Source organism: Polymorphospora sp. NPDC051019, assembly GCF_040683055.1.
GTDB lineage: Bacteria > Actinomycetota > Actinomycetes > Mycobacteriales > Micromonosporaceae > Polymorphospora > Polymorphospora lycopeni.
Genome location: NZ_JBFBCH010000032.1, coordinates 1 through 57149, shown reverse-complemented (window position 1 = coordinate 57149; position 57149 = coordinate 1). Strand labels below are relative to the sequence as shown.

The following is a 57149-nucleotide window of genomic DNA, read 5'->3' as shown; positions in this document are numbered from 1 at the left end:
CACCGCCGAGGTCTGCGGCCGGGGCACCTGCCGGTGCCAGTTGACGCCGCGTTCGGCCTCCGCCTCCGGGCTGTGGTCGCCCCGGGCGGGCAGTTCCGACGCCGGCAGGCCGGTGGCGCCGACCTGATCGAGCTCGCGCTCGCTCTGGCCACGCCGGAAGATCTTGCTGCCCAGCCAGACCAGCGGGTCGTAACGCCGGTCGACGACCCGCTCCTTCATCGGGATGATCCCGTTGTCGGTGATCTTGATGTGCTCGGGGCACACCTCGGTGCAGCACTTGGTGATGTTGCAGTAGCCCAGTCCCTGCGCCTGCTGCGCGTACTCCTTGCGGTCGCTCCGGTCGTCGAGCGGGTGCATGTCCAGCTCGGCGGCCCGGATGAAGTAGCGCGGCCCGGCGAACGCCTTCTTGTTCTCCTCGTGGTCACGCACCACGTGGCAGGTGTTCTGGCACAGGAAGCACTCGATGCACTTGCGGAACTCCTGCGACCGCTCGACGTCGACCTGCTTCATCCGGTATTCGCCGGGCGCCAGGTCGGCGGGCGGGGCGAACGCCGGGGTCTCCCGGGCCTTCTCATAGTTGAAGGAGACGTCGGTGACCAGGTCCCGGATGACCGGGAACGTCCGCAGCGGGGTGACGGTGACGGTCTCGGTCTCCTCGAAGGTGGACATCCGGGTCATACAGCTCAGCCGGGGCATGCCGTTGATCTCCATCGAGCACGACCCGCACTTGCCCGCCTTGCAGTTCCACCGGCAGGCCAGATCGGGCGCCTCGGTGGCCTGCAACCGGTGGATGATGTCGAGGACGACCTCGCCCTCGTTGACCTCCACCTGGTAGTCCTGGAGGTCGCCGCCGTCCTCGTCACCACGCCAGACCTTGAAGTGCCGCTTGCCCATCACGCCTCACCCTTCAGCGCGGTCTCGGCCGAGTCCGCGATCTGTCCGCTCGCCTTGCCGGCGTCGAACGCCGCGAGCTCGTCCTCGGTCAGGTACTTCGCCAGCTCGGCGCGATCGAAGAGCTGGACCAGGTCGGAACGCATAGTCGGCAGCGGCTTGTGCTCCAGCCGTACCTTGTCGCCGTCGAGCGAGCACACCAGGTTGACGGTCCGCCACTGGGCCTGCATGGCCGGGAAGTCCTCGCGGGTGTGGCCGCCGCGCGACTCCTCCCGCTCCAGCGCCGCCAGCGCCGTGCACTCCGACACGACCAGCATGTTGCGCAGGTCGAGGGCGAGGTGCCAGCCCGGGTTGTAGCGGCGGCCGCCGGTCGCCCGGACGTTGCGCAGCCGCTGGCGCAGCTCGGCCAGCCTGACCAGCGCGTCCTCCAGCTCGCCCTTGCGCCGGATGATGCCGACCAGGTCGCCCATCACGGCCTGAAGGTCCTGCTGGAGGTGGTAGGGGTTCTCGCCCTCGGTGCGGTTCAGCGGGGCGAGAGCGTGCTCGACCGCGTCGGCGGCGGCCGACTCGCCGACCTTCGGGCGCCTGGCCAGCCCGTCGACGTACGCGGCGGCGAACTCGCCGGCCCGCTTGCCGAAGACCAGCAGGTCGGACAGCGAGTTGCCGCCGAGCCGGTTGGAGCCGTGCATACCGCCGGAGACCTCACCGGCCGCGAACAGCCCGCGTACGGTGCCGGACGCCGCCGCGGTGTCCGGGTCGACCTCCACGCCACCCATCACGTAGTGGCAGGTCGGCCCGACGTCCATCGGCTGCTTCGTGATGTCCACATCGGCCAGTTCCTTGAACTGGTGATACATCGACGGCAGGCGGCGCCGGATCTCCTCGGCCGGCAGCCGGCTGGCGATGTCGAGGTAGACGCCGCCGGCCGGCGTACCCCGGCCGGCCTTGACCTCGCTGTTGATCGCCCGGGCGACCTCGTCGCGGGGCAGCAGTTCCGGCGGGCGCCGGTTGTTGTCCGGGTCGGTGTACCAGCGGTCCGCCTCCTCCTCGGTCTCCGCGTACTGCTTGCGGAAGACGTCGGGGACGTAGTCGAACATGAACCGCTTGCCCTCGGAGTTCTTCAGGATCCCGCCGTCACCGCGGACCGACTCGGTGACCAGGATGCCCTTCACCGACGGCGGCCAGACCATGCCCGTCGGATGGAACTGGAGGAACTCCATGTTGATCAGGGTCGCGCCGGCTCGCAACGCCAGGGCGTGCCCGTCGCCGGTGTACTCCCACGAGTTGGAAGTGACCTTGTAGGACTTGCCGACGCCGCCGGTGGCCAGCACGATCGCCGGCGCCTCGAAGAGGACGAACTCGCCGGACTCCCGGTAGTAGCCGAACGCGCCGGCGACCCGGTCGCCGTCGAGCAGCAGCTCGGTGATCGTGGTTTCGGCGAACACCCGGATCCGGGCGTCGTAGTCGCCGAACTCCTTCTTGTCCTCCTGCTGGAGCGACACGATCTTCTGCTGCAGGGTACGGATCAGCTCCAGGCCGGTGCGGTCACCGACGTGCGCGAGCCGCGGGTATTCGTGGCCGCCGAAGTTGCGCTGCGAGATCCGGCCGTCCTTGGTCCGGTCGAAGAGCGCGCCGTACGTCTCCAGCTCCCAGATCCGCTCCGGCGCCTCCTTGGCGTGCAGTTCGGCCATCCGGAAGTTGTTCAGGAACTTGCCGCCCCGCATGGTGTCCCGGAAGTGCACCATCCAGTTGTCGTTGCTGTTGACGTTGCCCATCGCGGCGGCGGCGCCGCCCTCGGCCATGACCGTGTGGGCCTTGCCGAACAGCGACTTGGAGATGATCGCCGTACGCTTGCCGGCCTGCCGGGCCTCGATCGCCGCGCGCAGCCCGGCGCCACCGGCACCGATGACGACGACGTCAAAGTGGTGTCGTTCGATTCGCGTAGTCATTTTTTGTCAGGGCCCTCAGTTGATGAACCGCAGGTCGTTGATCCAGCCGGCGGACAGCGCCATCACGTAGAAGTCGGTCAAGGCCAGCGTGCCGAGCGTGATCCAGGCGAGCTGCATGTGCCGGACGTTGAGCTTGGAGATGAACGTCCAGAACGCGTAGCGCACCGGGTGCTTCGAGAAGTGCTTGAGCCGGCCGCCGGCGATGTGCCGGCAGGAGTGGCAGGACAGCGTGTATGCCCACAGCATCACCACGTTGCCGACCAGGATGACGTTGCCGAGCCCGAACCCGAAGCCCTCGGGGCTGCGGAAGGCGAGGACGGCGTCCCAGGTGTTGATCAGCGAGATGATGACGGCGGCGTAGAACGCGTAGCGGTGCAGGTTCTGCCCGACCAGCGGGAAGCGGGTCTCGCCGGAGTAGGTCTTGTGGCCGTCGGGGACCGCGCAGGCCGGCGGGGAGAGCCAGAACGCCCGGTAGTAGGCCTTGCGGTAGTAGTAGCAGGTGAGCCGGAACAGCAGCAGGAACGGCAGGGTCATCGCCGCGTCCGGGATGATCCACCAGCCCGGCAGGAAGCGGCCGAAGTGGGCCGCCTCAGGCACGCACCGTTCGGTGACGCAGGGCGAGTAGAACGGGGTCAGGTAATGGAAGTCCTCGACCCAGTACCACTTGTGCATGAAAACTCGGATGGTGGCGTAGGCGACCCAGGCGCCGAGGCCGATGACCGTGATAAGTGGGGGAAGCCACCAGCGGTCCGTACGCAACGTCTTCGCCGAGATCGCGGCGCGCCGCCGCGGTCCGCCCGGCCTCGTTGCCGTAGTCGTCATTACTGTCTCCCTGACGGGGCCCGGTCTGTGCGCCGGGCACGGAAATCAAGGCGGGGTCCGTGGACACGGGGGGCACATCCACGACCTCGCCACCGGGCGCTGCCTCACTGCGCCCACCGCATAACGGCGCAGTCCGGTGCACACGTTACGCCGCACGCGGCCGGCCGCACCCATAACAGCAGCCCGCGTGTGTCCCGCAGGTTACGAAAGAATCTGGCGTAATTCTAGTGTGGATGTGGTTATATCCATCAATATCACTGTTCGTCACAGGTCGGGGGCGGCCAGCCGCCGGACCGTGCCGGCGCACGACGGCGGCCCCTCCACCAGCCGGTCGACCACCGGCCGGCCCTCGCCCGTGCGGGGGGCGATGAAGAACGCGGGGTCGCCGCTCGCCGCCTGCCGGTCGAGGGCGTCGGCGTACGCCACCCGGGCGTCGACCAGGCGCAGCCAGCCCTGCTCCCAGCCGGACCGGTCGTCGAGGTCGTCATCGTCGAGGTCGTCGAGGTCTCCGCCGTCGTGCCGCTGACGCAGTTCGTCGAGTTCGACCAGGAACGGCCGGACCGCCGCGTTCTCGTCGCGGATCGCGGTCGCCCGGCGTTGCGGGGTCGGCGCGGCCCCGGGTGGGGACAGCCGGTTGAGCCTGGTCTCCAGTTCGAGGCAGGCCGTCTGCACGCGGTCGCGCCCGTGGGTGACCCGCTCGACCTCGTCGGCCGTCCGGCCGAGCACGACGGTCAGCCCCGCCGCCCCGACGCACCCCACCAGGACCAGCGTGCCGAACACGCCGGCGGCGATGGCGATCCAGAGCCGGCGGCGGCGATGGGGCCGCTCGTCCGGCCCGGTGGGCACGGTCTTCGCGGCTGACGGGTCGGCGGCCCGGCCGCCGGGACCGCCGGGAGTGGGGTCGGCTCGTCCGCTCGCGGGGGCGTCGTCTGTCACGCCCGACAGTCAAGCATTGATGGGCGACCGTGGCATCCCCCGCGTCGCCCGGTCCGTCGGGTGGCACGGCCGACCATGTCCGTGCCACCCGCAACCGGTTGGCCCTACTCGTGCGGTAAGGCTTACCTAAGCTACGACGACCTGATGGCTGCGTCAACGTCAGCCCGAGGCGCCGCCGGTGAAGTTCCAGGAGGCCAGCCGCATGGCCGGCGCCGACCAGGTCGACGGGTGCCACTCGTCCGGCAGCAGCGTGGCCCGCCGGCCCAGGGCGAGGACCGCACCCGGTGCCAGCGCCTGTGGATAGGACTGGGTGAAGCGCAGGTTGCGGACCGGCCTGGTGACCACCCCGTCCTCGATCAGCCAGACCCCGTTACGGGTCAGGCCGGTCATCACCAGACTGCGCGGGTCGAGCACCCGCGTATACCAGAAGTCGGTGATCAACAGGCCGCGCTCCACCCCGGACACCAGGTCGGCGCTGTCGGAGTCGACCGCCGGACCGGCCACCTCGGTCGGTGCGGGACCGCCGGACGCCGGAACGAGCCCCAGGTTGCCCGCTGCCGGGCCCCACGGGTTGTCGGTCGGCGGCGCGTGCCCGGTCGACGCCGTCCCGGCCGCGGCCGCCGTGCGCCGGTCGTGGGTGACTGCGGTGGTCCGTCCGGCATCGACCAGCGTCAGCGGCGCCCGCGGGGTGCCCTCGTAGTCGAACGGCAGGCCGAGCCCGTTCGGCGCGTCGTCGCGCAGCGTGATCGCCGGATCGAACTGCGGCTTGCCCGGCTCGGCGAACGAACGGCGCTCACCCACCACCTTGCCGTTGAACCCCCACAGCGCCAGGCTCTGCAGCAGGTCGGCGACGGCCGTCGGCTCCAGCACCACCTCGTAGCGGTCCGGTGACAACTCCACCGGATCGGCACCGGCCCGTGCCTTCGCCGCCGCCCGCGCCCCGAGCACGGCACCGTCGAGATCGGCGAGCCGGCCGGACGCGAGCCGGGCCACCCCGTCGGCGCCACCACCGCGGGCGACACCGGCCATCGCGGTCGCCACGGTCCGGCCGGTCACCGCCTGGCCCGCGCTGTTGACGAAGGCCGCCGACCAGTTCCGGGTCAGGCAGTAGCCGGCCGCCTCCAGGCCGGCGGCGGCGTCGACGAACGCGCGTACGCGGGCGGCCCGGTCGTCGGCGGACGCGTTGGCGGTCGCCTCGTCGAACCGCCCCGGATCGACGACCGGGGCCGGCGGGGTCAGCCCCGGCCAGCCCGGATCCGGCGGGCAGACCCGGACGGCGGCGATCACCCGGTCGACCAGGGCCCGCAACCCGGGCTCGTCGACCATGGTCGTGGAGCCGGTGACCGTACGCCCGTCCAGGTGCAGCCGTAGCCGTACGGTGACCGCGGTGTCGGCGACGTTCTGGTGGATCGCCGAGTTGGCGAACCGGGTCAGAGCCTGCGCCACCCGGTCGGTGAAGACCTCCGCCTGGGCGGTCGGCCCGGCGGCCCGCCGGACGAGTTCGACCGTCCGGGCGGCGAGATCCAGTTCGGCCCGGCCCGAGAAGTCGGCGCTCATCCGCGCACCCCGATCCGTACGCCGGTGAACCGGGCGGGCGCCGCCGGATGGCCGGTGTGGCCGACCTGGCCGGGCTGCCCCTTGCCGCAGTCCGGCGTGCCCCACGCGAACGTCTCCGACGACAGCATGTCCATCGAGCGCCAGAACAGCGGCCCGATCCCGGTGTAGGTCGGGTTGCGCAGCATCCGGCCCCGCCGGCCGTTCTTGATCTCCCAGCCGATCTCGCAGCCGAACTGGAAGTTGAGCCGCTGGTCGTCGATCGACCAGGACCGGTTGACGTCCATCAGCACCCCGTCGTCGGTGGCGGCGATCATCTCCTCCAGCGTGTGCGGGCCGGGTTCGAGCCCGACGTTGGTCATCCGCACCATCGGCAGCCGGGACCAGCCGTCGGCGCGTACGCTGCCGGCGTAGTCGAGGCCGGCGGCCGCCGCCGAGTCCCGCCCGGCCAGCACCCCCACCCAGCGCCCCTCGCGTACGGCGTCGCGGCGGGTCGCCGGAGTGCCCTCGTCGTCGAAGCCGAAGCTGCCCAGCGCCCCGGGGATCGTCGGGTCGATGGTCACGTTCATCAGCTCCGAGCCGTAGCGGAGGCTGCCGAGTTGGCCGAGGTCGAGCCAGGAGGTGCCGGCGAAGGCCGCCTCCCAGCCCAGGATCCGGTCGAGTTCGATGGCGTGGCCGACCGACTCGTGGATCTGCAACGCCATCTGCTCGCCGCCGAGGATGAGCGTCGTCTCGCCGGCCGGGCACTGCGGCGCGGTCAGCAGCTCGCGCGCCTCCTGGGCGATCCGCGCCGCGTGGGCGTCGAAGTCCAGCGCCCCGATCAGCTCCCAGCCCTGGGTGCCGTAGTGGCCCGAACTGCTCGGGTACGAGCGGCGCTGCGTCTCGTCGGCTCCGATCGCGGTCGCCCGGATGCCTCCGCCGCACTCCCGGACCCGCTGGTCGACCCGGTGCCCCTCGCTGGAGACGAACCACTTCGTGGTGTCCCAGACCTGGTAGTCGGCCTCGGCCAGGTCGGCACCGTTCGCGCGCATCGTCTCGGTCGCCCGGACCAGCAGGTCGCCCTTGTCGCTCAGCGCGATCGTCAGCGGGTCGATCTCGCACGGCGACGCCCACGAGCCGCTGCGGCCGTCGACCGGGATCAGGCCGCTGTCCCGGCCGGGCACCGTCGCGCTCGCCGCGGCGATCTCCGCGGCCCGGACGCCGGCCGCGCGGGCGGCGGCGTCGGAAAGCTCGGGTACGGCGTAGAAGCCCCAGCTCGAGCCCACCAGTGCCCGTACGCCGATGCCGGCGTCCTCGCTCTGGCCGAGCTGCTCGACCTCGCCGTTGCGGGCCGACATCGACTCGTGGCGGCGGTGCATGACCCGGGCGTCGGCGTAGCGCGCCCCCGCGTCGAGTGCCGCCTGTACGGCCGCGGTGGCCGCGTCGAAATGCGTCATGCGTCTCCTCGCCGGTCGTCGCCGGGTCCCGGCCGGTCGAGCCGGGTCACAGTGAAGCCACTGTAGGCGAGGTGTCGCCCTGCGTCAGGTGTGCAGATCCTCGGGGCGGATGTCGACGGCGACCGGCTCGGTCAGTCGCAGCACCTCGCCGGGCCGCACGACCGCGTGCTCCACGTAGGACACCCCGCGCAGCCGGTAGAGGCGCAGGTTCTTCGTGTCCTGCTCGACGATCAGGTACCAGTCGATCTTCGCGGCGGCGTAGCAGTGCATCTTGAACACCTTGTCGGCGGCCGCGTTGCTCGCCGAGGTGATCTCCGCGATCAGATGCACCGAAGGGGCGTCCACCACCAGCCTGTCCAGGCCCACGTCGTCGATGACGACGACATCGGGGATCACCAGTCGGGCGTCCCTCAGGCGGACATTGATCGCTTCGAGAGCGCGGAGGCCGACTGCGCGTGCCGCTGAGCGAAGCGTCAACCACAACTCGGCGGAGATGTTCTGGTGTCGAAGGGTGGGTGCGGGGGTCATGTGGAGGCTTCCGTCGAAGAGTTCGACGCGTTCGGAGGTCTGGTCGAGGGCGAGGTACTCCTCCTCGGTCCATGGCCCGGCCCGATCGATCCTCGCCACGGTCATCGTCGCCCCTTCCGGCCGCATCCTGGTCGCGGCCACGTTCTCATCATGCCCCGCGCGCGGGAAGGGCGACGGAACAGGTGAATTACCGGGCGGATCCGCTTCGGTGCGGCCCGGGCCCGGGTTATTGACCTGGGTTCATGCCTGATGCACAGTCGTTACGCCGGGCGGGGTGGCCCGCCGACCCTCCGTAGATTATTTTCACGGTCAGAGGCTCATTGCAGGTTCCTTTCGCGGTCGTCGTCGATGCCGCCCGCGTCCGGGGGGACGGGGGAGCCGACGAGGGGAGGCGGCATGAGCGAGCAGCCGGTCGGCCTTGTCAAGGCCGCGGCGGAGCCGGACGAGAGCCCGCCGCCGGACGCCCCGGTAGGAAAGGCGGCGGATCGGGTCGACATCGTCGGCCGGTCGCCCGGCCAGCTCGCCTGGCGGCGGCTGCGCCGCGACAAGGTCGCCATGGTCAGCGGCGGGATGCTGGTGTTCTTCGTCCTGGTGGCGATGGCCGCGCCGCTGATCGAGCGGCTCTACGGCAAGGGGCCGCTCGACCGCTTCCCGGCGCGGCTGGACCGCAACGGCTTCCCGCTCGGCTACGCCGGTGTGGACGCCGACCACTGGCTGGGCATCCAGCCCAACATCGGCCGCGACGTCTTCATCCAGCTCGTCTACGGGCTGCGCACCTCGCTGATGGTGGCGTTCACCGCGGCGGTGCTGACCATCGCGCTCGGCATCCTGATCGGCATCTTCGCCGGCTACGTCGGCGGCCGGTTCGACGCGGTCGTGACCTGGTTCGTCGACCTGACGATGGCGTTCCCGTTCTACATCTTCTGCTTCGCGTTCATCCCGGTGGCGGTGAACCAGTTCTACGGGGTGCGTGACGCCGAGCCGACCTGGTTCCGGCCCGTACTGCTGATCATGATCTTCGTGATGTTCAACTGGACCTACACCGCGCGGTTGGTCCGCGGCCAGGTGCTGTCGCTGCGGGAGCGGGACTTCGTCGAGGCGGCGCGGGCGTCCGGGGCGGGTCTCGGGCACATCATGTTCCGCCAGTTGCTGCCCAACCTGTGGGCGCCGATCCTGGTCACCTTCTCACTCAACGTGCCGGCGCTGATCACCGCCGAGGCGGCCCTGTCGTTCCTCGGCATCGGCATTCTCGAGCCGACGCCCGACCTCGGCCGGCTGATCAGCGAGAGCGTCCGGTTCGTCCGCGAGGTGCCGACCTTCACCCTGGTCGGCGGCACCACCCTCTTCCTGCTGGTGCTCTCCTTCAACCTCTTCGGCGACGCGCTGCGCGACGCGCTCGACCCGAAGTCGGACCGGTAGGGGGCGGCGTGCTGCGGTTCGTCATCAAGAAGCTGCTGCTCGCGGTCAGCACCCTGCTCGCGGTGAGCGTGCTGACGTTCGGGCTGTTCTTCGCCGTACCGAACAACCCGGCCGAGCTGATGTGCGGCAACCAGAAGGTGTGCAGCCCGGACCGGCTCGCCATGATCGAGTCCCGGATGGGGCTGGACGCCCCGGTGCCGCAGCAGTACGGCGAGTTCATGAAGGGAATCTTCGTCGGGCGTACGTTCGGCGAGGGCGACGCGGCCCGGGAGTGCCCGGCGCCCTGTCTCGGCTTCTCGTTCCGCAACGACGAGCCGGTCTCGGAGATCGTCGGCCGGACCCTGCCGGTGACGCTGAGCATCGTCTCGGGCGCGGCCGTGGTGTGGCTGCTCATCGGCATCACCGTCGGCATGGTGTCCGCGCTGCGCCGGGGGACGGTGTTCGACCGGGGCGCGGTCGGCGTCTCGCTGATCGGTGCCTCGATGCCGATCCTGCTCTTCGGTCCGCTGCTGCTGATCGTGTTCGTCTACGAGTCCGGCCTGCTCGGCTACCCGACCTATGTGCCGATCACCGACAACCCGTTGGCCTGGGCGAGCGCGATGATCCTGCCCTGGATCGCGCTCGGCTTCCTCAACTCCGCGTCGTACGCCCGGCTGTCGCGGGCGCAGATGGTGGAGACGCTGTCGGAGGACTTCGTCCGTACGGCCCGGGCGAAGGGCCTGTCCAAAGGCCGGGTGCACGTGCGGCACGCGCTGCGGGCGGCGATCACGCCGATCGTCACCATCGCCGGCCTCGACCTCGGCACCTACCTGGGCGGCACGGTGATCACCGAGACGATCTTCGGGTTCACCGGGCTGGGCAAGGCGTCGCTGAACGCCGCGATCAACCTCGACATGCCGGTCGTGATGGCCACCGTGCTGCTGGCCGCGGTCTTCATCGTCGTCGCCAACGTCGTCGTCGACGCCCTCTACGCGGTGATCGATCCGAGGGTGCGGCTGGGCTGACCGGCCGCGCCGGCGGCGCTCCGATCATCGATCGGACTCGTTGTCCACGCGTTATCCGAAAGAAATATACATTCATCATCATCTAGGCGGAGGATTTCTTCGTCTTCCAGTATCGGGAGGGACGACTGATGCGACCAAGACGTGCGGTTGCCGCGACGGGCGTGGCCCTGGTCCTGGCGTCGGCGTTGGCCGCGTGCTCGGAGAACACCGGCGAGTCCGGTACCGAGGACGAGAAGGTCCAGCAGAAGACCAGCGCCATCGCCACCGATCCGAAGGAGTCGCAGGGGCCGGCGCCCGAGGTGCCCGGCGCCAAGCGCGGCGGCACCATCCGGGTGATCCAGCAGAGCGACTTCGAGCACCTCGACCCGCAGCGGACCTACACCGTCAACGCGATGGCGGCGCAGCACATGATCGTGCGGACGCTGACCCAGTTCCGCGAGGACGGCGAGGGCAAGCTCACCCTGATCGGCGACCTGGCCGAGACCCCCGGCACCGACGTCAACAACGACTGCAAGGTCTGGGAATACAAGCTCAAGAAGGGCATCAAGTACGAGGACGGCACCGAGGTCAAGGCCGCCGACGTCGCGTACGGCATCGCCCGCTCCTTCGAGGAGACCATCGACGGCGGCGCCACCTACATCCAGGAGTGGCTGGCCGACAGCCCGGCCTACAACGAGACCTACAAGGGTCCGTACACCTCCGGCAACACCGACGTCCCGGGCCTCGAGGTCCGCGACGACCACACCCTGGTCTTCACCTTCAACCAGCCGCACTGCGACCTGCCGTTCGCGGTGTCGCTCCCGACCACCGCGCCGGTGCCGCCGGCCAAGGACACCAAGACCGAGTACGACCGGCGGATCTTCTCGTCCGGGCCGTACAAGATCAAGGAGTACATCAAGGACACCCGCCTGGTGCTGGAGCGCAACGAGCACTGGGACGCCGCCACCGACCCGCTGCGGCACGACTACCCGGACAGCTACGTCTGGGAGATCGGCCCGGACAACACCGCGCAGACCGAGCGGATCATCGCCGACGCCGGTGACGACGCCTACTCGATCAGCAGCAACGGCGCCCCGCAGGCCCTGGTCAACCAGGTGCTGAACAACGCGGCGCTCAAGGAGCGCACGATCTCCACGTCGCAGCCGTTCGTCTACTACCTGAGCATCAACAACGAGCGGATCACCGACATCAACGTCCGCAAGGCCATCGCGTACGCCATCGACAAGCAGGGCATCGTGCTGACCCAGGGTGGCGACGCCGGTGGCAAGGTGACGCACACGCTGCTGGCCGACACCACGATCGGCTGGACGGAATACCCGAACCCGTACGACGGCGGCCCGAACGGCAACCCGGAGAAGGCGAAGGAACTGCTCGCCGGCAAGCAGCCGGAGTTGGTGATGATGGCCCGGTCCAGCGCTTTCGGCCAGAGCACCCACCCGGTGGTCAAGGAGAGCCTGGAGAAGGCCGGCTTCAAGGTCACCGTCAAGACCGTCGAGACGCCGCAGCACAATCCGATCGCCCGGACCCGGGGCAACGAGTACGACATCTACATCTCCAACTGGGCCGCCGACTGGCCGAGCGCCGCGTCGACGATCCCGGTGCTGTGGGACGGTCGAGGGCTCGGCCCGCAGGGCAACTCGAACGTGTCGTACTTCAACTCCGACGAGGTCAACACCAAGATCGACGAGGCGGCGGCGCTGCCGGCCGGTGAGGCCGGTCCGCGCTGGGCCGAGATCGACCAGCTGATCATGGAGAAGTACGTGCCGGTCGTGCCGCTCTTCCAGAGCAAGTTCACCGGCGTCTACGGCTCGAAGGTCGGCGGGGTCTTCCTCTCCGACAACATCGGAACCCACATCCTCTACAACGCGTACGCGAAGTAGCCGGACCGGGGTGCCGCCCGTTCGGGCGGCGCCCCGCCGCGCTCACAGCGCCCGGCGGACGAAGTCCAGTTCCAGCCGCAGCAGGCGGCCGGTCGTGCCGTCCGCGGCGGCGGACCCGGTCGCCGGCAGCGGGAGCACCGAGTGCGGCCGCCCGGTCGACAGCAGCGCCGCCGACAGGCGCAGCGTGTGCGCCGGCACCACGTGCCGGTCGGCGAGACCGTGGATCAGCAACAGCGGGCGGGCGTCGTCGGGCACCACGACCGGTTCCTGGGCCAGCTCGACCAGGCTGTGGTGGGCGTAGACCTCGGTCGCGTCGGCCGGCAGCCCCAGGTAGCGCTCGCTGTAGGCGGTGTCGTGGAGGGTCCAGTCGGTCACCGGCGTCCCGGCGATCCCGCACCGGAAGAGGTCCGGCCGGCGTAGCAGCGCCAGACCGGCGAGCCAGCCGCCGAACGAGAAGCCGCGGATCGCCACCCGCGCCAGGTCCAGGTCGGGATGCTTGCCGGCCAGCGTGGTCAGCCCCTCGACCTGGTCGGTGAGCATCACGTCCGCCAGCCGCCGGTGCACCGCCTTCTCGAACGACGGAGCCACGCCGGGCGTACCCCGGTTGTCGACGGTGACCACCGCGAACCCGGCGTCGGCCCACCACTGCCGCTCCAGCCAGGCCGACCGCTCGGCCCGCACCTCCTGCCGGCCCGGAGCGCCGTTGACGTCGACCAGCACCGGCAGCCGCCGCCCGGCGACGTGGCTGCGCGGATAGAGCACCGCCGCCGGCAGCCGCCGGTCGGTGACCCGTTCCAGGACCGGTCGCGGCGCGTACGGCGCGGACGCGGCGAGCGACCTGAGCTCGGTCACCTCGACGTCGTCGTGCCACACCGTCCAGCGGGTGCCCGCCCGGTCCAGCGACCCTGCCCCGACCACCACCGTCGTGCCGCCGACCGCCCCGACGTGCCAGCCCGGCTCCGGGGTCAGCCGGCGGATCTCGATCCCGCCCGCGCCGACCGTCGTACGCACCCGGAAGAGGTGCTGCTGGCTCGGTTCGCCGTCGCTCGCCTCGACCAGCAGGTCGGGTGCCCCGCCGCCGCCGGACAGCCGGCCGACGACCCGCCGTACGTAGAGGGACGGCGGGGTCAGCAGGGTGCCGTCGGCGAAGAGGCACCGCGCGTCGTAGCCGTCGTGGGCCAGCTCGCCGCCGACCAGCACCCGACCGTCGGGCAGGTGCACCGGGGTGCCGGCGACCGGCTCGACCCAGCGCGGGTCGGCGAGTTCGGCGTGCACCTGCGTCTCGCCGGTGCGGGGATCCACGGCCAGCACCAGCCCGTGCTGCTGCAACCGGCGCAGCACGGTGATCAGCGGCCCGCCCTCGACCCAGTGCACCGAGACCAGGTAGGGGTAGGTCTCCCGGTCCCAGTGCACGTCGACCCACCCGCCGTCCAGGTCGAGCAGGTGCAGGCTGACCTGGGCGTTCGGGCCACCGGCCTGCGGATGGACGTACGTCCGCGGCGGCTCGTCGGGGTGGGCCGGGTCGTGCCGGTGCCAGCGGGCCAGGCGCGAGTCGTCGACGCGGGCGGCGAGGATCGACCGGCCGTCCGGCGCCCACCAGTAGCCGCGGTCGCGGCCGAAGTCCGCCGCCGCGACCTGCTCGGCCACCCCCCAGCGTGTCCCGTTGTCCTCACCGGCGAGCAGCGTGTCGTCGCCGTCCGGCCCGACGACCCGCAGCGTGCCGTCGGTGACGTAGGCGATGCGGGTGCCGGTCGGGTCGGGCCGGGGATCGGCCACCGGCCCCGGCGCCGGGACCTCGACCACCCCGCCGTCGACCAGGTCGGCGCGGAAGAGGCGGCCGGCGAGCGCGAACGCGGCGACCCGCGCCGCCGGGTCGGTCGCGTAGCCGGCGATGCCCTCGACGGTCGCCGCGTCGTCGAGCAGCACGCCCGGGGCCGCGACCAGGTGCTCGGTCGCCGTCACCACGTCGAGCCGCCAGAGGGCGTCGGCCGGGTCCCGCGGCCCGGTGGACCGCAGGAAGAGCACCCGGGCGCCGTCCCCGGCGACGGTCACCGCCCGCGGCGCACCGCTGGTGAACCGCCTGGTCTGCGCCGCCAGCTCGGGAAAGTCCACACCCGGATCGTAGGCCCGTGTGTTTGCCCGTGGGGCCGGTCGCGGCAGTCGACGCGCGGGTCGGCGTACGGGCGCTGCGGCCGGCCGCGACTGGACGGCGCGTAGAGTGACGCGGGTGGCACGACGACTGATGCTGGTCCACGCCCACCCCGACGACGAGGCGATCGGGACCGGGGCGACGATGGCCCTCTATGCGGCGGGTGGCGCCCAGGTGACCCTGGTGACCTGCACGCTCGGTGAAGAAGGCGAGATCCACGTGCCGGCGCTGGCCGGCCTCGCCGCCGCCGAGGCCGACCAGCTCGGCGGCTACCGGTTCGCCGAACTGGACGCGGCGTGCCGGGCCCTGGGGGTCGCCGACCACCGGTTCCTCGGCGGCGCCGGGCGCTACCGCGACTCCGGGATGATGGGGCTGCCCACCAACGACAACCCGCGCGCGTTCTGGCGGGCCGATCTCGACGAGGCCGCCGGGCACCTGGTCGAGATCATGCGGGAGACCCGCCCGCAGGTGCTGGTCACCTACGACCCCAACGGCTTCTACGGCCACCCCGACCACATCCAGGCACACCGGGTGGCGATGCGGGCGGCCGAGATCGCGACGGTCGAGGGCTTCGGCCCGGCCAAGATCTACTGGACGGCGATGCCGCGCAGCGTGCTCGAGGCCGGCCTGGCCGCGTTCGGGGCGTCGACCGACAACCCGTTCGCCGGCATCGACGACGTCGACGGCTTCCCGTTCGGCACCCCCGACGAGCAGATCGCGGCCCGGATCGACGGCACCGACTGGCACGCCGCGAAGGAGGCGGCGATGCGGGCCCACGCGACCCAGATCCCGGACACCTCCTGGCTCTACTCGATCGCCGGCAACTTCGGCAGCGAGTTCATGGGTGTGGAGTACTACACGCTCGCGGTCGGCGAGAAGGGGCCGGGCAGCGGGCCGCACGGCTGGGAGAGCGACCTGTTCGCCGGGCTGCCGGATCCCGCCGACGTCACCCCGCCGACCCAGGCCGGCAGCACACCGCCCCCGGCCGAGGCCGGCGCGCCACTGCGCGCCGGGGCACGGTGACCGGCCCCGGCCCGGCACCGCTGATGACACCCGAGGCGCCGTCCGGGGCTCAGCCGCCCGAACCGGAAAAGCCCCCGGCGTACGCCGCGGCCGTCGACCTCGCCCTGCGGGTGGTGGGTGGCGTCCTCGCCGTGGTGGCGGCCCTGCTGACCGCCGTGCTCGAACTGCTCTTCGCGACCGTGCGCGTCGGTGGTCACCTGATCGGGGTGTCCGCGCTGATCGCACTCGTCGCCAACCTGGCCCTGAGCTGGTTCGCCTACCGCGCGGTCGGCAAGCGGTGGGCGGTCGCCCTGCCGGCCCTCACCTGGTTCGCGATCATGGTCGTGGCGGCCGGCCGCACCGACGAGGGCGACCTGCTGCTGACCGGCGACAACTGGGTGGGGCTGGCGACCATCGTCACCGGCTCGATGGCGTTTGCCATCATGGGCTTCCGGTTGATCCTGTCGCCGGCGCGCTGACCGCGCCACCCGCCGCCGGACACCAATGGTGTCCAAGCGGTTATCCGTACCACCTGGCGGATCATCCACGGGAACGGTAAGAGTTCTAGCGGGAAGTTCACCTGGATGTCGGGAGGGCGTGCAATGAAGGACCGTTGGGTGCCGATCGGGGTGCTCGCAGGGGCGCTGTTCCTGGTGAACGTCGTCGCCCGGTTGGTCACCCGGTTCGGGTTCGACGCCAATCCCGAGGTCGAGGACCGGGTCTCGCTCGGCATGTTCGCCGTCATCGCGGTGATCCTGGCGGTGCTCGCGTTCCTCTGGGGGCAGCGGCACCCGCTGTCGAGGTGGGCCGCCGACGTGGCCGGCGCGGTGCTCGTCGCCATGCTCCTGACGGTCTTCGTCGGTCCGTTCGTCAGCGGCTCGTACCCGTTCGCCAACGGGGCCGGCTCGTTCTTCTCGCAGATCTGGCTCTACGCCGCGTTCACCTTCGGCGGCACCGTGGTCGGCTACCTCGTGCTGATCGCGCTCGGTCGCGACTACCGCTCCCGGTCGCTGCAGCAGTACAGCGAGGCCAAGCTGGCCAAGCCCCGGCGGGTCGTCCGGCGCTGACCCGCGCCGGACGTCGCGGTCACGGCACGACGCGGGCGCTGATCCGCGCCGGTCGTCACGGCGCGACGCGGGTCAGATACGTGTGGTGGGTGGTGAAGCCGAGCCGCCCGTAGAGCGTGACCGCCGGCGTGTTGCGCTCCTCGACCTGCAGGAAGGCGTCGGTCGCCCCCGCCCCGGCCGCCCATCGGGCGAGCGCCCCGATCATGTGTGCGGCCAAGCCGCGCCGGCGGGCGGTAGGGACCACCTCGACCAGCCCGATGCCCAGCCAGCGTCCGCCGCCGGTGATCGTGCCGCGGGCGGTGCCGGCCAGTTCGCCGTCGTCGTGCAGGTGGACGAAACAGACCCGGTCGACAGCGGTCAGCAGGTGGTGCGCGGCGTCCGGCAGACCACCCTTGCGGCCGGCGGCGACGGCCAGCCAGTCCGCGGACGGTGCCGGCTCCAGCCGTGCTTCCGGCAGGTCGTCGCGGGGCGGCAGGACCGCCAGCAGGTCGGTCAGGCCGGTGGTGCGGACCAGCGTCAACGGCCGCGCGTCCCAGCCCCGCTCGTCGAGCGCCACGCCGACCGGTCCGGCCAGCGGGAGCGGCACGTTGATCATCGCGGGCTGGCCACGGGTGGCGTACCAGTCCTGGACGGCGTCGACGGCCGCGTCCAGGGGCCGGTCGGGGTCGCCGACCGGCAGCGCCGAGTTGCCCCGCCCGGTCCAGCCCTGTGCGCTGCGTAGCAGCCAGTCGCCGAGCCGGTCCTGATCCGGTGCCGGCCACGCCTCGTTGGCCGCGAGTTCGAGGGCCACGACGTCCGCGGCGGTCGGGCGCCGCGAGGCGGGTACGCGCTTGGCCCGGTGCACCTCGGTCAGCGGTACGCTCAGCGGGCCAGTGGAGGTGGCGATGGTGAGATGTGTCTCGGTGAGATCGACGAGTTCGCCGAGCGCGTCGGAATACAGGGCTCTATCGTTTCGGACCCCGACAATTCGCCGGACCACGACCCGATGTCCCACATCCTGCTGCCTGAGCACGATCGACCCCCTCCCCGGCGAGATACTAGGCTCTTACCGCCGCGGATGATCGCGGCGTAGCTTGCGGAGGAGATGACCCGTGACGTACATCATCGCCGAGCCGTGCGTGGATGTGCTCGACAAGGCGTGCATCGAGGAGTGCCCGGTCGACTGCATCTACGAGGGCAACCGGATGCTCTACATCCACCCCGACGAGTGTGTCGACTGCGGGGCGTGCGAGCCGGTCTGCCCGGTCGAGGCGATCTTCTACGAGGACGACGTCCCGGAGAACTGGAAGGACTACACCACCGCCAACTACGAGTTCTTCGAGGACCTCGGCTCGCCCGGTGGTGCGTCGAAGGTCGGCAAGGTGGAGAAGGACGCGACGTTCGTCGCGGCGCAGCCGCCTCGCGGCGAGGGCCACTGAGCGGCGTGCCGGCCGACACACCGGCGGCGGGCCCACCGGTCACCGCCGTCTCGGCGGGGCTGCCCGACTTCCCGTGGGATCTGCTCGAGCCGGCCAAGCGGCTCGCCGCCGGGCACCCGGACGGCATCGTCGACCTGTCGATCGGCACGCCCGTCGACCCGGTTCCGGCGCTGATCCGGGCTGCCCTCGACGCGGCCTCGGACGCGCCGGGCTACCCGCTCACCGCCGGCACGCCGGCACTGCGGGCGGCGATCACCCGGTGGCTCGGCCGGTCCTGTGGTGCCGCCGCCGACGGGCTGGGTGTGCTGCCGCTGATCGGGTCCAAGGAACTGGTCGCGTGGCTGCCCACCCTGCTCGGCGTACGCGCCGGTGACGTCGTCGTCCTGCCGCAGGTCGGCTACCCGACGTACGAGGTCGGGGCGCGGCTGGCCGGGGCGACCGTGGTGCGTACCGACTCGCTGACCGCGATCGGCCCGACCCCGCGGGTGCGCCTCGTCTGGGTCAACTCGCCGTCCAACCCGACCGGCCGGGTGCTGCCCGCGGCCCACCTGCGCAAGGTCGTCGACTGGGCGCGGGAGCGCGGCGCGGTCGTCGCCAGCGACGAGTGCTACCTGTCGCTGGGCTGGGAGGACGAGCCGGTCTCGATCCTCGATCCGCGGGTCTGCGACGGCTCGTACGACGGGCTCCTGGCCGTCCACTCGCTGTCCAAGCGCTCCAACCTGGCCGGCTACCGGGCCGGCTTCCTGGGCGGTGACCCGGCCCTGGTCGCCGAGCTGCTGGCCGTACGCAAGCACGCCGGAATGATCATGCCGGCACCGGTGCAGGCGGCCATGATCGCCGCGCTCGACGACGAGACGCACGTCCAGGAACAGCGCGGGCGCTACGCCGCCCGGCGTGAACTGCTGCGGGCCGCGCTCACCGGTGCCGGTTTCGAGCTGTCGCATTCCGAGGCCGGGCTCTACCTCTGGGCGACCCGGGGTGAGGAGTGCTGGGCGACGGTCACCTGGCTGGCCGAGCGGGGCATCCTGGCCGCGCCGGGCGCGTTCTACGGCCCGGCGGGGGAGCGGCACGTCCGGGTCGCGCTGACGGCCACCGACGAGCGGGTCGCCACGGCGGTCGAGCGGCTCGCCCGCTGACCTTCCCGGCGCCCGCCGCCCCGGGTGGCTAGGCTGAGGTCATGGTCGATGGTCCGGTTCTGGCGGTACGCGGCGAGGCGACGCGGGAGGTCCCACCGGAGGTGGCCCGGTTCGCGGTGACGGTGGCGGCCCGGGACCGTGACCGGCAGGCGACCCTGACCCGGCTCGGCGAGCGGGCCGCCGCGGTCCGCGCCCTGATCGACGGCTACGGCGACGCGATCGAACGCCGGGAGACCGGCACCCTGCAGGTGCGCCCGGAGCTGAAGCGCTCCGGCGAGCGGGTGGTCGCCTACCAGGGCTCGGTCACCACCACGGTGACCGTCACCGACTTCACCGTCCTCGGCGAACTGATGTTGCGTCTCGCCGATCAGGAGCAGACCAGTGTCGCCGGCCCCTGGTGGGAGCTGCGCCCGACCAGCCCGGCCTACCGCGACGCCCGCCGGGCGGCGATCGACGAGGCGCTCGCCCGGGCGCGGGAGTACGCCGGGGCGCTCGGTGCCCGGGTCACCGCCCTGCTCGAACTCGCCGACACCGGCATGACCAACCAGCCGATGATGACCCGGGCCGCGTTCCATCTCGACGCGATGGGGAAGGGCGGGGCACCCGAACTCGACCTCGACCCGCAGGTGCAGACGGTGCAGGCCAGTGTGGAGGCCAGGTTCTCGATCAGCGAACCGACGGTGCTGGCCGACTGACCGGCGCGGCGGCCCGCGCCGGCGGCGGTGGCCGGGTGGGATAGTCGGCCGGTGACCGATCCCAGCCTGATCGCCCGCGCCCGTGCCCTCGCCGACGCGGGCCCACGCCAGCTGCTCGGCATCGCCGGTGCGCCCGGCGCCGGCAAGTCCACCCTGGCCGCCGGGATCGTCGCCGCCCTGGGAGACATGGCCGCCCTGGTGCCGATGGACGGTTTCCATCTCGCCGGGGCCGAACTGCACCGGCTCGGCCGGCAGGCCCGCAAGGGCGCGATCGACACCTTCGACGGCGCGGGTTATGTCGCACTGCTACGTCGGCTGCGGTTTCCCGACGACGCCACGGTCTACGCCCCGGAGTTCCGCCGCGAGATCGAGGAGCCCGTCGCCGGGGCCGTCCCGGTGCCGCCGTCGGTACGGCTGGTCGTCACCGAGGGCAACTACCTGCTCGTGCCCGAGCACCCGTGGGACGGCGTACGGTCGCTGCTCGACGAGGTGTGGTTCCTCGATCCCGGCGAGGACGTACGGCTGCGCCGGCTGACCGAGCGGCACGTGCGGTACGGCCGTGACCTCGCCGAAGCCACCGCCCGCGCGTACGGGTCCGACCAGGTGAACGCGGAACGGATCGCCGCCACCGCCGGTCGGGCCGACCTGGTGCTCAGGCCGGGGTCCTCCGTGGATCGATGATCTGCCAGATATCGGTCACAATCAGTGTCCGGCGGGGTGATGGCGGAGCGTGGGCCGGGCTGGTAAACCAAAGCGGCGGACGCGTCCACGCCGTGTCCACTGTGACGATTCCGGTGCCGGCAGGGGAGGCGCGTGTCCACGCGGAAGGCCGTCGTCGGCTATTGCTCGGTCATGGCGGTGCTCGGCGTCGCCGTGTTCGCCGTACCTCCGCTGCGTCCGGTCGCCTGGGCCCTGGTCGGGCTGGCCAGCCTCGCCGCGGTCCTGCTCGGGGTGCGCCGGCACCGCCCGCGCCGGCGCTACGCCTGGTATCTGATCGGGGCCGGGCTGGCCGTCTTCGCCGCCGGCGACATGAGCTACAGCCTCACCGCCGACTCGCGGGGCTCGGCGTCGGTGCTCGCCGACATCTTCTACCTGGCGATGTTTCCGCTGCTGGCCACCGGGCTGCTCGGCCTGACCCGGATCAGTTCGACGATGCGCGACCGGGCCCGCTTCCTCGACCTGCTGATCTTCACCACCGCCGTGATCTTCCTCGGCTGGGTGTTCGTGATCGGCCCGCTGTTCAACGGCGGGACGCGGGCCGTCGACCGGTCGGCGGCCGCGGCGTACATCTTCGGCGCCCTGCTGGTCTTCGCCACCACGGTCCGGTTGGCGTTCATCGCCCGGCGCAACACGGCGGTGCGGCTGCTGCTGATCGGGGCCACCGGGCTGCTGGTGTCCGATGTGCTCTACGTGCTCGCGTTGCGCGACGGTGGCTGGCCGGACGGCAACCCGGGTGAGATCGGCTGGTTGGTCTTCTACACCGCGTGGAGCGCGGCCGCGCTGCACCCGTCGATGACCGCGCTCACCGAGCCGGCCCAGCCCCGGGCCGCGCAGATCAGCCGGCTCTGGCTCGTCCTGCTCGGAACGCTCGCGCTGGTCGGGCCGGCGGTGCTGCTCCTGCGGGCGCTGGCCGGGCAGCCGCACGACGACGTCGTCATCTCGGTGGTGTCCGGGGTGATGTTCGTGCTCGTACTCAGCCGCTTCGCCGACGTCGCCGACGCACACCGCAGCGCCGTCGGCCGGGAGCGGGGGCTGCGGGTCGCCGGTGCCGCCCTGGTGTCCGCCGCCGGCGCCGACGAGGTGGCCGAGGCGGTCCGGACGACGGTCGCCCGCCTGATGCCGCGCGGCGCGACGCACCGCATGGTCTTCTCCGTCAACCGTTCCGACGGGGTGCCCGCCGCCGCGTTCAGCGTGTGGGGGCACGGGGCGCCGCAGCCCTACCCGATGTCCGGGGCGGCGGCGCTGCGCCGCACCCGGATGCTGCGTACCGGCACCCTGCACCCGGGCCTGGCCAACCAGTTGCGCGACTACGAGCAGACGCTGCTGTGCCCGATGGTCCTCGACGAGGGCGCCGCCGGGATTCCCCGGGTCGGCGCCCTGCTCGTCGCCGCCGAGGCCGAGGTGCTGGTCACCCTGCGCGACGCGCTGGAGGCACTGGCCGCCCAGGCCGCCCTGGCGCTGCAACGGATCAGCCTCAGCGAGGAGATCAACCGGCGCAACAGCGAGGCGTACTTCCGGACCATCGTGCAGACCACGACCGACGTCATCCTGATCGTCGACGACGACCATCGGCTGCGCTACGCCAGCCCGGCGGTCGCCACCGTCCTCGGGGTCGAACCGGCGCCCGGCACCCCGCTCGGCGAGATCGTCGCGGCGGAGACCGGGGTGCCGGTCACCGAACTGCTGGCCCAGGCGCGGGCGTCCGGCGGCCGGCCGGGGCAGTGGGCCGACTGGCGGCTGGTCCGGCCGGACGACACCCCGGTCCAGGTCGAGGCGAGCTATCGCGACCTGCGCCGGGACCGGACCGTACGGGGACTGGTCATCACCCTGCGCGACGTCACCGACCGGCGCCGGCTCGAACACGAGCTGACCCACGGCACCCGCCACGACGCCCTGACCGGGCTGGCCAACCGCACGCTTTTCCACGACCGGGTCAGCGAGGCGGTGGGGCGGGCCAGCGAGACCGGGCGGATCGTCGCCGCACTGATCATCGACTTCGACGATCTCACCGCCGTCAACGAGACCCTCGGCCACACCGTCGGCGACGAGCTGCTGATCGCCGTCGCCCGGAGGTTGACCACGGCGGTCGGCGGGCTCGGCACGGTGGCCCGCAACGGCGGCGACGAGTTCGCCGCACTCGTCGACGACCTGGGCAGCCCGGCCGAGGCGGAACTGGTCGCGGAGCAGGTGATCGCGGCGCTCGCCGAACCGTTCACCATCGACGGCGCGGAGGTCCGGGGCTCGGTGAGCATCGGTATTGCGACCACGGCCGACGCCGCCGACGCCGGCGAACTGCTCCGGCACGCCGACCTCGCGCTCTTCGTGGCCAAGGGCGACGGCAAGCGCCGGTGGCGCCGGTACGAGGCATCCGTACACACCGCGATCGTCGAACGGCTCGAACTGCGGGCCGCGCTCGCCCGGGCGGTCAGCGAGCGTACGTTCACCCTCGACTACCAGCCGATCGTGGTGATGGGCAGCGGTGCGATCCTCGGCTTCGAGGCACTGGTCCGGTGGCGGCACCCCACGCTGGGCTTCGTGCCGCCCGCGGAGTTCGTCGCCATCGCCGAGGAGACCGGGCTCATCGAGGCGATCGGCGACTGGGTGCTGCACGAGGCGGTCCGGGCGGTGGCCGGGTGGCGGCAGGTCCGCGCCGGGCGCGCCACGCCGTACGTCAGCGTCAACGTCTCGGCGCACCAGCTGCGGGCGCCGGCCTTCGTCGACAAGGTGAGCGCGGCACTCACCGCCGCCGGGGTCGACCCGTCCGGTGTGATGCTGGAGATCACCGAGTCGTCGCTGCTGCGCGACGACGACCGGGCCTGGGCCGAACTGGCCGCCCTGCGGCGGATCGGCGTACGGGTCGCCATCGACGACTTCGGCACCGGGTTCTCGTCGCTGAGCTATCTCCAGCGGATGCCGGTCGACGTGCTGAAGATCGACCGGTCCTTCACCTCGACCATCTCCGGCTCGCCCCGGCAGCGGGCCCTGGTGGAGGCGATCGTCGGGCTCGCCGGCACGCTCGGGCTCGAGGTCATCGCCGAGGGCGTCGAGTCGCGGGTCGAACGCGACCTGCTCGGCGATCTGGGCTGCCCGTACGGACAGGGGTATCTCTTCTCCCGGCCGCTGGCCGCGGCGGCGGCGACGGCGCTGCTGAGCGGCCCGACCGCGGTCGTACCGCCGGCCCGCTCGACGCTGCCCGACCGCTCAGGGTGACCGTGGGGCGGACTCCGTCGGGCGGTCCGACGGCACCGGCGCCGCCTCCGTGGGCCGGTCGTCGGGGCCGTCCGCCCGGGTCGGCACCGGGGTGGCCGGCAGGTCCGGGACCGGTGCCGGGGGTCGGGCCGGCACCGTCGGCGTGGCCCGGGCGGTCGGCGTGGCGCTGCCGGTCGGGGCCGGCGGGGTCGGCCGGGCGGTGGCCATCGGGCCGCCGAGCGTGATCAGATACCGGTCGCCGGAGAGTTCGATGGTGCCGGCGGAGCTGCCCGGTGTGGTGGATCGCCCGGCGGCACCGACGGCGAACGGCCCCAGCGCCGGGGTACGCCGGTCGGCCCGGCCGGCGGCGTACACGGTCAGGGTGGGGCCGGCCGGGTCGGTGTCGACGGTGACCGGCCGGGGCCGGCCGTCCCAGCCGGCGAAGACCGAGCCGGGCTCCGGCGGGCCGGGATAGACCACCACCAGGGTGGTCGCCGCGTCCGGGCTGGCCGGCCACTCCACGGTCCACGACGGGGCGTTCGGGCCGGTCGCCGGCACGTCACGCCCGTCGACGCGTACCGTGCCGTAGCGGGCCAAAGGCGGTGCCGGCGGCCCGGACGGCGCCGGGACCGGTGCGGGCGACGCACCGGCGGCCGGGCCGGGGGCGGTGATGGTGACCGGGTGGCTGCGTTCGCTCTCCGGGCCGGTCCAGTTGGCCTGCACCGGCCGCACCGTGTAGGTCCAGGTGCCCGGTGGTACGGCGGCGTCGGTGCAGTTCGAGCCGGTCACGATCTCCTCGCACACGCCCCGGGCGGGCTGTGCCCCGCCGGCGCGGTCGTACCGGGTGATCCGGTAGCCCGACACGTCGTGCCCGGCGACGATCTGGCTGGGTGCCCACCGCACGGTGACCGTGCCGCCGGCCGCGCCGACCTCCGGCCGGTTGCCGGGGGAGAGCGTCACCGCCGTGGTCGACATCGTGGTCGGTTCGCTGGTCACGACCCAGGCGGCCAGGGCGGTCGCGCCACCGGCGAGCACGGCCACCCCGGTTCCGATCGCCACGACGGCGGGAGACGCGGTGAGCAGGCGCCTCATTCGGCGGCGCTGACGCCGGCGAAGGTGAAGCCGAGGGTGAAGGTGGCGCCGGCGCAGGCGGCGGCGGACTCGTTGGTCATCCGGATCGCGCCGGGCAGCACGACGTCCTGCGGTCGGGCCTGGGCGTCGACCAGCACCGGCCGGGTCTGCGGCTTGAGCAGGATGCCGCTGTTGTCGGCGGTGCAGCCCGGCTTGTCGGTGGTGAGCTGCCCGAGGGCCAGGCTGGTCACCGCGACCTTGAACCGGTTGGGGTTGGTGACCCGAAGCCGTACGTCGGCGACCGCGCCGGGGTAGAGCTGGGTCACCGGCTCGGCGGTGGCGGTCAGTGCCTGCACGGACTGGGCCCGGGCGGTGGCCGTACCCGAGCCGGTGACCGACCACGCGGCCCAGGCGACGCTGGCCACGCCGAGGGTGACGACCGAGGCGAGCATGACGATGGCACCGCGCTTGGACAGTCTGATCACGGTGGATCCTCCGGATGGGTGCGGCGCCGGGCGGTGGGCGCGTGGGGGGAGTCGGCGCGGCGCGACGGTCGCCGGCAGCCGCCGGTAGTCTCTTTTCGGGCTCAACCGGACGAATCTCGAGATGGTGATGGTCGGGTCGCTGTCGGCTGGCCGACAGTCCGTCGGGACGGTCAGTCGACCGAACCCTGGAAGAGCGCCGTCCCCATCCGGGCCGCCGGGGTCACCCGGACCTCGATGAGTGACAGGTCGCCGGTCGGGACGCTGAACGTCAGGTCGACCGTCTGCTGCCGGCCCGGCTCGACGACGCCCCGGAAGCCCGGGCCGGCGCCGTCGGCCAGGGTCGCCGGGGTGCGGGCCGCGCCGACGTTCGCGCGTACGACCGCGTCCGACACGTCGAGCGGTTCCGGCCGGCGGTTGGTTATGGTGACCGCGAAGCGTACGGCGGTGGTGTGGCCCGCCCCCGCCGTTCCGGGCAGGACGACCACCGGTTCGCCGGTGGCGACGGTGATCTCCGACGCCAGGGTGAAGGGCTCACCCCCCATCCAGGCGGTCCCCGGCGCGACGGTCAGCGGGATCTCCAGGATGTATCCGGGGGTCGGGCCGGCCGTGCCGGTGGCGGGGCGACCGGTGCCGCAGGCGGCCAACGGCAGCACCAGCATCAGCAGTGCGGTGGCGAGCAACCGGTGACCTGGCACGGACAGCCTTCCCTGGTGGTTAGGGGGGCAGGCCCATCATGCCCGGGAGTGGGAACGCCCTACGGCGGATGCTGGGTTATTTACATGATGTGCACCAGTTTGCCCACCTCTGCCCGGGGAGCCTGATCGCACTGCTAGAGGCGCTGGCCGGGGACGGCGGGGCGGTCGGGTTCCAGTCGATTGCCACCTGATTCCCAACGGCGGGTGCCGTAATGATCCGATGAGACGTACCCGTGCCTTCGTCGTGGGCCTGCTGGCCGCCGCCACCGCCGTCGTCCTGCCCGCGGTCCCGGCCAACGCGGCGCCCTACTGCGACCGGCCGAACCCGCCGCCCATCTGCAACGAGGACCCCGGCGACCCGCCACCTCCACCGCCGCCGCCGTCGGACAAGAGTCCGGTCGGGGCGCTGGAGTCGTACCAGTACCTCGGCGGCGCGCAACTGCGCGTGTCCGGCTGGGCGTCGGACGCCAACGGCGGCCCGGTACGGGTCCGGATCCGGGCGTACAACTACGACTACGGCCTGTTCTACGCCGACCAGTACCACGCCGGCCGGGGCGGCTGGGTCGGCTTCTCGACCACGGTCCCGATCCCCGGCACGTACGGCACGCACGAGTTCTGCGCCTACGTCGAGAACTACCGCGACTGGACGACGCCGGTCGCGGCGGACCGCCTCCTCGGCTGCCACACCTACAAGGTCGAGCCGCCCGCGCCGACCGACCTGACCCTGTCGGCGTCGACCCACTACACCCAGAGCACGGTCCGGATGAGCTGGCTCGACAACTCCTGGAACGAGCAGCGCTACCAGGTCAGCGTCAACTGGATCCGCACCGTCTACAAGGCGTCCGGCCCGCCGGAGCGGATCCCGGAACGCCGCGACTTCTCCGTGGCGGCCAACCCGGGCAGCGGGCGGGTGTACTTCGACGCCACCGGCCTGCCGGCGAACACGTTCTTCAACGTCATCGTGAACACCGTGCAGGACGGCCGCTTCTCACCGGCCGCGACCGGCAGCGTCAAGTCGCCGGAGTGAGCGAAAGCCGTCGGCCCCCGTCCCGCCACTGCCTCGGCGGGGCGGGGGCCGACCCCTGATCCCGTTCGTCGCTCCGCCGGCCCGTTCGTCGCCGGCCCGGCGGCTCAGTCGTTGGCGTGCAGCGCGGCGTTGAGTTCGATGCCGGTGCCGGTGCGCGGCTTCGCCTCCAGCGCGCCGGTGACCGAGTTGCGCCAGAACAGCAGACCGTCCACACCGGACAGCTCGCGGGCCTTGACCACCCGGCCGTCGGGCAGGAGCAGCTTCGAGGCCGCGGTGATGTAGCAGCCGGCCTCGACCACGCAGTCGTTGCCGAGTGAGATCCCGACGCCGGCGTTCGCGCCGATCAGGCTGCGCTCGCCGATGCTGATCCGGTCCTTGCCACCGCCGGACAGCGTGCCCATGATCGAGGCGCCGCCGCCGACGTCGGAGCCGTCACCGACGACCACCCCGGCCACGATCCGGCCCTCGACCATCGAGGCGCCCAGCGTGCCGGCGTTGAAGTTGCAGAAGCCCTCGTGCATCACCGTCGTGCCCGACGCCAGGTGGGCGCCGAGCCGCACCCGGTCGGCGTCGGCGATCCGCACCCCGGACGGCACCACGTAGTCGGTCATCCGGGGGAACTTGTCCACCCCGTACACGGCCAGGTGGCGGCCGGCGGCCCGCTCGACCAGCCGCAGCTCGTCGACCCGGTCCGGCGGGCACGGCCCGGCCGACGTCCAGGCGACGTTGGCCAGCGCCCCGAAGATGCCGTCCAGGTTCAGTTCGTTCGGCCGCACCAGGCGGTGCGAGAGCAGGTGCAACCGCAGGTAAGCGTCGGCGGCGTCCTTGATCGGGTCGGCCAGTGAGCCGATCTTGGTGACCACCACGACCGTACGCAGGCCGGGCAGCGCCCGGTCGCCGGTCGCGCCGGCGAGCCGGCTGTCGTCGGTGTCTGCCGGCCGGGCGCCGAGCCCGAGTAGGCCGGCCGGATACCAGGTGTCGAGCACCTGTCCGTCGGCGGTGGTCGTGGCCAGGCCGATGCCCCAGGCGGGCTGCGTGTTCGTCACGGCCTCGAAGGTACCGTGCGGGGCATGGTGAACCCGCTGACCCCCGAGGTACTGGCCGACCCGGTCGCGCTGACCCGCGCCCTGGTCGACATCGAGTCCGTCTCGCTCGACGAGAAGGAGATCGCCGACCGGGTCGAGGAGGTGCTGCGGTCGCTGCCCCACCTGACCACCCACCGGCACGGGAACACGCTGATGGCGCGTACGGACCTGGGCCGGGCGCAGCGGGTCGTGCTGGCCGGCCACCTCGACACCGTGCCGCTCAACGACAACTTCCCGTCCACGGCCGAGGGCGACCGGATCTACGGCTGCGGGACCAGCGACATGAAGTCCGGGGTCGCGTTCGCGCTCAACCTGGCCGTCACCCTGCCCGAGCCGCGCTACGACGTGACCTACTTCTTCTACGAGGCCGAGGAGATCGAGTCCCGCTACAACGGGCTCAACCTCGTCGCGCAGGCGTACCCGCACTGGCTGGAGGCGGACTTCGCGGTGCTGCTCGAACCGACGTACGGGGTGGTGGAGGCCGGCTGCCAGGGCACCATGCGGGCGACCGTACGGACCCGCGGCCGGCGGGCCCACTCGGCCCGCTCCTGGAAGGGGGTCAACGCGATCCACGCCGCCGGGGCGGTGCTCGACCGGCTGGCCGCCTACGAGGCCCGCACCGTCGAGATCGACGGCTGCACCTACCGCGAAGGGCTCAACGCGGTCCGCATCCACGGCGGTGTGGCCGGCAACGTGGTGCCGGACCTGTGTGAGGTCGAGGTCAACTACCGGTTCGCCCCCGACCGGACGCCCGACGAGGCGCACGCGCACGTACAGGAGGTCTTCGACGGTTTCGAGGTGACGCTGACCGACTCGGCGGCCGGCGCGCTGCCCGGTCTCACCGCCGCTCCGGCGGTGGAGTTCCTGGCCGCGGTCGGCGCGGCCCCGGTCGGCAAGCTCGGCTGGACCGACGTGGCCCGGTTCGCGGCGCTGGGCATCCCGGCGCTCAACTTCGGCCCGGGCGACCCGAACGTGGCCCACGCACCCGACGAGCACGTCGAGATCGGTCTGATCCGCGAGGGAGCCGCCACGCTGCGCCGCTGGCTGGCCTGAGCACCGGCCGGCGGCCGGCCCGCGCCGGCGCCCGGTCAGGTCGTGGCCGGGCCGGGCTCCGGATCGTCGGCGCCGTCGGTCCGGCGCGGCGGCCGGGCGACCTCCACCCGGCGCTGGGCCACCACCTCACGGATTCGGCGCTGCATCTCCCGGCGCTGCCGGATGATCTCCGACCGGGTCATGGAGACACCCCGTCCGGTACGCCGCGCTCGCCCTGCGTGCGGTATTCGCTCATGGCGCTCCTCCCCCCGAAGGCCCCGGCGGCGGTGCCGGGGCGCCGCGCATACGCAGTATGTGGAATAAGAGACGCCGCCACCACCGATTTGGTTGCACCCGGTGCGGATCTTTTTCTCTCCACCGCTGGTGGGCGCGTTCATGCCGCCCGGCGCCGCCAACTACCGTGGGCGTCATGAGCGAGCGGAGCGAGCGAATCGGTTGGCCCAGGTCGGCTCATGGCGGCCGCGAGCGGAGCGAGTGGACGGCATGAGCGAGCGAATCCTTCCCGGCGGGCCGGAGTGGCACCGGGGCCCGGTGACCCTGCGCCGTGACGCGATCCCGCGGGCCACCGCCGACCAGGGGCTGCTCGACTCACGTGGCCGGGGCGACTGGAAGACCCGGGACGCCTGGCGGGCGCTGCGCATCCTGTCGGAGTTCGTCGAGGGCTTCGACAGCCTCGCCGACCTGCCGCCCGCGGTCAGCGTCTTCGGCTCGGCCCGCAGCAAGCCCGACAGCCCCGAGTGCCAGCTCGCGGAGCGGCTCGGCGCGGCACTGGCGCAGGCCGGCTACGCGGTCATCACCGGCGGCGGGCCGGGCGTGATGGCGGCGGCCAACCGGGGCGCGACCGAGGCCGGCGGCCAGTCGGTCGGGCTCGGCATCGAGCTGCCGTTCGAGCAGGGCATCAACGAGTGGGTCGACCTGGGCATCAACTTCCGCTACTTCTTCGCCCGCAAGACCATGTTCGTCAAGTACGCGCAGGCGTTCGTGGTCCTGCCGGGCGGGTTCGGCACCCTCGACGAGATGTTCGAGGCGCTCACCCTGGTGCAGACCGGCAAGGTGACCCGCTTCCCGGTCGTGCTGATGGGCGAGGCGTACTGGCGGGGGCTGCTGGACTGGCTGCGCGACACGCTGGCCGCCGACGGCAAGATCGGGCCGGCCGACCTCGACCTGATCTGCGTGACCGACGACGTGGCGACGGCCGTACGGCACATCGTCGACGCCGACGCGGCGCTCGCCGCCGAGCAGGAGGCGATCCAGGAGACCGCGGCCGCCCAGGTCGAGGCGGCGCGGGCCGAGGCGAAGGCGACCGCCGAGGCGGTTGAGCGGGGGTCGGCGGGGCAGCCGTCGGCGACCGAGCGCCCGGCGGGCCGCTGACCATGGCCGCCATCTGCGTCTTCTGCGCCTCGTCGCGCACCCTGGACCGCCGTTTCCTCGATCTGGCCGACCAGGCCGGGCGGGAGATCGCCCGCCGGGGGCACACGCTGGTCTCCGGCGGCGGCTGTGTCGGCATGATGGGCGCGGTCGCCGACGGCGCCCGGGCCGGGGGTGGCCGTACGGTCGGGGTGATCCCGCAGGCGCTGGTCGACCTGGAGGTCGCCGACACGCACTCCGACGAGCTGGTGATCACGGCCGACATGGCGAGCCGCAAGACCGTCATGATCGACAAATCGGACGCGTTCCTGACCCTGCCCGGCGGCCTCGGCACACTCGACGAACTCTTCGAGGTGTGGACCACCGCGACCCTGGCCATGCACCGCAAGCCGATCGTCCTGGTCGACTCCGACGGCTTCTACGCCGGACTGGTCGACTGGCTGGCCGGCCTGCCGGACCTGCGGTTCGCCAAGGAGGCCGCGATCGACCTGCTGCTCGTCGTCGACTCGGTGCCCGCCGCCCTCGACGCCATCGAGGAACGTCTCGGCTGAGCCGGCCGGCGGCCCGCCGCGCCACGGGTCCTGGGCCGTCGTGGTGTCGGTGCGTCATGGTGAGATGAGCGGATGCAGGCGTACCGGCTGGTCCGTCGGCCGGCCGAGGCCGCGCCGGCGACTGTCCGTGACCCCGGCCACGAGACGGCCGTCGCCCACGTCGACGGGCCGCTGCTGGTGGTCGGCGGGCCGGGCACCGGCAAGACCAGCACCCTGGTCGAGGCGGTCGCCGCCCGGGTCGCGGAGGGCACCGACCCGGAACGCATCCTGGTGCTCACCTTCGGCCGGCGGACCGCCACCGCGCTGCGGCACCGGATCGAGGCCCGCATCGTCGGTGCCGCCGGCCGGGTGGTGCACGAACCCCTCGTCCGCACCTTTCCCGCGTACGCGTTCGGGCTGCTGCGCCGGGCCGCCGCCAGCCGGGGCGAACCGTCGCCCCGGCTGCTGACCGGCCCGGAGCAGGACCTGATCATCCGGGAACTGCTCGACGTGGTCGGCCCCGACGAGGACGGCGACGATCCGTACGGCTGGCCGCTGGACCTGCGGCCGGCGCTGCGCACCCGGGCCTTCGCCGGGCAGTTGCGCGACCTGCTGATGCGGGCGGCGGAGCGCGGCGTCGGGCCGGCGCAACTGGCCCGCCTGGGCGAGCAGCTCGACCGCGCCGACTGGCCGGCCGCCGCCCGGTTCCTGCGCGAATACGTCGCCGTGCTGGCCCTGCGCGACGCGACCACCCGCGGTTCGGTCGCCTACGACCCCGCCGAACTGGTCCGGGCCGCCACCGGCCTGCTCGCCGACGATCCCGAACTGCTCGCCGCGGAACGCCGCCGGCTCGCCCACGTCTACGTCGACGAACTGGCCGACACCGACCCGGCCCAGGTCGAGTTGCTGGCGAGGATCGCCGACGGCGGCCGGTCGCTGGTGGCCTTCGCCGACCCCGACTCGTCGACGTACTCGTTCCGGGGCGCCGACCCGACCATCGTGGCCACGTTTCCGCAGCGGTTCCGCACCGTGTCCGGCGCCCCCGCCGCCACGGTCACCCTGCACACCTCCTACCGGGCCGGTGGCCGGCTGCTCGCCGCCACCAACCGGCTCGCCCGCCGGCTGCGCGGCCCCGCCGGCCACCGGGAGCTGCGCCCGCTGCCCGGCATCCCGCCCGGCTCGGTCGAGGTGCGCACCTTCCGGTCCGCGACCAGCGAGTCGACGTACGTCGCCCACGCGCTGCGCGAGGCACACCTGGTCGACGGCGTGCCGTGGTCGCGGATGGCGGTGATCGTCCGCTCCACCGCCCGCCAACTGCCGTCGCTCCACCGGGCCCTGCACGCCGCCGCCGTTCCCACCGTCGTGCACTCCGAGGACCTGCCGCTGCACCTGCAACCGGCGGTGGCCCCGCTGCTGCTGTTGCTGCGCTGCGCGCTGGAACCGGACCGGCTCGACGAGGAGGCGGCGGTGGCGCTGCTGCACTCGCCGCTGGGCGGCGCGGACCCGCTCGCCGAGCGGCGGCTGCGCCAGGGGCTGCGGGCCCTCGCGCTGGCCGCCGGCGACCGGCGGCCCTCCGGCGAGCTGCTGGTCGAGGCGCTGCGCGACCCGACCGAGCTGGTCGCGGTCGAGCGCCGCTGGGCGGCGCCGGCACAGACGGTCGCCGCCCTGCTCGGCACCGCGCGCGAGGCCGCCGCCGCACCCGGGGCGACCGCCGAGGACGTGCTGTGGGCGGTGTGGCGGGCCACCGGGCTCGCCGAGCGGTGGCACGGGCTCACCTCGCGCGGCCCGGTGACGCCCGGCGAGCCGGACACCGTACCCCGGATGCGGGCCGCGGCCGCCGACCGCGACCTCGACGCGGTCGTGGTGCTGTTCGACACCGCGGCCCGGTTCGTCGACCGGCTGCCCGGGGCCCGCATCGAGGTCTTCCTCGACCACGTGCTCGGCCAGCAGCTGCCGGCCGACACGCTCGCCCCGAGCGCCGACCGCGGCGAGGCCGTACGCCTGCTGACCGCCCACGCGGCCAAGGGACTGGAGTGGGACCTCGTGGTCGTCGCCGGGGTGCAGGAGGGGGTCTGGCCCGACCTGCGGTTGCGCGGCAGCCTGCTCGGCTCGGAGCGGCTGGTCGACGTGCTCGCCGGCCGGGCCGCCGGAGCCGGCACCGCGGCCGCGATGGCCGGGCAGTCGGCGGCCATGCTCGCCGAGGAGCGCCGCCTCTTCCACGTCGCGGCGACCCGGGCCCGGCGGCGGCTGCTGGTCACCGCGGTCGCCTCCGCCGGGGCCGGCGGCGGCGCGGACTACGAGGAACAGCCGAGCCGTTTCCTCTACGAGCTGGGCGCCGGCACCGTGGACCCGCCGACCGGCGACGGTTCTGGCGGTGCCGGCCCGCGTCGCGACGGGCCGGACGACGACGGGTCGGCCGGGTCCGGCGCGGCCGGGGACGGTCCGGGCGGGCCGGGGCCGGGCGGGGACGGTGCGGGCGGACCCGGGCCGGACGGCGACGGGCTGCCCGGCGACGGGCCGGACGGGGCCGGTGCCGGCGGGGCGGACGACGATCCGGTGGAGCTGCCGGTCAGCCGGCCGCCCCGGGCGCTCACCCTGGCGGCGCTGGTCGCCGAGCTGCGTACCGCGGTCACCGATCCTTCGACGGCGCCGGACCGGCGGCGGGCCGCCGCCGCCGAACTGGCCCGGCTCGCCGCCGCCGGCGTGCGCGGCGCGCATCCGGACGACTGGTGGGGGCTGCGCGCGCTCTCCGACGACCGGCCACTCGTCGACGAGGGCGAACCGGTGAAGGTCACCCCGTCCTCCATGGAGAGTGCGCTGCGGTGCAGCCTGCGCTGGCTGCTGGAGAAGCACGGCGGAAGCGCGCCGGCCGGGGCCGCGCAGGGCGTCGGCAACCTGGTGCACGCCGCGGCGATGCTCGCCGAGGACGCCACCGCCGACCGGGCACAGCTCCTGGAGTACGTCGCCGCCCGGTTCGACGCCATCGACCTGGCCGCCCGGTGGATGGCCGGCCCGGAGCTGACCCGTGCCGAGGCGATGGTCGACAAGCTGCTGCGCTGGCTCGCCGGCAACCCCCGGCGGCTGCTGGCGATCGAGCACGAGTTCGCCGTACGCCTCGACGATCCGACCCGTCCGGTGGACCTGACCGGCCGGGTCGACCGGCTGGAGGTCGACGCCGACGGGCGGCTGGTCGTCATCGACCTGAAGACCGGCAAGTCGACCTCGGTGACCGCCGCCGAGTTGGCCGAGCATCCGCAGCTCGGCGCCTACCAGGCGGCGGTCGAGGCGGGCGCGTTCGCCGAGTTCGGCGACGAGGCCGGGGGAGCCGCCCTGGTCCAGCTCGGTACGTCCACGAAGGATGCCCGGGAGCAGGGCCAGGAGGCGGTCGGCGAGGCCGAGGACGCCGGCTGGGCGCGGGCGATGGTGCGCCGTACGGCCGAGACGATGGCGGCCTCGACGTTCTCCGCGGTGGCCAACTCGAAGTGCCGGGTCTGCCCGGTGCGGACGAGCTGCCCGGTCTCCGGCAAGGGCCGCCAGGTGGTCGAGCCCCCGACCCCACGCAAGCCGGAGACCAACCCGTGACCGAGCGGAGCGAGGGAGCCATCAGGCGCAGGTTCATACACGGTGGCGCCGAGCGGAGCGAGGTGACGCCGTGACCCAGCCTTCGTTGTTCGCGGCGGCGCCGGCGCCCCGGCGGGCGCCCGACGCCGGCCCCCGTTACACCCCGCTCGAACTGGCCCGGCTGCTCGGGCAGCGGCACGCCCCGACCCTGGAGCAGTCGGAGATCATCGCCGCGCCGGTCGAGCCGCTGCTGGTCGTCGCCGGTGCGGGGTCGGGCAAGACGGAGACGATGGCGGCCCGGGTGGTCTGGCTGGTGGCCAACGACTACGTGCGGCCGGAGCAGATCCTCGGCCTCACCTTCACCCGGAAGGCCGCGGGTGAGCTGGCCCACCGGGTGCGTACCAGGTTGGGGCAGTTGGTCCGCCGGCTCGGCCGGGAGGGGCGGGATCCGGCCCGGGATCTGCTCGGCGGCGAGCCGACGGTGGCCACCTACCACTCGTACGCGGCGCGGGTGGTCGGCGAGCACGGGCTGCGGGCCGGCTACGAGCCGTCGACGCGGCTGCTCACCGAGGCGTCCCGCTGGCAGATCGTGGACATGGTGGTCCGCAACCACGACGGCGACATGTCCGATGTGGACAGGATGCCGAGCACGGTCACCGACGCCGTACTCGCGCTCGCCGGCGAGCTGGCCGAGCATCTGGTCACCCCGGACGAGCTGGCCGCCTGGACCGGGCGCTTCTTCGCCGACGTGCAGGATCCGCCGGGCAAGGTCTACGCCGACGTACGCAGGTCGCTGGCCGTCCAGCAGTTGCGGCTCCGCCTGCTTCCGCTGGTCCGCGCCTACGAGCAACGCAAGCAGGACTTCGAGGCGATGGACTTCGGCGACCAGATGGCGCGGGCCGCCCGGGTCGCCCGCGACCACCCGGAGGTCGGCGCGATCGAGCGGGAGCGGTTCCGGGTGGTGCTGCTCGACGAGTACCAGGACACCAGCCATGCCCAGGTGGTGCTGCTGCGGTCGCTGTTCGGCGGTGGTCATCCGGTCACCGCGGTCGGCGACCCGTGCCAGTCGATCTACGGTTGGCGGGGGGCGAGCGCGGGCACCCTCGACCGGTTCCCCGGTGACTTCGCGACCGCCGACGGCCGTCCGGCGCGTACGTTGACGCTGACCACGAGCTGGCGCAACCGGCCCGAGATCCTCGGCGTGGCCAACTCGCTGTCCGCCCCGCTGCGGGTCGCCGGGGCCCGGGTCGCCGAGCTGGCGCCCGCGTTCCGGGTCGACGAGCCGATCGTGGGCAGGACCGCCCGGGGCCGGCCGGGCCGCACCGTCCACTGTGCGCTGACCGAGACCTACGTCGACGAGGCGGCCTGGATCGCCGACGGCATGCTGGCCGCCTGGCGGGGCGCGGCCGGGATGCCGGACGCGTTGCCCGAGCACATTCCGCTCGACCGCCGGCCGACGAGCGCCGTACTGGTGCGGCTGCGCAGCCAGATCCCGCCGATCGAGGCGGCGCTGCGCGCGCGTGGCCTGCCGGTCGAGGTGGTCGGTCTCGGCGGCCTGCTGGACACCCCCGAGGTACGCGACGTCGTCTGCACGCTGCGGGTGCTGGCCGATCCGACCGACGGCCCGGCCCTGTTGCGGCTGCTCACCGGTGCCCGCTGGCGGATCGGTCCGCGCGACCTGGTGGCGCTGCACCGGCGGGCCAAGGTGATCTCGGCCGCCCGCCGCGAGCTTTCCCGGGCCGATGGCGAGCCGGAGATCGTGACCGACCGCCTCGACGACGCGACCCTGGTCGAGGCGCTGGCCGACCTCGGGCCGGCGCAGACCTACTCGGCGGAGGGGTATGCCCGGCTGCGGGCGTACGGCCGGGAACTCGCCCTGCTGCGCCAGCGGCTCGACCAGCCGTTGCCCGACCTGATCGCCGACGTCGAGCGGACCATCGGGCTCGACGTCGAGGTGGCCGTACGCGCCGGTGCCGGCCGGGGCGGTGACGCCGGGCTGGCCCGTGGCCATCTCGACGCGTTGGGCGACGTCGCGGCCCGGTTCACCAGCGACACCGACGGCGCGGCGCTGCCCGGCTTCCTGGCGTTCGTCGCGGCGGCCGAGGACGAGGAGCGCGGGCTGGCTCCCGGTGAGGTCGAGGTGGTCGAGGGGGCGGTGCAGATCCTGACCGCCCACGCCGCCAAGGGCCTGGAGTGGGACGTGGTCTCGGTGGCCGGGCTGACCCGGGGGGTGTGGCCGGGCCAGGTCCGCGCCTCCGACCACCATCTCGCCGGGCTCGGCGTGCTGCCGTTCCCGCTGCGTGGCGACGCCGACGGGCTGCCCCGGCTCGATCTCGACGGCGTGCGGGACCAGCGGGCGGTGCACGCGGCGTTCGGCGAGTTCCAGCGGAGCTGGCAGGAGCACGACGAGCGGGAGGAGCGGCGGCTGGCGTACGTCGCCGTCACCCGGCCCCGGCGGCTGCTGCTCTGTTCCGGTTTCTGGTGGGGGGACGGGGTGCGCAGGGCACGTGGTCCCTCGGTGTTCCTCGACGAGATCCAGGAGCGCTGCCGGGCCGGTGACGGCGTGGTCGACGAGTGGGCGCCGGAGCCGGCGGGGGACGCGGTCAACCCGACCACGGAGATGGTGCTGCGGGCCGAGTGGCCGGCCGATCCGCTGGGTGCCCGCCGGCCGGCGATGGCGGAGGCCGCCGCACTGGTCCGGCGGCTGATGATCGAGGAGGCCCCCGCCGGGGACGTGCCGGCGGCGCCCGGGCCGGATGCTGCCGGGGTCGAGGAGCCCGGTCCGCCGGGCGTACCGGGTGCGGGTGAACCCGACGGTGGGGGCGACCCCGTCGTGCGGCGGTGGCGGCGGGAGGTCGGCATGCTGCTGGCCGAGCGGGAGCGGCTGTCCGGCGCCGGCTCGCGGGAGGTGGCACTGCCCGGCCACCTGTCGGTGTCGCAACTGGTGGCGCTGCGGCGCGACCCGCAGGCGCTGGCCCGCCGGCTGCGCCGGCCGATGCCGGCCCGACCCGACCCGTACGCCCGCCGGGGCACCGCCTTCCATGCCTGGCTGGAGCAGCGGTTCGGGGCCGGCCGGCTGTTCGACGTCGACGACCTGCCCGGTGCGGCCGACGAGGACGCCGCCCCCGACGAGGCGCTGGAGTTGTTGCGGCAGCGGTTCCTGGAGAGCGGGTGGGCCGACCGGGTGCCGTACGAGGTCGAGGTGCCGTTCGCCACGGTCGTCGCCGGGGTGGTCGTACGCGGCCGGATGGACGCCGTCTACGCCGACCCGGGCGGCCGCTACGACGTGGTCGACTGGAAGACCGGCCGCCAGCCGACGGGTGCCGAGGCAGCCGCCGCGGCGGTGCAGTTGGCGGCCTACCGGCTGGCCTGGGCGGAACTCGCCGGAGTGCCGGTCGAGCACGTCCGCGCGGCGTTCCACTATGTACGCGACGGGGTGACGGTGCGGCCGGCGGACCTGCTCGACGCGGCGGGGCTGACCGAACTCGTCGCCTCCGTGCCCGAGGCCACATCGTGACCTTCGCCGGGATCTGCCAGCATTGCCGTTTGTTGCGTGTTAGGCTGCGGACGTTGCTGCTTTGGTTCCCATGACCATGTTGATTGGTCCCAGCTCTGTGCGCGCCCGTGGGATTGCGACCGCGGGCGCCATTTGTTGTGTCCGGAGTTTCCGGCGGGGCGATCACGACCGCGACGACAATCCGCGCGTCCGGCGCGGACAAACACATCGGATCCCGCAACCGTGCGGGGCCGACCGTTCCGTCAAAGGAGACGAGACACAAATGGCAATTGGCACTGTCAAGTGGTTCAACGCCGACAAGGGCTTCGGGTTCATCACCCCCGACGGCGGCGGCGCCGACGTCTTCGCCCACTTCTCGGCGATCCAGAGCTCGGGCTACCGCAGCCTCGACGAGAACCAGCGCGTCGAGTTCGACGTGACCCAGGGTCAGAAGGGCCCGCAGGCGGAGAACATCCGCCCGCTCTGAGTGGCTCTGTCGACCGGCCCGCGCCATCGGCGCGGGCCGGTCGTGTATCGGAATCGATTACGCAGCGTGACCGCCGGGTGGCGTCCGTGCCGCGTCTTTCTAAGGAATTCACCGAATCGCGTCTGATCGGCGACTGCATCCGGCACTCCGGTACGTAATGCTGTGAACTGGGGGATTCATCGGCGACCGGGGGGTGCCGATGACCGGGACAGGCGGTGGGGGAGGACGTGTGGAGGCGGGTGTCGGCACCGGTGCGGTGCGGGAAATCCTGGTGGTCGTGGGGGTTGCGGTGGGAGGTCTGCTACTCGCCGTAGTCGCAGCGTTCGCGCCCTGGTACAACGTGTCGGCCGGTCCCGGCGAGACGGAGGTCGTCGAGATGCGCGCGCCGGCCGGGCGCGTCGTCGGCGATCTGGCCACCTCGCCCGACGTCGGCTGAGGCGACCCGGCGGGTGGGGTTCGCGGCCGGGTGTTTCACTAGTGGAGATGTCCGCAGAGCCCCCGCCGCCGCAGCAGCCCCGATCCTCGTCGGGGCCGGACTGGTCGGCGGGTGCGGTCACCCGGCTGACCGTCCCGGCGCAGGCGCCGCCGTCGCCGCCGCCACCGCCGGCCGATCGCAGCGGGGCTGATCGGCGCCGGCTGTGGCTCTTCGGTGGTGCCGCCGCCGCGGTGCTGGTCGTCGGCCTCGTCGTGGTCCTGGTGATGGCGCTGTCGGGCAACCCGGATCCGTTCCGCCCGGACCCCGGTCCGGTTGTCGATGCCCGGCCGCCGCTGGCCAAGCTCTGTCCGGCGCCGACCGGATCGCCGCCGGCCGATCCGGCTCCCGCCGAACCGCTTCCGCCGGTGAGCGGGAACCGGACCGTCGACACCGAGGCCGGTATCTCCTATCGGGCCTACGACGCGCCGTGGCAGCCGTGGAACACGGTGTGGAGCGCCGGCTCGCTGGAGGTGCCGTACAAGGTCGGTCAGCACTTCGTCACCGAGCGGCAGTACAACGGGTTCAGCGACTACCACGCCTCGATCCTGTCGGCGGCGGTGCCGGCGGCCGACAACGACGCCCTGTCGGTCAACATCGAGTGTGTCGGCCGGCAGGTGGCCGCCGACGTCCGGGCGGAGTACTACCCGCAGCCCAACCGGATGGAGATGATCCGCGACGAGCGGGCCGTCGTCGGTGGCCGGCCGGCGTGGGTGACGGTGTTCCGGCTGCACTTCACCCAGCCCGGCCTGCGGGCCACGAACGAGTTGGCCGCGGTGGCCCTGATCGACGTCGGCCGGCCGACCGCCGCGATCCTCTACATCTCGATCCCCGGCACCCACCGGCAGTACGACTACGTGGTCGACGACGCGCTCGCCTCGGTCCGCCCGCTCTGACGCCCTGCCCTGTCCCGGTGGAGGCTGGCGTTCAAGGCCCTCATTTCCTATCGTGCTTATAGGAGTTCGGGTGGGCTCCCGGCGAGGGGGGACACGATGGCGGAGACGGTGGCGGTCGTCGGCGGTGGTTGCAGCGGCGTGCTGGTCACCCGGGAACTGTTGCGATGTACCACCGGCAGGGTGCTGCTGGTCGACCCGGCCGACGCACCCGGCCGCGGGCTGGCGTACGGCCCCGCCCACCCCTGGCATCTGCTGAACTCCCGGGTCGGGGCGATGAGTGCCGACCCTGACTCCGGCACCGACTTCCTCGACTGGTGCCGGCGCCGGCACCCGGCCGCCGGCCCCGACGACTTCGTGCCCCGGGAGTGGTTCGGCGACTATCTGCAGGAGACGCTGCGGGACGCCACCACGGTGAGCGGCGGCCGGCTGCGGGTGCACCGGGCCAGGGTCACCCGCATCACCACGGGCGACGGCCCACCGGACACCGCGCGGGTGTCGATGGTCGGGCTGGAACTCGACGACGGCGGTCGGCTGCACGCCGACCGGGTCGTGCTCGCCATCGGGCATGCCGCGCCGGCCGACCCGTGCCGGATCGACCCCGCCGTCCGGGACCACCCGGGCTACATCGCCGACCCCTGGCGTCCGGCGGCGCTCGCCGGGGTACCCGTCGACCGGCCGGTGCTACTCGTCGGCACCGGGCTGACCGCGATCGACGTGACGCTCAGCCTGATCCGGGCCGGGCATCGCGGACCGATCGTCGCGGTGTCCCGGCACGGTCTGCTGCCCCGGATGCACCGCCGGCGCGGCATGCCGTTCCGCCCGCCCGCGACGCTGCCCGAGACCGCTCCGTCGCTGCGTGGCCTGGTCCGCCAGTTGCGCGCGCAGGTCGCTGGCGGCGCCGACTGGCGGGCGGTGGTCGACGGGCTGCGGCCGCGGCTCGACGCCCTGTGGGCGGACCTGCCGGCCGACGACCGCGACCGGTTCCTGCGCCACCTGGCCCGGCACTGGGAGGTGCACCGGCACCGGATGGCGCCGGCCGTCGCCGACGAGGTGGCCCGGCTACGCGTCGCGGGCCGGCTTGAGGTGCGGTCCGCCGCCGTGCGCGGGGTGGCCGCGCATCCCGACGGTGGCCTGCTGGTCGCCCTCGATCCCGGCTACGACCGCGTCCCCTTCGGCGCGGTGGTCAACTGCACCGGACCGGGGGCGCTGCCCGGCTCGACCGACCGGTTGGTCGGCGCGCTGATCGCCGACGGGGTGGCCCGACCGGGGCCGTACGGTCTCGGGCTGGACGTCGACGACGACGGTGCGGTGGTGGGCCGCGACGGGCGTCCGGTACTTCCACTATGGACGTTGGGTCCGCCGCGGCGGGGCCGGTTCTTCGAGACCACGGCCGTACCCGAGATCCGGGCCCAGGCCCGCGAGCTGGCGGTGCGGCTGGCCGCCGGTGCCGGCGCCGGGCGGACCACCGGCCAGGTGGCCGTGCCGGCGTGAGATCCGGCGCTACCGGATATCCCTATTCAACTGGTAGACATGATCGGCTGGCGGTCGTCAGCGAGGCACCGGCGACGAGAGGCGGCGCGATGACCTTCCACTGGTTCCTTCCCACGTCCGGTGACAGCGACCAGGTCGGCGCGGCGACGGTCACCACCGGAGCCGCCCGGCACGACCGGACGGCGACGGTCGAATACCTCGGCGCGGTCGCCCGGGCCGCCGAGCAGGCCGGCTTCGCCGCCGCGTTGACGCCGGTCGGCTCCGGCTGCCCCGACCCGTGGATCGTGTGCAGCGCGGTCGCCCAGCACACGACGACGCTGCGGATGCTGGTCGCCGTACGGGCCGGGTTCGCCCTGCCGACCCTCGTCGCGCAACAGGCCCAGGCGTTCCAGGCGATCTCCGGCGGCCGGCTGGCGATCAACATCGTGACCGGCGGCGACCCGGCCGAGCAGCGGGCGTACGGCGACTTCCTGGGCCATTCGGCCCGCTACGCGCGTACCGCCGAGTTTCTCCAGGTGTTACGCCTGGCCTGGGCCGGGCGACCGTTCGACCACAGCGGTGAGCACTACCGGGTGGAGGCCGGCGGGCTGGCGGTGCCGCTCACCGACCCGCCGCCGATCTACTTCGGCGGCGCGTCCCCGGCGGCCGAGGCGGTGGCGGCCCGGTTCGCCGACGTGCAGTTGATGTGGGGCGAGCCACCGGCGGCCATCGCCCACCGGGTGGAGCGGATCCGGCGGCTGGCCGCCGGACACGGACGTACCCTGCGCACCGGCATCCGGCTGCACGTCATCGCCCGGGAAACCGCGGCGGAGGCGTGGGCCGAGGCGGACCGGCTGCTGGCCGGCATGGACGCCGACCGGATCGCCGCCGCGCAGGCCCGGTTCGCCCGGATGGACTCGGTCGGTCAGGCCCGGATGACGGCCCTCAACGAGGGCACGACCACCGGGCTGACCATCGCGCCGAACCTCTGGGCCGGCGTCGGCCTGGTCCGCGAGGGCGCGGGCACCGCGCTCGTGGGCAGCTACGACGAGGTCGCCGCCCGGATCGACGAGTACGCCGCGCTCGGGGTGGACGAGTTCGTCCTGTCCGCCTGGCCGCATCTGGAGGAGGCCGTACGGGTCGGCCGGCACGTGCTGCCGCGCACCGCCGCCGGTCGGGCCGCCGCGACCCGAGTCGCGGTCTCGGCCGCGACATGACGCGCTAGGGTCGCCTTGTGGCTGCCCGCAGAGCAAGGATCCCGGCAACGAAATACCCCGTCGAGCGGCTGACGCTCGACAACGGCCTGCGGGTGGTGCTGGCACCCGACCGAACCGCGCCGGTGGTCGGCGTCGCCGTCGTCTACGACGTCGGCATCCGGTCCGAGCCCGAGGGCCGCACCGGCTTCGCCCACCTTTTCGAGCACCTGATGTTCCAGGGGTCGGCCAACCTGGAGAAGCTGGCGCACTTCCGGCACGTGCAGGGTGCCGGTGGCACCTTCAACGGCTCCACCCACTTCGACTACACCGACTATTTCGAGACGTTGCCGAGCAACGCCCTCGAACGCACCCTCTTCCTCGAGGCCGACCGGATGCGCGGCCCCCGGCTGACCGAGGAGAACCTGCGCAACCAGGTCGACGTGGTCAAGGAGGAGATCCGGGTCAACGTCCTCAACCGCCCGTACGGCGGCTTCCCCTGGCTGAAGCTGCCGCCGGTGCTGTTCGACACGTTCCCGAACGCGCACGACGGCTACGGCTCGTTCACCGACCTCGAAGGCGCCACCGTCGCCGACGCGGCCGACTTCTTCGAGCGCTACTACGCCTGCGGCAACGCGGTGCTCGCGGTGGCCGGCGACTTCGAGGTCGCCGAGGCGACCGCGCTGGTCGAGCGGCACTTCGGTGACGTACCGGCCCGGCCGGCGCCGGAGCGGCCGAGCTTCGCCGAGCCCGACCTGACCGCCGAGCGCCGGCAGTCCTACACCGACCCGCTGGCGCCGCTGCCGGCGTTCGCGTCGGCGTGGCGGGTGCCGGACCCGATCGGCGGCTTCGACGCCTACCTGCCGTACGTGGTGCTGGCCGAGGTGCTGACCGACGGCGAGGCGTCCCGGCTGGTCGAGCGGCTGGTACAGCGGGACCGCTCGGTCACCAGCGTCGGCAGCTACCTCGGCTTCATGGGCGAGGCGTTCGAGGTACGCGACCCCACCGCGCTGCTGCTCCAGGCGCACCTGCCGCCGAGCGGCGACGTCGACAAGGTGCTGCGTACGGTCGACGAGGAACTGGACCGGCTGGCCACCGACGGGCTGGCCCCGGGCGAGCTGGCGCGTACCCAGGCCCGGATGGCGACGCACCTGTTGCGCGACAACGACGCGGTGCTCGGGCGGGCCCTCGGCGTGGCGGTGCTGGAGCAGCAACGCGGCGCCCCCGAGCTGATCAACGAGTTGCCGAGGCTGGTCGGTGCGGTGACCGAGGAGCAGGTGCGGGCCGCCGCCGCCACGTTGCGGCCGGAGCGCCGGGCGACGGTCGAGGTCATCGCCGGTGCCGCGGCCCCGGCCGGGAAGGGAAAGGCGAACCAGTGACGCACACGCTCCCGCCGCTCGGGCCCAGCCGCAAGCTCAAGCCGCCGAAGGAGACCGAGCGGACCCTGCCGAACGGGCTGACCGTACTGGCCATCCGGCGCCCGGCCGTGCCGCTGGTCGAGGTACGGCTGCGGGTGCCGTTCGCCCGCGCCCACCTGGCCCGGTCCGCCCTGCTCTCCCAGACGCTGCTGTCCGGCACCGCCACGATGTCCACGGTGGACGTCGCCGCCGAGTTGCAGACCGTCGGCGGCGCGCTGTCGGCGGGGCTGGACCCCGACCGGCTGGTCGTCTCCGGCAACGGCCTGGTGACCGGGCTCGACCGGATCCTCGACGTCCTCGCCGAGGTGCTCACCGGTGCCGCCTACCCCAAGACCGAGGTCGCCGTCGAACGGGACCGGCTCGTCGACCGGATCCAGGTCGCGCAGAGCCAGCCGAGCCACCTGGCCCGCGCGGCGCTGCTGCGCCGGATGTACGGCAGCCACCCGTACGCGGTGCAGACGCCGGAGGTCGACCAGGTCGAGGCGGTCCGGCCCGGCCAGCTGCGGGCGCTGCACGCGGCCCGGATCCACCCGGCCGGCGCCACCCTGGTGCTGGTCGGCGACTTCTCGCCCGGCAAGGCGCTCGACTCGGCCGAGCGGGCGCTGGCCGGCTGGACCGGTGCCGGCGCGAACGTGACGCTGCCGCCGGCCCCGCCGCTGGCCCCCGCCCCGCTGCTGCTGGTGGACCGGCCGGGTGCGGTCCAGTCGTCGCTGCGGATGGCGCTGCCGGCGGTCGGGCGGACCCATCCCGACCATGCCGCGCTGCAACTGGCCAACCTGGTCTTCGGCGGCTACTTCTCGTCCCGCTGGGTGGAGAACATCCGCGAGGACAAGGGCTACACCTACGGCCCGCACTCGTTGATCGAGCACAGCGAGGCGGGCTCGTCGCTGGTGCTGGCCGCGGAGGTCGCGACCGAGGTGACCGGCCCGGCACTGCTGGAGACGCTCTACGAACTCGGCCGGCTCGCCTCGTTGCCGCCGAAGGAGGACGAGCTGGAACAGGCCCGGCAGTACGCGCTGGGGACGCTGCAGCTCGGAATGTCGACACAGGCCGGACTGGCGAGCCTGGCCAGCACCTATGCCGGGTTCGGGCTGCGCCTGGACTACCTGACCGAGCACTCGGCGCGGCTGGCGAAGGCGACCCGCGAGGATGTCGCCGCCGCCGCCGCGAAATACCTCGCGCCGGCCGGTGCGGTCACCGTCGTACTCGGTGACGCGGACAAGGTCGGGGCCGCGGTGGCGGCGCTGACCCCGGTCGAGCGCGGGGTCGCGTAACCGTGACGGGATGGCCGGACGGCCCGGTGCCGCCGCTGGCCCGGTCGACCCTCGACCGGGCCGCCCACCGGCGTACCGACCCGGCCTGGCTCACCGACGCCTGGAAGCGGGCCCGGGTGCTGGTCGTCGACGTGGCGGGCGGTGGCCGGGCCCTGGTCGAGGGGCCGTCGACGGCACCGGTGCTGGTGCTCCTCGACGCCGACGCGGCACCGCGGGTCGACCCGGCGGGGCGGCTCTTCCTCGGTGTCGAGCCGGACGGCACGCCGCTCTTCGCGGTCGACGCGCCCCTACCGGTCCGGCCCGACGCCCGGGCGGTGAACCTGCGTGATGTCGGGCACCTGCTCGGCGACCGGGACGCCGGGGCGTTCACCAGCGCCACGGCGCTGGCCAACTGGCACGCCGCGCAGCCTTACTCGCCGGCGTCGGGGCAGCCGACCGCGGTGGCCGGGGCCGGCTGGTCCCGGGTCGACGGGGACGGCGGGCAACTCTGGCCGCGCACCGACCCGGCGATGATCGTGGCGGTGCACGACGGGGTGCCCGGGCCGGACGGCCGCTGCCTGCTCGGCAACAACGCGGCATGGCCGGACCGCGACGGCGAGCTGCGGTTCTCCTGCCTGGCCGGCTACGTCGAGCCGGGCGAGTCGGCGGAGGCGGCGGTGCTGCGCGAGGTCGCCGAGGAGGTCGGCGTGACCCTCGACCGGATCGACTACGCCGGCAGCCAGGCGTGGCCCTTCCCGGGTTCGCTGATGCTCGGCTTCCTGGCCACGGCCGACCCGGGCCAGCCGCTGCGGCTCGACCCGGCGGAGATCGCGGTGGCCCGCTGGTTCACCCGGCGGGAAATCGCGGCGGTGCTGGCCGGGGTGCGGGTCGACGCGGGCGACGGTCGGGCGGTCACCCTGCCGATGGAGTCGTCGATCGCGTTCTTCCTGGTCAGCCGGTGGTTGGAAGGCTGATTTTCCGGGTTTTCACCCAAAGTAGTCGAATAGTTGCATATGGTCGTTCTCGAATGGACTGACGGGACGCCGCCGCCAGGCGTCCGCAGGCAAGGAGAAGCCCCTATGCGCACCAGAATCCTCGCGGCCGCCGCCGCGACCGCACTCGCCGTCGCCGTCCTGGCCACCGGATCACCGGCCGCCGCGGCACCCACCGGCGACACCACCGCCACGTTCACCATCGAGGCCGGAACCCTCGACGTCGTCGTACCGGCGACCGCGACGATCGACCCGACCGTCGTGGACGGCACGATCACCGGTGCCCTGGGCACGGTGACCGTGACCGACGGCCGTGGCGAACTGTCCGCGGCCTGGGCCGCGACCGCCTCCGCCACCGACTTCACGACCGGCGGCGGTACCGCTTCCGAAACGGTGCCGGCCAGCTCCGTGGTCTACACGACCGGGTCGACGGCGGTCGTCAGCGGTGAGCCGACCGCGACGCCCGGCGCCCCCGGGCCGCTGGACGAGCCCCTGGAGGTACTGGCGGTCACCGCGGTCGGCAGCAACGCCGTCAGCTGGAACCCCACCCTCACGATCACCCTGCCGGACGCCCTCGTCGCCGGTACCTACACCGGAACGGTGACGCATTCGGTGGCGTGACCGGTTGCCGTCGCGGGCTGCCGTGGTCCTGGCGATCCTCATCGCCGGGGCCACGGCAGCCGCCGTCCCGGCCTCGGCCGACGACGGACGTATCGGCATCCGGCTCCTGGAGGCACCCGTCGACCGGCGCGACGACCCACGGGCCCGGGTGTACGTCATCGACCACCTCAACCCCGGCACGAAGATCGAGCGCCGGATCGAGGTGGCCAACAACGCGCCCACCCCGCGCACGATCGAGCTCTACCCGGCCGGCGCGGCGATCGAGGACGACGCGTTCACCATCGCCGAGGACCGGACGGCCAACGAGCTGTCGGAATGGATCTCGCTCGACCGCCCCTCGGTCGACCTCGACCCGTACAGCCGGACGACCGTGCTGGCCACCGTCGACGTGCCGGCCGCCGCGGCCAGGGGCGAGCGGTACGCCGTCGTGTGGGCCCAGGCCAGCGCGCCGACCGGGAGCCCGGGCGCGGGAAACGTCGGCGTCGTGCACCGGGTCGGCATCCGGGTCTATCTGGACGTGGGTCCCGGTGGCGAGCCGCCGTCGAGCTTCGAGATCGGCGACCTGACCGCGAGCCGGCGGCCGGACGGCGTACCGACGATCACGGCCGACGTACGCAACACCGGCGAGCGGGCCCTCGACCTGAGCGGGTCGCTGAACCTGGTGGACGGTCCGGGGGCGATGCGGGCCGGCCCGTACCCGGTGACCCTGGGCACCACGCTCGCGCCCGGCACCGCCGGCCAGGTGGTGGTCGAACTCGACGCCCGGCTGCCCGACGGCCCGTGGACGGCCGAACTGACCCTCGCCAGCGGCCTGCTGAAGGAGACGTCGACCGTGACGTTGACCCTGCCGCCGCCGGGCGCGTCCACCCGCGCCACGGCCGGCGACGGGCGTCCGTTCCTCGGGTGGACGCTGGTCGGGGTGGCGGTGGTCGCGCTGGTCGCGGCCGGACTGCTGGCCGTACGGCACCGGGACCGGATCGCGGCACGGCGGCCCCGCGCCAGACGGGCGAGCGCCGGGGTACGGCCGGCGGGGCGTACCCGCCCCTGAACATGGTCTTGGCCCGTGACCATCGTTGCCGCGACGGCCACGGACCAAGATCCGGTCCCGTCGTTGCCGGTCGGGCGTTCTTGCACGGCGGGGGAGCCGCGCCGGCGACGACGGTGTCTCGGGGGTGTTCCGCTGTCGATCGGGTCGGTTGCTACGTGCGGCGGTGCCGTCGGCCCGGAACGGGCTCGGCGAGGCGTACGACCTTGACCCGCTGGCGGCCCGACCGCACCGCGCCCACCGAGGACGACAGGGCCCGGGCCAGCAGCAGTGCGGCGTCCCGGTCGTCGGCGCGTACGGTCTGGCGGCGCGGTTCCGGCGTGGTCTTCTCGTCGCGGAGCCGCTGGCCCTCGGCCCAGGCGGCGGCGAGGTCGTCGTCAGCGACGGCGCGGATGTCGGTCCGTACGATGAGAAACCGCATGGTGTCTCCCGGCTCGGGTTGAACCGTTACGGATAGTCAGTGGTGTTGCCCGGTCCCGGGCGGGTCCGAGCTGTGAACATTCATCTGTGGAACTTCCACGGAACACCCTTGGTTATGTTCGCCCAGGTGTTTCGGGCCGGCAAGACAAACCCGATGATCGGCTGTGAGGCCCGTCCATTCGGGGGACAAATTACATTGATGCAGTTCGTTGCTTGATCGCTGCCGGCCGCCGGTGGGTGTTCCACCAGCGGCCGGCCAGCCCTTGTCCGGGTCAACCGCGGTCGAACTCACCCGCCTTCGCCGCGCGGATGAAACCCGACCAGCGTTCGGCGTCGAAGGTCAGCACGGGGCCGCCACGGTCCTTGCTGTCGCGTACGGCGACCGGCGCGCAGGAGCCGGCGCCCAGCGCGACCTCGACGCAGTTCGCGGTCTGACTACGGGAACTCGTCCGCCAGGCGGGTGTGTCGCCGGTCGGCATGGTGGGTCGACGGTTCGTCATCGATCAACTCCTGGTGTTCGACGGCCCGGCACACGGCGCGGTGGCGCTCAGCGCCCCGGGTGAGGTTGGACTTCGCGGGTGCGTCACGCCGGTGGCCCGACCAGGGCGCCCGGTCCGGCGGTGGCGTTCGACGCGGCGGGGGCACTCGGGGTGGCGGTTCCTGGCCCGGCGCCCTCCGGCGCGGCCGTGGTCCTGCGGCGGTGCGGATGTCCCGGGCGCGGTGGCGGCACCGGCCGGGGTGCGGCGGCGTCGGCGAGCCAGGCGAGCGAATCCGCGGCCGACAACGCGGCCTCGCGGAGCCAGCCGAACACTGCCGTGTAGCGGTCGATCTCGGCGCGGTCGGTGAGCACCAGGTGGATGGAGAGCCCTTCGATCGCCAGGGTCTCCGGGTCCTGCGGGTGGTCGAACCCGTAGAGCGAGAAGCCGGTGTGCGGCAGGTACCAGTCGCCGATGGTGGCCGCCCGTGGCAGCACCCGCAGGGTCACGTTGGGCCGGGTCGCCAGCTCGTGCAGGCGGATCAGCTGACCGCGTACGACGTCCGGCGGTCCACCCCGGCTGCCGAGCGCGGCCTCGTCGACCACGGCCTCGTACCGCAGCGACGTGTCGTCGCGGGTCAGCAGCGACTGGCGGGCCAGCCGGGCGGCCACCTCGGTCTCGGCGTCGGTGCTCTCCGCCGCGCCGGCGGCGAGCGGCCGCGACGAGAGAAAGCGCACGCGGGCGTACTCGGGGGTCTGCAACAGGCCCGGGACCAGCACCGGCGCCCACTCGCGGATCTCGGCGCAGCCGGCCTCCAGTTCGGCGTAGCCGCGCTGGCGGGCGGTCATCACCGGGTACGAACGCAGCCAGGCGCGGGCGTCGCCGGCGGCCCGGGTGACCGCGACCAGATCGTCGCGCAGCGACCCGTCGACCGAGTACGCGTCCAGCAGGTCGAGCACGTCGCCCAGGTCGGGGCGGCTGCGACCGTTTTCCAGCCGGGACAGTTTGGAGGCCGAGGCCCAGCCGACCCGGGCGATCACCTGCTCCCCGGTCAGCCCCGCGGCCTCGCGCAGCCGGCGCAACTCGGCTCCGAGCCGGCGCCGCGCGGTCGGGATCGACACTGGTGACACCGACACCACTCCCTCGTCCGAATCGGTTCCGACGAGGCCGGCTCGTCGGCGATCTTTCGGGTGGCGGCCCGCACCAGTATGGCCCGCATGTCCTTGTTTTGTCGGGCGGTTTACCAGGCGTGTCATGCCGTGGACCGGAGCGGTCCGGCCCGGGCGCGGTGAGATCGAGCCCTCCGCTGCCGGCGGACATCGGCGTCGCTCGTTACTCTCCGGCGGCGGCACGGCGGCGGCCGACTCCAGTCGCGCGTGGATGGCCGTCCGGGCGCGCCGGTAGGCGCTGAGGCGTCGGTGCGGTTCGGTGTCGGTCTGGCGAGACCAGGAGGCGCTACGGCGGTTCGTGGCGTGGCCCGACCATGTTGTGATCATGAAGCGCTACCGGCGGCGGGGCCGGCTGACATCGACCACCTGGGCGGCCGAGGGAGGCGAACCGTCGACCATCTGGCGGGCGGCCCGCGCGCACCTCACCGACCGGTGCGACTGACGGATCGCGGACGACCCGCAAGGCTCTGGAGAAACGCACAGACCCCGGCTCGCGGCCGGGGTCTTCCGCGTTGAGGGTCGCCGCGCGGTGCGGTCAGGCGGTCACGCCCAGTTCGGCCAACGTGTTCTTCACCTGGACGATCGTGGGGTTGGTCAGGACCGACTCGCCGCCGTTGGGGGAAACTATGCGGACCGTGGGTACGGTCTGGTTGCCACCGTTGACGCTCTCCACGAACTTCGCCGCCGCCGGGTCCTGCTCGATGTCGACCACTTCGTAACCGATGCCTTCGCGGTCGAGTTGCGACTTCAGCCGGTGGCAGTAGCCGCACCACGGCGTGGAGTACATCGTCAGCATGGTCAATCCTCCTGGGGATGAGAGATGTGTCCTTGATCGGACCCACCAGGAACTTCAACGTACGGAGAAGCTGCCATGATTCCTACCTGTGGGGGTTGATGCGGGGAGGCGTTCCGGGTCGCACGGTCCGGGGGCGGACCCTAGGTCGCACGGTCCGGGGGCGGACCCTGGATCGCACGGTCCGGGGGCGGGACGGGTGACGGCCGACCACGTCCTGGCCGGGCTCGACCCGGAGCAGCGGTCGGCGGTGACCGCCCCGGCCGGCCCGGTCTGCATCCTGGCCGGTGCCGGCACCGGCAAGACGAGGGCGATCACACACCGCATCGCCTATCGGGCCCTGTCCGGTGCGATCGCCGGCCGGCACGTGCTCGCGGTGACCTTCACCGCCCGGGCGGCGGCGGAGATGAGGGCCCGGCTGGCGTCCCTCGGCGTCGGAGGGGTGCAGGCCCGCACCTTCCACGCCGCCGCACTGCGGCAGGTCCGCTACTTCGCCCCCCGGCTGCTCGCCGGTCGGGAGATGCCCGAGCTTCTCGACAGCAAGGTCCGGCTGGTCACCCTCGCCGCCGCCCGGGCCGGGCTGCGCACCGACCGCGCCGCCGCCCGCGACCTGGCCGGTGAGATCGAGTGGGCGAAGTCGTCGCTGGTCGAGCCGGGCGACTATCCGGTCGCCGCGGCCAAGGCGATGCGGGAGACACCGCACGAGCCGGCCAAGGTCGCCGAGGTCTTCGCCGCCTACGAGAAGATCAAGCGCGGCAACGGTGTGATCGACTTCGAGGACATGCTGCGGGCCGCGGTCTGGGGGATCGAGGAGCACCGCGACGTCGCCGATCAGGTCCACGCGCAGTACCGGCATTTCGTCGTCGACGAGTACCAGGACGTCAACCCGCTGCAACAGCGGCTGCTCGACGCCTGGCTGGGCGGCCGCGACGACCTGACCGTGGTCGGCGACGCCAGTCAGACCATCTACTCGTTCACCGGGGCCACCTCCGGCTACCTGATCGATTTCCCGCGCCGGCACCGCGCCGCGGTCGTGGTCCGGCTCGTCCGCGACTACCGGTCGACGCCGCAGGTCGTCGGGCTCGCCAACGCGGTGATCCGGCAGGCCCGGGGCACCGAGGCCAAGTTGCGGCTCGAACTGGTCGGCCAGCGCCCACCGGGGCCCGAACCCGATGTGCGGATCTTCGCCGACGAGCCGGCCGAGGCCGCCGCCGTCGCCGCCCGCTGCCGGCAACTGGTCGACGCGGGCACCCCGACCCGCGAGATCGCCGTACTGTTCCGCACCAACGCCCAGTCCGAGGCGTACGAGAAGGCGCTGGCCGAAGCCGAGGTGCCATACGTCGTACAGGGCGCGGAGCGGTTCTTCGAGCGCCCCGAGGTGCGCCAGGCGGTGATCGCGCTGCGGTCGGCGGTCCGGTCGACACCGGGTGAGACGCCGCTGGTCACGGCCGTCGTCGACGCGCTCACCGCCGTCGGGTGGGCACCCGACCAGCCGCCACCCGGCGGTGCGGCGCGGGAGCGGTGGGAGGCGCTGGCCGCGCTCGTGCAGCTCGCCGAGGAGCACGCGGCCCGGCAGCCGGTGCTGCCGATCGGCGAGGCCGCGGCCGTCGAGCGTCCGGTCACCCTCGCCGACTTCTGCGAGGAACTGCAGCGGCGGGCCGCCCAGCAGCACGCCCCCACCGTCGAGGGGGTCACCCTCGCCTCGCTGCATTCGGCGAAGGGCCTCGAGTGGGACGCGGTCTTCCTGGTGGGCCTCTCCGACGGCACGCTGCCGACGACGTACGCCAAGACCGCCGAGCAGATCGAAGAGGAGCGGCGCCTGCTCTACGTCGGGGTGACCAGGGCGCGGGAATCGCTCTGGCTGTCGTACGCCGTGGCGCGCTCGCCCGGTGGCCGGGCGCGCCGGCCGTGCCGGTTTCTGCCCCAGTTCGACCGGCCGGGTGGCGATCGCGGCCGAGCCGCTGCCGGTGGCAGTCGGAAACCCGACGTTCGACGAAACCAGGTGGTTTCCTGCCGGGTTTGCGGCGGCACCCTGCTGGCCGGCGTCGACCGCAAACTGGGCCGCTGCCCCGACTGCCCGTCCGACCTCGACGAGGAGTTGCTCGACCGGCTGCGCGAGTGGCGCGGCACGGTCGCCTCGACGCAGAAAGTCCCTGCGTACGTGGTGTTCACCGACGCCACGTTGATGGCCCTGGCGGAGCGCCGTCCGACCCGGTCCGAGGAGTTGCTGGCGATCGCCGGTATCGGCCCGCGAAAGCTCGCCCTCTACGGCGCCGCGGCGATCGCGCTGGTGGGCGGTGCGTCGGTGGCCGAAGTGACGCCGGAAAAAAGTTCTCCGGAAGAGCCGTAAAACCGTTTGCCCTCGCCACCGATGCAGGCATAGCCTCATGGCACACCTCGCGAGCGGCGGCGTTGCGGCTGCTCAAAGGGTGTACGAGACCGTGTCAGTGACGAGGGAAGCGTGAGGAGGCGGCACCCATGGAGTTCTATGTCAACCAGCGTTCGGCGGGGCTGTCTGCTGCCCTCGTGTCGGTGCCAGTCGTCAGACTGCTGCCGGCCGCTGACGCTGCCCTACTGCCCGTGACGCACCCGGCGCCGACCCAGGCCGAGCTGATCCTGGCGCCGAAATCCGTCCAGGGCAAGGGGATCAGTGGCTTCGCCGGCGGCGATGTCCCGAACGCTCCGAAGCGTATGGACGTCCGCGGAGTTCCACCTCGAGGAAGGCCGGTCTAGGAATAGACCACCGGCTCACCTCGAGGCCGCGGAACCCGTAACCGGGATCCGCGGCCTTAGTTTTTTGTCTCACCCAGCAACGACGATCCACAAGATCGAAGCGAGAGAGAGGTGACCGGGCGATGAGTCTGGCGCTGGCCCCCGTCGACGTCAACGTCGAACTGGAGGCGAACCTGCCCTGCCGGAAGTTCGACCCCGACCTGTGGTTCTCCGACGCCCCCGCCGAGCTGGAACTGGCCAAGTCGCTGTGCGGCGACTGCCCGCTCCGGGCCGCGTGCCTGGCCGGTGCGGTCGACCGCGCCGAGCCGTGGGGGGTCTGGGGTGGCGAGATCTTCGAGCGTGGCGCGGTCGTCCCGCGCAAGCGGCCCCGTGGCCGTCCGCGCAAGGAGGACGTCGCCCGCGACCAGGTCCTCCGGGTCGAGGTCGAAGCGCGGATGGCGGCCAACGGCCTCGCCGAGTCGCGCAGCAGCGTCCGGCTGGCGGCCTGACATGAACCCGATCCGTAAGTCCGCCGGTGTCGTACCGGCAATGAAGAACGAAATGACCATCGTCACTGCGACTCCGAGTGGGGCCGACACCATGTATCTCATCCAAGAAGCGTTGTCCCGAGCGCGAATGCGCCGGCCTCAGGCCGGCAAGACCACGCGCACTGAGGCAACCCGATCCGCCCGTACCATCTCGATGCAGGCCCGCCGGCAGGCGGCCCGGGACATAGGCGGCTACTGATAGATGACCGGTCAGGGGCTCGGCGGGGTATCCCGTCGAGCCCCTGACCGTTTTCCGAACCGTCCTCGACCGGCCGGTGCGAGCGCGCGCCGGCCGGCGGGTCAGGGGATCGGGGCGAAACCGGGCAGCCAGCGTTCCAGGATCGAGCGGTAGGGCGCCTTCGCCTCCAGTTGGGACAGCACCCCGATCGAGCCGAGCGTCACCCGGTGGATCAGCAGGTAGGAGGGTGGCAGGTTGAGGTGCCGGTTGAGCTGGTAGGCCGGTGACCTGGGATTGCCCAGCCGGGTCGCCTCGGAGCGCAGCCAGGCGCGGGTGAACCGGAACTCGTCGAGGGCCACCGGTTCCAGCATCGGCAGGATGAAGTCGAGCAGCGCCTGCGCGTCGATGTCGTCGGTCTGCTTGACGAAGCCCTCCTCGCGGAGGCCGTCGATGACCGCCTGCGCGTCACCGGCCAGCGCGAGCCGGACCAGCCGGCCGATCGGCTCCGGGTGGCCGCCGGGCAGCCGGGCCACCGCCCCGAAGTCGATGACGCCCAGGCGCCCGTCCGGCAGCAGCCGGAAGTTGCCCGGGTGCGGGTCGGCGTGCAGGAGCCCGGCGCGGGCCGGTGCCGAGAAGTGCAGGACGGCCATCAGCCGGCCGGCCCGGTCACGCTGTTCCTCGGTGCCTTCGTTGATGATCTGCGACAGCGGGGTGCCCTCGACCCACTCGGTCACCAGCACGCGGGGGGCGGAGGCGACCACCTTCGGTACGAAGATCTCCTCGTCGCCGGCGTACGCCTTGTGGAACGCCCGTTGGGACGTCGCCTCCAACTCGTAGTCGAGTTCCTCGGTGATCCGTTCCCGCAGTTCGGCGAGCAGCGGCTTGATGTCCAGACCCGGCTGGATGGCGCGGAACATCCCGCCGAGGCGGGAGAGTTGCTTGAGGTCGGCCAGCAGGGCGTCGCCGGCACCCGGGTATTGGATTTTGACGGCGACGGGCAGTCTCGCCTTGGCGCGGGTCTTCCAGACCGCCCGGTGCACCTGGCCGATGCTCGCCGCCGCGGCCGGTGAATCGTCGAACTCGACGAACTTCGCCCGCCAGTCCTCGCCCAACTGCTCGGCGAGCACCTTGTGCACGGTGGCCGCCGGAAGCGGGGGCGCGGCTTCCTGCAACTTGGTCAGCGCCTGCCGGTAGGGGGCCGCGATCTCTTCCGGGAGTGCCGCCTCGAACACCGACAGCGCCTGCCCGAACTTCATCGCGCCACCCTTGAGCTGCCCGAGGACGCTGAAGAGCTGTTCGGCCGTACGTTGCTGGATCTCGGCCGACACGACGTCGGAGGCCAGCCCGGTGACCCTCTTGCCCAGGCCGAGAACGGTCCGCCCCGCGAAGCCGAGGGGCAGAGCGGCGAGCTTGGCGGTGCGGGCCACGGCCCGACGCGGGATATCGGTCACCAGATCATTGTTACCGACTCGGCCCGTCGTTGGCCGCCATGCGGCGGTCGCCGGGGCCATTGGTGCCCTCGCCGTACCGGCGCCGACCGCGCCGGATGCAGTCGCAGCGTGGGTGGGGTGGCCAGGCCCGGCGCCGAATCCGCCCGGGTGCGCAGATTTCCACGGCCGCCCCCACCGTCTCCGGGGTGGCGCCGTCGAGGTGGGCAAGGATCTCCGCGGTGGCGAATCCCACCGCGGCGATCAGGGTCGCGGTGCTGCACGGCTCCTCGAAACTGCTCGCCGCCAGTTGGGCGGCCAGTGCCGGCCAGGCCGGATCGCGGTCCAGCCGGTGCAGGTCGAGACAGTGCAGGCAGGGGGAGCCGTCGGCCGGGACGAGTGGCCCGACGACCGGTGTGCCGTCGCGTACACCCAGCAGCAGGTGCGCCTGCCGGCGGGCGGCGAAGCCGGCGGCGAGCAGTTGCGCCGGCCGGTCCATGCCGACCTGCACGACGAGCCCGGCCCGGCCCCGGCGTACCGGACGGGTGTCGGTGCCTGGTGCCGCCCGGGTGATCGCGGCGGCGAGTGCCTCGGCCCGGGGCCGGCGTACGTCTCCCGGGCCGAAACCGCCACCGACCGTCTCGGTCGGGCCCACCTCTCCGTCGAGTTCCGGGCTGACGTGACCGACGCCGGACTGGGCCAGGGCCACCGCGACGGGGGCGGCGAGCCGGCCGCGTCCGGTGACCACCACCCGGGCGGCGGCCCGGCGTCGCAGGACCTGGGCCGGGCTGCCGGGGGCGTCGGCGCCGCGCAGGGCGATGGCGTTGGCCTCGGCCGCCAGCCGGCGCCGGGCGGGCTCCGGCAGGTTGCCGGGCAGCAGGGCGTGGGCGCCCAGGACCAGTCCGGCGGCCCGCAGCGCGTCGATCAGGGTGCGGACGTCGTCGCGCGGTACGCCGATGCGGGCCGCCCGGTCGAGTACGGCGCGTTCGCTGTGCGAGCCGTCGAGCAGGTCGAGCAGGCGTGCCGCTCCCGGGTGGGCGACCTCGACCACGACGGCGTGGGCGGGATCCAGCCCGAGCTGGAGGGTGTGCCGGTCACGCCAGAGCCGGACCAGACCGGGGAGCAGGGTCGGGCGGGGAAGCGACGTTCTCGTCATGAGATGACACGCTGTCACCGTTGCCGAGCGCTCTGTCGTTCGTTATCCACAGTCAGCCGCCGCCGTATCCGGCGTTATCCACAGCGAAACCGGGGTTATCCACAACCCGCGGGTAGCTACTGTCGTGCCTCCGACACGCTGCGTCGGCACCTGGCGCGCGGGTGGGCTTGACCCGGTTTGACGGACATCTGAGATCCGTGGGGCTGTGCGCCCTCGGGAAGAATGTTCATCATGGAAGGCATGGGGAGCAAGCCGCG

The 57149-nt window shown here is 72.9% G+C and carries 51 protein-coding genes (1 of these 51 running past the window's edge); 31 read left to right on the top strand and 20 right to left on the bottom strand.

What is annotated here, in order from left to right:
- The 7 genes from AB0M79_RS33905 to AB0M79_RS33875 form a co-directional block, all read right to left on the bottom strand.
- Nucleotides 1–894, bottom strand: partial view of a succinate dehydrogenase/fumarate reductase iron-sulfur subunit gene (locus AB0M79_RS33905; RefSeq protein WP_364222090.1) — the 5' portion only. Its footprint begins 135 nt before the window's first position; only the first 894 of its 1029 coding nucleotides appear in the window; its start codon is at nt 892–894; its stop codon lies beyond the left edge, outside the window.
- Entirely contained in the window at nt 894–2840 is a 1947-nt protein-coding gene (locus AB0M79_RS33900; RefSeq protein ID WP_364222087.1) for a fumarate reductase/succinate dehydrogenase flavoprotein subunit, read from the bottom strand. Before AB0M79_RS33900 ends, AB0M79_RS33905 begins: the two co-directional genes overlap by 1 nt.
- Nucleotides 2841–2855: 15 nt before the next feature.
- Nucleotides 2856–3662: a hypothetical protein gene (locus tag AB0M79_RS33895; RefSeq protein WP_364222084.1), complete on the bottom strand. Its 807-nt coding sequence runs from the start codon at nt 3660–3662 to the stop codon at nt 2856–2858.
- A 264-nt stretch (nt 3663–3926) separates the two neighbouring features.
- Nucleotides 3927–4598, bottom strand: coding sequence for a hypothetical protein (locus AB0M79_RS33890; protein ID WP_364222081.1), 672 nt, complete (start codon nt 4596–4598; stop codon nt 3927–3929).
- A gap of 159 nt (nt 4599–4757) precedes the next feature.
- Nucleotides 4758–6155, bottom strand: a complete 1398-nt coding sequence (locus AB0M79_RS33885) for a metallopeptidase TldD-related protein (RefSeq protein ID WP_364222078.1) — start codon at nt 6153–6155, stop codon at nt 4758–4760.
- Nucleotides 6152–7588 (bottom strand): TldD/PmbA family protein, encoded by a 1437-nt coding sequence (locus AB0M79_RS33880; RefSeq protein ID WP_364222075.1) that lies wholly within the window; start codon nt 7586–7588, stop codon nt 6152–6154. Before AB0M79_RS33880 ends, AB0M79_RS33885 begins: the two co-directional genes overlap by 4 nt.
- 84 nt (nt 7589–7672) lie before the next feature.
- A complete protein-coding gene (locus AB0M79_RS33875; RefSeq protein ID WP_364222072.1) occupies nt 7673–8221 on the bottom strand; it encodes a Uma2 family endonuclease in 549 nt (182 codons plus the stop codon).
- Nucleotides 8222–8512: 291 nt separating this feature from the next.
- Between AB0M79_RS33875 and AB0M79_RS33870 the strand changes: the two genes are divergently transcribed.
- From AB0M79_RS33870 to AB0M79_RS33860, 3 genes are all read left to right on the top strand, one after another.
- Entirely contained in the window at nt 8513–9535 is a 1023-nt protein-coding gene (locus tag AB0M79_RS33870) for an ABC transporter permease (protein WP_364222069.1), read from the top strand.
- Between the two features lie 8 nt (nt 9536–9543).
- The gene (locus AB0M79_RS33865; RefSeq protein WP_364222066.1) at nt 9544–10539 is read left to right on the top strand and encodes an ABC transporter permease; all 996 of its coding nucleotides are present in this window, start codon (nt 9544–9546) and stop codon (nt 10537–10539) included.
- A 128-nt stretch (nt 10540–10667) separates the two neighbouring features.
- Complete coding sequence (locus AB0M79_RS33860; protein WP_364222063.1) at nt 10668–12419, top strand: ABC transporter substrate-binding protein; 1752 nt, start codon at nt 10668–10670, stop codon at nt 12417–12419.
- A gap of 42 nt (nt 12420–12461) precedes the next feature.
- Here AB0M79_RS33860 and AB0M79_RS33855 read toward each other — a convergent pair whose 3' ends face one another.
- Nucleotides 12462–14531, bottom strand: coding sequence for a prolyl oligopeptidase family serine peptidase (locus tag AB0M79_RS33855; RefSeq protein WP_364222060.1), 2070 nt, complete (start codon nt 14529–14531; stop codon nt 12462–12464).
- Between the two features lie 130 nt (nt 14532–14661).
- Here AB0M79_RS33855 and mshB point away from each other — a divergent pair, with 130 nt between their 5' ends.
- From mshB to AB0M79_RS33840, 3 genes are all read left to right on the top strand, one after another.
- Nucleotides 14662–15591 carry an N-acetyl-1-D-myo-inositol-2-amino-2-deoxy-alpha-D-glucopyranoside deacetylase gene (mshB, locus tag AB0M79_RS33850; protein WP_364222129.1) on the top strand — a complete coding sequence of 310 codons (930 nt, stop codon included), beginning with the start codon at nt 14662–14664 and terminating at the stop codon, nt 15589–15591.
- Between the two features lie 23 nt (nt 15592–15614).
- The gene (locus tag AB0M79_RS33845) at nt 15615–16049 is read left to right on the top strand and encodes a hypothetical protein (protein ID WP_364222057.1); all 435 of its coding nucleotides are present in this window, start codon (nt 15615–15617) and stop codon (nt 16047–16049) included.
- A 123-nt stretch (nt 16050–16172) separates the two neighbouring features.
- On the top strand, nt 16173–16637 hold the full coding sequence (locus AB0M79_RS33840; RefSeq protein WP_364222054.1) for a hypothetical protein: 465 nt from the start codon (nt 16173–16175) through the stop codon (nt 16635–16637).
- Between the two features lie 55 nt (nt 16638–16692).
- Here the strand turns inward: AB0M79_RS33840 and AB0M79_RS33835 are convergent, their stop codons facing one another.
- The gene (locus tag AB0M79_RS33835; RefSeq protein WP_364222051.1) at nt 16693–17649 is read right to left on the bottom strand and encodes a GNAT family N-acetyltransferase; all 957 of its coding nucleotides are present in this window, start codon (nt 17647–17649) and stop codon (nt 16693–16695) included.
- A 79-nt stretch (nt 17650–17728) separates the two neighbouring features.
- Between AB0M79_RS33835 and fdxA the strand changes: the two genes are divergently transcribed.
- The 5 genes from fdxA (at nt 17729) to AB0M79_RS33810 (ending at nt 23816) form a co-directional block, all read left to right on the top strand.
- On the top strand, nt 17729–18055 hold the full coding sequence (fdxA, locus tag AB0M79_RS33830; protein WP_212826598.1) for a ferredoxin: 327 nt from the start codon (nt 17729–17731) through the stop codon (nt 18053–18055).
- Nucleotides 18056–18060: 5 nt separating this feature from the next.
- Complete coding sequence (gene dapC / locus AB0M79_RS33825; protein ID WP_364222046.1) at nt 18061–19191, top strand: succinyldiaminopimelate transaminase; 1131 nt, start codon at nt 18061–18063, stop codon at nt 19189–19191.
- 41 nt (nt 19192–19232) lie between these two features.
- The gene (locus tag AB0M79_RS33820; RefSeq protein WP_364222043.1) at nt 19233–19886 is read left to right on the top strand and encodes an SIMPL domain-containing protein; all 654 of its coding nucleotides are present in this window, start codon (nt 19233–19235) and stop codon (nt 19884–19886) included.
- A gap of 27 nt (nt 19887–19913) precedes the next feature.
- Nucleotides 19914–20567 (top strand): nucleoside/nucleotide kinase family protein, encoded by a 654-nt coding sequence (locus AB0M79_RS33815; RefSeq protein ID WP_364222040.1) that lies wholly within the window; start codon nt 19914–19916, stop codon nt 20565–20567.
- Nucleotides 20568–20699: 132 nt separating this feature from the next.
- Nucleotides 20700–23816, top strand: coding sequence for an EAL domain-containing protein (locus AB0M79_RS33810; RefSeq protein ID WP_364222038.1), 3117 nt, complete (start codon nt 20700–20702; stop codon nt 23814–23816).
- On the opposite strand, the gene AB0M79_RS33805 is transcribed toward AB0M79_RS33810, so the two are convergent.
- The 3 genes from AB0M79_RS33805 to AB0M79_RS33795 form a co-directional block, all read right to left on the bottom strand.
- Nucleotides 23808–24887 (bottom strand): hypothetical protein, encoded by a 1080-nt coding sequence (locus tag AB0M79_RS33805; protein WP_364222035.1) that lies wholly within the window; start codon nt 24885–24887, stop codon nt 23808–23810. The two genes, AB0M79_RS33810 and AB0M79_RS33805, sit on opposite strands and share 9 nt — an antisense overlap.
- Nucleotides 24884–25351, bottom strand: a complete 468-nt coding sequence (locus AB0M79_RS33800; RefSeq protein WP_357533321.1) for a hypothetical protein — start codon at nt 25349–25351, stop codon at nt 24884–24886. Before AB0M79_RS33800 ends, AB0M79_RS33805 begins: the two co-directional genes overlap by 4 nt.
- Nucleotides 25352–25521: 170 nt before the next feature.
- Entirely contained in the window at nt 25522–26046 is a 525-nt protein-coding gene (locus tag AB0M79_RS33795) for a hypothetical protein (RefSeq protein ID WP_364222032.1), read from the bottom strand.
- Between the two features lie 220 nt (nt 26047–26266).
- Here AB0M79_RS33795 and AB0M79_RS33790 point away from each other — a divergent pair, with 220 nt between their 5' ends.
- On the top strand, nt 26267–27073 hold the full coding sequence (locus AB0M79_RS33790) for a hypothetical protein (RefSeq protein ID WP_364222029.1): 807 nt from the start codon (nt 26267–26269) through the stop codon (nt 27071–27073).
- Nucleotides 27074–27177: 104 nt separating this feature from the next.
- On the opposite strand, the gene dapD is transcribed toward AB0M79_RS33790, so the two are convergent.
- Nucleotides 27178–28119, bottom strand: a complete 942-nt coding sequence (gene dapD / locus AB0M79_RS33785) for a 2,3,4,5-tetrahydropyridine-2,6-dicarboxylate N-succinyltransferase (RefSeq protein WP_364222026.1) — start codon at nt 28117–28119, stop codon at nt 27178–27180.
- Nucleotides 28120–28143: 24 nt separating this feature from the next.
- On the opposite strand from dapD, the gene dapE reads away from it, so the two are divergent.
- Complete coding sequence (gene dapE / locus AB0M79_RS33780; RefSeq protein WP_364222023.1) at nt 28144–29211, top strand: succinyl-diaminopimelate desuccinylase; 1068 nt, start codon at nt 28144–28146, stop codon at nt 29209–29211.
- Nucleotides 29212–29246: 35 nt separating this feature from the next.
- On the opposite strand, the gene AB0M79_RS33775 is transcribed toward dapE, so the two are convergent.
- Nucleotides 29247–29393: a hypothetical protein gene (locus tag AB0M79_RS33775; RefSeq protein ID WP_357533312.1), complete on the bottom strand. Its 147-nt coding sequence runs from the start codon at nt 29391–29393 to the stop codon at nt 29247–29249.
- Between the two features lie 301 nt (nt 29394–29694).
- On the opposite strand from AB0M79_RS33775, the gene AB0M79_RS33770 reads away from it, so the two are divergent.
- From AB0M79_RS33770 to AB0M79_RS33705, 14 genes are all read left to right on the top strand, one after another.
- Nucleotides 29695–30582 carry a TIGR00730 family Rossman fold protein gene (locus AB0M79_RS33770; protein ID WP_364222019.1) on the top strand — a complete coding sequence of 296 codons (888 nt, stop codon included), beginning with the start codon at nt 29695–29697 and terminating at the stop codon, nt 30580–30582.
- Nucleotides 30583–30584: 2 nt separating this feature from the next.
- The gene (locus AB0M79_RS33765; protein WP_357533309.1) at nt 30585–31130 is read left to right on the top strand and encodes a TIGR00730 family Rossman fold protein; all 546 of its coding nucleotides are present in this window, start codon (nt 30585–30587) and stop codon (nt 31128–31130) included.
- Between the two features lie 72 nt (nt 31131–31202).
- Complete coding sequence (locus tag AB0M79_RS33760; protein WP_364222015.1) at nt 31203–34691, top strand: ATP-dependent DNA helicase; 3489 nt, start codon at nt 31203–31205, stop codon at nt 34689–34691.
- A gap of 70 nt (nt 34692–34761) precedes the next feature.
- Nucleotides 34762–38187, top strand: coding sequence for a UvrD-helicase domain-containing protein (locus AB0M79_RS33755; RefSeq protein WP_364222012.1), 3426 nt, complete (start codon nt 34762–34764; stop codon nt 38185–38187).
- A 262-nt stretch (nt 38188–38449) separates the two neighbouring features.
- Nucleotides 38450–38653, top strand: coding sequence for a cold-shock protein (locus AB0M79_RS33750; protein ID WP_091595283.1), 204 nt, complete (start codon nt 38450–38452; stop codon nt 38651–38653).
- A gap of 229 nt (nt 38654–38882) precedes the next feature.
- Nucleotides 38883–39089 carry a hypothetical protein gene (locus AB0M79_RS33745; RefSeq protein ID WP_364222009.1) on the top strand — a complete coding sequence of 69 codons (207 nt, stop codon included), beginning with the start codon at nt 38883–38885 and terminating at the stop codon, nt 39087–39089.
- A gap of 47 nt (nt 39090–39136) precedes the next feature.
- On the top strand, nt 39137–40021 hold the full coding sequence (locus tag AB0M79_RS33740; protein WP_364222006.1) for a hypothetical protein: 885 nt from the start codon (nt 39137–39139) through the stop codon (nt 40019–40021).
- Nucleotides 40022–40117: 96 nt separating this feature from the next.
- Nucleotides 40118–41512 (top strand): FAD/NAD(P)-binding protein, encoded by a 1395-nt coding sequence (locus AB0M79_RS33735; RefSeq protein ID WP_364222003.1) that lies wholly within the window; start codon nt 40118–40120, stop codon nt 41510–41512.
- Between the two features lie 89 nt (nt 41513–41601).
- On the top strand, nt 41602–42708 hold the full coding sequence (locus AB0M79_RS33730) for an LLM class flavin-dependent oxidoreductase (RefSeq protein ID WP_364222000.1): 1107 nt from the start codon (nt 41602–41604) through the stop codon (nt 42706–42708).
- Between the two features lie 17 nt (nt 42709–42725).
- Entirely contained in the window at nt 42726–44063 is a 1338-nt protein-coding gene (locus tag AB0M79_RS33725) for a pitrilysin family protein (RefSeq protein WP_364221997.1), read from the top strand.
- Entirely contained in the window at nt 44060–45376 is a 1317-nt protein-coding gene (locus tag AB0M79_RS33720; protein WP_364221994.1) for a pitrilysin family protein, read from the top strand. The genes AB0M79_RS33725 and AB0M79_RS33720 overlap by 4 nt, the downstream gene beginning before the upstream one ends.
- A 2-nt stretch (nt 45377–45378) precedes the next feature.
- Nucleotides 45379–46329, top strand: coding sequence for an NAD(+) diphosphatase (gene nudC, locus AB0M79_RS33715; RefSeq protein WP_364221991.1), 951 nt, complete (start codon nt 45379–45381; stop codon nt 46327–46329).
- 105 nt (nt 46330–46434) lie between these two features.
- Nucleotides 46435–46968: a hypothetical protein gene (locus AB0M79_RS33710; RefSeq protein ID WP_364221988.1), complete on the top strand. Its 534-nt coding sequence runs from the start codon at nt 46435–46437 to the stop codon at nt 46966–46968.
- Nucleotides 46969–46972: 4 nt separating this feature from the next.
- Nucleotides 46973–48016 carry a hypothetical protein gene (locus tag AB0M79_RS33705; RefSeq protein ID WP_364221986.1) on the top strand — a complete coding sequence of 348 codons (1044 nt, stop codon included), beginning with the start codon at nt 46973–46975 and terminating at the stop codon, nt 48014–48016.
- Between the two features lie 151 nt (nt 48017–48167).
- Here the strand turns inward: AB0M79_RS33705 and AB0M79_RS33700 are convergent, their stop codons facing one another.
- The 3 genes from AB0M79_RS33700 to AB0M79_RS33690 form a co-directional block, all read right to left on the bottom strand.
- Nucleotides 48168–48434, bottom strand: coding sequence for a hypothetical protein (locus tag AB0M79_RS33700; protein ID WP_364221983.1), 267 nt, complete (start codon nt 48432–48434; stop codon nt 48168–48170).
- Nucleotides 48435–48705: 271 nt separating this feature from the next.
- Nucleotides 48706–48933 carry a DUF397 domain-containing protein gene (locus AB0M79_RS33695; RefSeq protein WP_364221980.1) on the bottom strand — a complete coding sequence of 76 codons (228 nt, stop codon included), beginning with the start codon at nt 48931–48933 and terminating at the stop codon, nt 48706–48708.
- A gap of 83 nt (nt 48934–49016) precedes the next feature.
- A complete protein-coding gene (locus tag AB0M79_RS33690) occupies nt 49017–50039 on the bottom strand; it encodes a helix-turn-helix transcriptional regulator (protein ID WP_364221977.1) in 1023 nt (340 codons plus the stop codon).
- A 298-nt stretch (nt 50040–50337) separates the two neighbouring features.
- On the opposite strand from AB0M79_RS33690, the gene AB0M79_RS33685 reads away from it, so the two are divergent.
- Nucleotides 50338–50520 (top strand): hypothetical protein, encoded by a 183-nt coding sequence (locus AB0M79_RS33685; RefSeq protein ID WP_364221974.1) that lies wholly within the window; start codon nt 50338–50340, stop codon nt 50518–50520.
- A gap of 93 nt (nt 50521–50613) precedes the next feature.
- On the opposite strand, the gene AB0M79_RS33680 is transcribed toward AB0M79_RS33685, so the two are convergent.
- Nucleotides 50614–50874: a mycoredoxin gene (locus AB0M79_RS33680; protein ID WP_357533279.1), complete on the bottom strand. Its 261-nt coding sequence runs from the start codon at nt 50872–50874 to the stop codon at nt 50614–50616.
- 196 nt (nt 50875–51070) lie between these two features.
- Between AB0M79_RS33680 and AB0M79_RS33675 the strand changes: the two genes are divergently transcribed.
- The 3 genes from AB0M79_RS33675 to AB0M79_RS33665 all read left to right on the top strand — a co-directional run bounded on the left by AB0M79_RS33675 (nt 51071) and on the right by AB0M79_RS33665 (nt 54092).
- The gene (locus tag AB0M79_RS33675) at nt 51071–53221 is read left to right on the top strand and encodes an ATP-dependent DNA helicase UvrD2 (protein ID WP_364221971.1); all 2151 of its coding nucleotides are present in this window, start codon (nt 51071–51073) and stop codon (nt 53219–53221) included.
- A gap of 128 nt (nt 53222–53349) precedes the next feature.
- On the top strand, nt 53350–53604 hold the full coding sequence (locus AB0M79_RS33670) for a hypothetical protein (protein ID WP_364221968.1): 255 nt from the start codon (nt 53350–53352) through the stop codon (nt 53602–53604).
- A 122-nt stretch (nt 53605–53726) separates the two neighbouring features.
- Entirely contained in the window at nt 53727–54092 is a 366-nt protein-coding gene (locus AB0M79_RS33665; RefSeq protein ID WP_357533273.1) for a WhiB family transcriptional regulator, read from the top strand.
- A gap of 339 nt (nt 54093–54431) precedes the next feature.
- On the opposite strand, the gene AB0M79_RS33660 is transcribed toward AB0M79_RS33665, so the two are convergent.
- Nucleotides 54432–55760 (bottom strand): AarF/ABC1/UbiB kinase family protein, encoded by a 1329-nt coding sequence (locus tag AB0M79_RS33660; RefSeq protein ID WP_364221965.1) that lies wholly within the window; start codon nt 55758–55760, stop codon nt 54432–54434.
- A 10-nt stretch (nt 55761–55770) separates the two neighbouring features.
- On the bottom strand, nt 55771–56892 hold the full coding sequence (locus tag AB0M79_RS33655; protein ID WP_364221962.1) for a hypothetical protein: 1122 nt from the start codon (nt 56890–56892) through the stop codon (nt 55771–55773).
- Nucleotides 56893–57149: the final 257 nt, after the last annotated feature.

Coding starts and splice junctions, on each gene's coding strand:
- AB0M79_RS33875 (WP_364222072.1), bottom strand. CDS start 8,221: ATGACCGTGGCGAGGATCGATCGGGCCGGGCCATGGACCGAGGAGGAG.
- AB0M79_RS33900 (WP_364222087.1), bottom strand. CDS start 2,840: ATGACTACGCGAATCGAACGACACCACTTTGACGTCGTCGTCATCGGT.
- AB0M79_RS33845 (WP_364222057.1), top strand. CDS start 15,615: ATGACACCCGAGGCGCCGTCCGGGGCTCAGCCGCCCGAACCGGAAAAG.
- AB0M79_RS33765 (WP_357533309.1), top strand. CDS start 30,585: ATGGCCGCCATCTGCGTCTTCTGCGCCTCGTCGCGCACCCTGGACCGC.
- AB0M79_RS33805 (WP_364222035.1), bottom strand. CDS start 24,887: ATGAGGCGCCTGCTCACCGCGTCTCCCGCCGTCGTGGCGATCGGAACC.
- AB0M79_RS33895 (WP_364222084.1), bottom strand. CDS start 3,662: ATGACGACTACGGCAACGAGGCCGGGCGGACCGCGGCGGCGCGCCGCG.
- AB0M79_RS33710 (WP_364221988.1), top strand. CDS start 46,435: ATGCGCACCAGAATCCTCGCGGCCGCCGCCGCGACCGCACTCGCCGTC.
- AB0M79_RS33700 (WP_364221983.1), bottom strand. CDS start 48,434: ATGCGGTTTCTCATCGTACGGACCGACATCCGCGCCGTCGCTGACGAC.
- AB0M79_RS33655 (WP_364221962.1), bottom strand. CDS start 56,892: ATGACGAGAACGTCGCTTCCCCGCCCGACCCTGCTCCCCGGTCTGGTC.
- AB0M79_RS33680 (WP_357533279.1), bottom strand. CDS start 50,874: ATGCTGACGATGTACTCCACGCCGTGGTGCGGCTACTGCCACCGGCTG.
- AB0M79_RS33730 (WP_364222000.1), top strand. CDS start 41,602: ATGACCTTCCACTGGTTCCTTCCCACGTCCGGTGACAGCGACCAGGTC.
- AB0M79_RS33885 (WP_364222078.1), bottom strand. CDS start 6,155: ATGAGCGCCGACTTCTCGGGCCGGGCCGAACTGGATCTCGCCGCCCGG.
- AB0M79_RS33860 (WP_364222063.1), top strand. CDS start 10,668: ATGCGACCAAGACGTGCGGTTGCCGCGACGGGCGTGGCCCTGGTCCTG.
- AB0M79_RS33665 (WP_357533273.1), top strand. CDS start 53,727: ATGAGTCTGGCGCTGGCCCCCGTCGACGTCAACGTCGAACTGGAGGCG.
- AB0M79_RS33760 (WP_364222015.1), top strand. CDS start 31,203: ATGCAGGCGTACCGGCTGGTCCGTCGGCCGGCCGAGGCCGCGCCGGCG.
- AB0M79_RS33775 (WP_357533312.1), bottom strand. CDS start 29,393: ATGACCCGGTCGGAGATCATCCGGCAGCGCCGGGAGATGCAGCGCCGA.
- dapE (WP_364222023.1), top strand. CDS start 28,144: ATGGTGAACCCGCTGACCCCCGAGGTACTGGCCGACCCGGTCGCGCTG.
- AB0M79_RS33735 (WP_364222003.1), top strand. CDS start 40,118: ATGGCGGAGACGGTGGCGGTCGTCGGCGGTGGTTGCAGCGGCGTGCTG.
- AB0M79_RS33790 (WP_364222029.1), top strand. CDS start 26,267: ATGAGACGTACCCGTGCCTTCGTCGTGGGCCTGCTGGCCGCCGCCACC.
- AB0M79_RS33840 (WP_364222054.1), top strand. CDS start 16,173: ATGAAGGACCGTTGGGTGCCGATCGGGGTGCTCGCAGGGGCGCTGTTC.
- AB0M79_RS33740 (WP_364222006.1), top strand. CDS start 39,137: ATGTCCGCAGAGCCCCCGCCGCCGCAGCAGCCCCGATCCTCGTCGGGG.
- AB0M79_RS33870 (WP_364222069.1), top strand. CDS start 8,513: ATGAGCGAGCAGCCGGTCGGCCTTGTCAAGGCCGCGGCGGAGCCGGAC.
- AB0M79_RS33670 (WP_364221968.1), top strand. CDS start 53,350: ATGGAGTTCTATGTCAACCAGCGTTCGGCGGGGCTGTCTGCTGCCCTC.
- AB0M79_RS33770 (WP_364222019.1), top strand. CDS start 29,695: ATGAGCGAGCGAATCCTTCCCGGCGGGCCGGAGTGGCACCGGGGCCCG.
- AB0M79_RS33880 (WP_364222075.1), bottom strand. CDS start 7,588: ATGACGCATTTCGACGCGGCCACCGCGGCCGTACAGGCGGCACTCGAC.
- AB0M79_RS33695 (WP_364221980.1), bottom strand. CDS start 48,933: ATGACGAACCGTCGACCCACCATGCCGACCGGCGACACACCCGCCTGG.
- mshB (WP_364222129.1), top strand. CDS start 14,662: ATGCTGGTCCACGCCCACCCCGACGACGAGGCGATCGGGACCGGGGCG.
- AB0M79_RS33750 (WP_091595283.1), top strand. CDS start 38,450: ATGGCAATTGGCACTGTCAAGTGGTTCAACGCCGACAAGGGCTTCGGG.
- AB0M79_RS33820 (WP_364222043.1), top strand. CDS start 19,233: ATGGTCGATGGTCCGGTTCTGGCGGTACGCGGCGAGGCGACGCGGGAG.